Genomic DNA, 57,671 nt, shown 5'->3' with positions numbered 1-57,671 from the left:
ATTTCAATATAACAAGACCTCGCTGCAGCAGTTGGAAAAGCAACTGAAGATTCGAGTTCGTACACTTCCTATTATAAAGAATAAGGAAAGTGCGTTGCGACTCGAAGTGAAGCGTTGCAAGACTGAAGCTGTGGAACTGGAGGAGCGTCTTGAACGTCATATTCAGGCGTATGAAGCCATGTTCGCACTCTGGAATGAATTTGATGCTTCATTGATAAAAGTGAAGGATGTTCATTTGGGCGTTCGAAAGATTGCAGGTGTCAGGGTTCCGCTACTGGAAGAAGTGGATTTTGATATCCGCAATTACAGTATGTTCTCTTCTCCAAAATGGTATGCCGACGGACTTCATATATTGAAGACATTGGCACAAACTGCAATAGAGAGAGAATTTACACTCGCCAAATTGGGCTTGCTGGAACATGCGCGTAAAAAAACTACTCAGAAGGTAAACCTTTTTGAGAAGGTACAGATTCCTGGATATCAGGACGCATTGAGAAAAATTAAACGATTTATGGAGGATGAAGAGAACCTCTCGAAATCATCACAGAAAATCTTGAAATCTATCCAGGAAAAGAGAAAGGAGGCTGAACAATGATTGCTAAAATGAAAAAGCTGACTTTCCTTGTATATTATAAGGAATATGAAGAGTTCCTTGAAAAACTTCGTGACCTTGGTGTGGTACATATTTTTACTAAATCACAGGGAGCGGCAGAAAATCAGGAACTGCAAAATCGTATCCGCCTTGCAGGAAAATATGCTACTGCAATAAAGTTTCTTCAGGGGCTTGGAGTAGTGGCTGACAAGCATGATGGTGATGCAGTAAAAGGAGAACAGGCACTTGAATTATTGTCTGAGCTGCAAAATAATCAGCAACAGCTGACTCACAAAAAGCAGACATTGGAGAAAGAGATTTCTTCATTGGAGCCTTGGGGGGATTTTGAGGCGGAAAATATTGAGCGTCTTAGAAATGCCGGTTATGTGGTGAATTTCTATATTTGTTCGGAAAAGCAATTCAAGGATGAATGGATTGTGGCATATAATGCTACTGTAATTAATAAAATAGGCTCTAAGGTTTATTTTGTTACAATTACGTCAGAAAAGGAGGTTCCTGAACTGGAAGTGGAATATGCAAAACTGCCTGACAAATCTTTGAGTAAATTGAAATCTTCGGTGGACAGCCTCGTTGCTGAAATAGATAAGGTGGATGAAAGCATTAAGGAATTGGCTAAAACATCGATTACAGACCTTGAAGCTGCACAGAAGAAAATTTATTCAGAAATAGAGTTCTCGAAGGTGGTACTAACTGGTGATTCTATGGCAGACAATAAGTTGGTATTATTGGAAGGTTGGGTACCTGAGATTAAAAGTGATGAAGTGAAATCATTCATGGATAATCAGGGGGCATATTATGAAATTACTACTCCTACACCTGACGATAATGTACCGATAATGTTTAAGAATGATAAGTTCTCACGTCTGTTTGAGCCAATTATCAGACTTTACATGTTGCCTAAGTATAATGAACTTGACCTTACTCCGTTCTTTGCACCTTTCTTCATGCTGTTTTTCGGCTTGTGTCTTGGTGATACTGGATATGGTGCGTTTATGGTATTGGCAGTTACAATATACAGACTGATGGCAAAGAATATAAGTTCAGGCATGAAACCTATCCTCACACTGGTGCAGATTCTGGGTGCATCTACCATGATTTGTGGCTTGCTGACGGGTACATGTTTCGGATTTAATATTTACGACATTCAGGTGCCTTTCCTACAAAAGATGAAAGATACCATTGCATTGGATAATCAGCAGATGTTTAATTTGTCTCTTATCCTTGGTGGTGTTCAGATAATCTTTGGTATGATGCTTAAAGCCGTAAATCAAACAATACAGCTTGGATTTAAATATGCTGTTGGAACAATAGGATGGATCTTTGTAATTTTAAGTTCAGCAATAGCTTTTGCCGGTGTAATGGAAATGGGTGGAACCATACATATGATACTGGTTATTGCAGGTTTGCTGATGGCTTATCTTTATAACAGTCCTGGAAAGAATGTTTTCGTGAATATCGGTCTTGGACTTTGGGACAGCTATAATATGGCTACCGGATTATTGGGCGATATATTATCGTATGTTCGTCTGTTTGCACTGGGACTGTCTGGAGGTATATTGGCAAGTGTGTTCAACAGTCTTGCAGCAGGTATGAGTCCTGACAACGTAATAGCAGGTCCTATAGTTATGGTACTGATATTTGTGATAGGACATTCTATAAACATTTTCATGAATGTTCTTGGAGCTATGGTTCATCCTATGCGTTTGACATTCGTAGAGTTTTTCAAAAACTCAGGTTATGAAGGTGGAGGTAAGGAATACTCTCCATTTAAAAAATAAAAAGTATTTCGCGTATATAAATTGAAAAATAATAAATAACAAAACTTTTGAATTATGGAAATGAATTTTTTGATTGCCTATATTGGCATCGCTGTTATGGTTGGTTTGTCTGGTATCGGTAGTGCATACGGAGTAACAATTGCTGGTAATGCTTCTATCGGAGCACTTAAGAAAAATGATAGTGCTTTTGGTAACTTCCTTGTATTGACAGCTCTTCCAGGTACTCAGGGACTTTATGGTTTTGCCGGTTATTTTATGTTCCAGAATATTTTCGGTGTTCTTACTCCTGAAATAACAACACTTCAGGCTTGTGCTGTCCTTGGTTCAGGTATCGGTTTGGGATTGGTTGCCCTTTTCTCAGCTATCCGTCAGGGACAGGTTTGTGCTAATGGTATAGCTGCTATTGGTCAGGGACATAACGTATTTGGTAATACTTTGATTCTTGCCGTATTCCCAGAGTTGTATGCTATCGTAGCTCTTGCTGCTACATTCTTGATGGGTTCGGCTATCACTGCTTAATATTTTAATACTGATTTATACTTAAAGCTGTCTCAATCTTATTGGGGCAGCTTTTTCTATATTCTTGTGGATAAGAAGTTTTTTTATAACTTTGTCCCGAAATGTAAAAATATAGAATAATATGGGATACGGAAAATGGATAGGTGGTCTTATGGGTTTTGTTACTATGGGACCTTTGGGAGCTTTGGCTGGATTTGCCATAGGTTCATTATTTGACAACGCAAATGATAATACGATAGAGGGAACGGATGTTCAGAATGAATATGCCGGACAAAGAAATAGTTTCTTGTTCTCTATGCTTGTGATGGCATCGTATATAATACGTGCAGATGGCAGAATTATGCATAGCGAAATGGAATTTGTAAGGAAATTCCTGAGAAACAATTTTGGTGAGGTGGCTGTTTCTGAGGGCGAGCAGATACTGTTAAATCTGTTTGAACAAAGAAAACAGATGGACAAATCGAATCCAATGGCTTTTAAGAATACCATACACGAATGTGGAGCACAGATTGCTTCAAATATGTCGTATGAGGAACGTCTTCAGCTATTGCGCTTTCTTACACAGATAGCTCAAAGCGATGGTAATGTATGTGTGGAAGAGATTGAAGCATTGAAAGAAGTTGCTCTGGCTATGGGACTGTCATATCAGGAAGTGGAATCAATGCTTAATATGAGAGGTAAATCTCTGGATGAGGCATATAAGGTGCTTGAAGTTTCACCGAATGCATCGGATGAAGAAATTCGTTCGGCTTACAAGAAAATGGTCCTGAAGCACCATCCTGATAGGGTAGCTACATTGGGAGAGGATATAAGAAAGGCAGCCGAAGAAAAACTTCAGGATATTAATAACGCAAAAGAACGTATATACAAGGCTAGGGGCATGAGATAAAGAATGTCTATACTTTATTAAATGTCGATTTTGTATACTACAGATTGCAAAAACGGGATAATATGTAACAACAATAAAATAAACTTCTTCTAAGTACGGGAAATAAGTGTTTTTTTTACTAAAAAAGAACCATCCAATTGTTGTGTTTTAAAAGAAATCATTACTTTTGCATCGTAAAACTTGAGATTAATTATACAAAGCAAGTATATTATATATATCGAATAGTTTTCAAACTTTATTATAAAACCATTAAAAATTTAAACAAAATGATTAAAGTAGGTATTAACGGTTTCGGTCGTATCGGCCGTTTCGTATTCCGTGCAGCTCAGAAAAGAAACGATATCCAGATCGTAGGTATTAACGACTTGTGCCCAGTAGATTACTTGGCTTACATGTTGAAATATGACACAATGCACGGACAGTTCGACGGTACAATCGTTGCTGACGTTGAAAACAGCAAGTTGATTGTTAATGGTAAAGAAATCCGTGTAACAGCTTGCAAAGATCCAAAAGAATTGGCATGGAACGAAGTTGGTGCTGAATACGTAGTAGAATCTACAGGTTTGTTCTTGACTAAAGAAAAAGCTCAGGCTCACATCGAAGCTGGTGCTAAATATGTAGTTATGTCAGCTCCTTCTAAAGACGATACTCCAATGTTCGTTTGCGGTGTAAACGAAAAAACATATGTTAAAGGTACTCAGTTCGTTTCTAACGCTTCTTGTACTACTAACTGTTTGGCTCCTATCGCTAAGGTTTTGAACGACAAATGGGGAATCACTGACGGTTTGATGACTACAGTTCACTCTACAACTGCTACTCAGAAAACAGTTGACGGTCCTTCTATGAAAGACTGGAGAGGTGGTCGTGCTGCTTCTGGTAACATCATCCCTTCTTCAACTGGTGCTGCTAAGGCTGTAGGTAAAGTTATCCCTGAATTGAACGGTAAATTGACTGGTATGTCAATGCGTGTTCCTACTTTGGACGTATCTGTAGTTGACTTGACAGTTAACTTGGCTAAACCAGCTACTTACGCTGAAATCTGCGCTGCAATGAAGGAAGCTTCTGAAGGTGAATTGGCAGGTGTTCTTGGTTACACTGAAGATGCAGTTGTTTCTTCTGACTTCTTGGGTGACACTCGTACATCTATCTTCGATGCTAAAGCTGGTATCGCTTTGACTGATACTTTCGTTAAAGTTGTTTCTTGGTATGACAACGAAATCGGTTACTCTAACAAAGTATTGGATTTGATCGCTCACATGGCTTCTGTAAACTGCTAATAAGTAATACGAAACCAAATATAAAGAGCTGCCTTGATTTTCAAGGTGGCTCTTTTTTTGTTCTCTTTTTGTATCTTTAATGTAAAATAAGCTATCTTTGTAGATATAAATGAAAGGAAAACTAATTTTATAACTCTATGAAATATGATTTTATAACCATATTGGGACCTACGGCATCCGGTAAAACGCCTCTTGCAGCTTCTTTGGCTAAAGAAATAGGTGCAGAGATTATTAGTGGAGACAGTAGGCAGATATATCGTGGAATGGATATTGGTACAGGAAAGGATTTGAAAGATTATGTAGTAGACGGATATCAAGTACCGTATCATCTGATTGATATTGCAGATCCAGGTTATAAATATAATGTGTTTGAATTCCAAAGAGATTTTTTAAGTGCATTTCAGGATATAAAGTCCAGAGGACACGATGCTATATTGTGTGGCGGTACGGGTATGTATATTGAGTCTGTGTTGAAGGGGTATAAACTTATACCTGTGCCTGAAAATAAGGAATTAAGGGAAAAACTTGCTGATAAATCTTTGGATGAACTTATTGATATTCTGTCAAAATATAAGAAGCTACATAACTCTACAGACGTTGATACTGCAAAACGTGCTATAAGAGCTATAGAAATTGAAGAATATTATTTGAAAAATAATGTAGAGGCACGCAGTTTTCCTGCTTTTAATAGTTTAATAATTGGAGTTGACATTGACCGTGAATTAAGAAGAGAAAAAATATCCAACCGTTTGCGGCAAAGGCTTGACGAAGGGATGGTGGATGAGGTAAAAAAACTGTTGGACTCAGGAATTCCTGCAGAGGACCTTATCTATTACGGTTTGGAATATAAATATCTTACACTCTATGTCACGGGTGCAATGAAATATGAGTATATGTGTTCGCAGCTGGAAATAGCTATACATCAGTTTGCAAAACGTCAGATGACATGGTTCCGGGGTATGGAGAGAAGAGGATTCGTCATAAACTGGATTAATGCTGAATGGAGTATTAAGCAGAAAATTGATGCTATCCGACATCTGATGGATGCATAAAGTATAAGTGACAAGTCCCGAATTATTAGTATAATATAAAAAATAAATTTATGGCAGTAGAACCTAACAGATGGGGAGTAATCTATAATCCCAAAGCCGGAAGTAAAAAAGCACAGAAAAGGTGGGCTAAGATTCGTGAGTATATGGATAGTCAGAATGTTATGTATGATTATGTCCAGTCGGAAGGTTTTGGCTCTGTGGAACGTTTGGCTAAGACAATGGCCAATAATGGCTATAGGACTATTGTTGTAGTAGGAGGAGATGGAGCAATAAATGATGCAGTGAATGGCATTATGCAGGCTGATGTGGAGGATAAGCTTTCAATAGCTTTTGGGATTATCCCAAACGGCGTAGGAAATGATTTTGCAAAATATTGGGGGCTCGATTCTGATGATTATAAAGGAGCTGTAGATGTTCTGATAAACAAACGTTTGAGGAAAGTGGACGTCGGAACATTTGGATATTATAATGGGGATACTCATAACAGAAGGTATTTTCTGAATGCTGTATATATGGGCTTGGGTGCCAAAATTGTGATGATAACAAATGAAACGAAACGTTTTTGGGGAATTCCTTTGATATCATATTTATCTTCTTTGATTCTTGTTGCCTTTGAACGAAAGCTGCACAGAATGCACATAAAACTCAATAATGAGCATATCAGAGGTAGAATTATGGCCGTTTGTATAGGTAGTTGCAGAGGATACGGACTTACTCCAAGTGCAGTGCCATATAACGGATGGTTGGATGTTTCTGTTATATACAGGCCACAGCTGAGGGAACTTATTTCAGGGTTGTGGATGCTTCAGCAGGGGAGATTATTGAATCATAAGATAGTAAAACCATACAGAACAAAAGCTGTAAAGGTATTACGTGCTAGAAATGCCGAGATCAGTATTGACGGACGTATATGGACAGATAAGCATTATCCTTTTGAAGTTGCCATAATGCCTGAAGCGCTGACATTGATAATACCGCGATAAAAATCTTTCTGATTGAACATTTGATGATACACCGTTGTTGAATGATAATAATCAATTTATTTTTATGTTTAGAATTTTTTCATCCGGTTTCTGTTATTTGCCGGTTCTGATATTGTTGCTATCCAGTGGAATAAGTGTCAGTGTAAATGCTCAAGAACATTCTTTGGTGCCTGCTGATGAAAAAACTTTGCTTCAACGTGTTACTGACGGTAAACGTGATATAGACTGGGCCAATATGAATATACAGTTCTGTACAGCTGCAGATGCTGCATTTACTAATGGCGTTTTAGATAATATGGCATTCAAGGTACACCGTGTAAGGCTGGAGGTTCTTGGAGCATTCAGGGATAAGTTCTCGTATCATTTCAGGCAGTCGTTTAATAAATATACAAATCCTAATATTCCATTGGATAATTTGGCCGGGTCTGTTGAATTGGCTATGGTGGGGTGGCAATTTAATGACCGTTGGCATCTCACAGCAGGTAAACAGCCAGTACAGTTCAGTGGATATGAATGTTGGGTAAATGCTATAAAGGTAAGACATTATTCTGATTTCAATAATACTATACCCGCTTATCAGGTGGGAGTTAATATGGCTTATAATATTAATGATAATCAGATGTTAAACTTCCAGGTCACAAACAATAGGAATTCTACTATTGAAGACCAGTTTATGTATGAATTGCCAGATGGTATTGAGGATTCAAAAATACCTGTGCTTGGAACAGTGAATTGGGATGGATATTTTGTAGACCGGGCCATGCAGTTAAGATATTCATTGTCATACGGTCAGTTGGCAAAAGGTAAAAACATTTTCTATTTTACTTGTGGAAACGTATGGGACAAGAAACCTTTTCTGGGATATATAGATTTTATGTATTCGCGCGAAGGACTTGACTCAAAAGGATTGGTTACCTCTGTTTATGATACTGGCAATAATCGTGCGGTAACAGCTGAGAATGTAGAGTATTTCACTACAATAGCAAATTTAGATTATAGGGTATCTCCGCATCTTAATCTATATGTTAAGGGAGCTTATGAATTAGGTAATGTTTATAAGTCTTCTGAGGAGTTTCAGGCAGGAAACTATAGAAGAACGTGGAATGTTCAGCTTTGTGCCGAATATTATCCAATGTCGGACAGCGAACTTATAGTATATCTTCATTTGCTTCATAAAAACACACATCTTACAGAGAAAGCAAGGATGTATGGAGCCCAGAGCTATAATCAACAACGTGTTTCGCTGGGATTGGTCTATACTTTGCCTGTTTTCTGATTAAAAACTTAAGTCTCACTGTATAATTGACAAAAAAAATATATCTTTGCACATCTTTTACATGGAACGTTTATAAAAGTACAGAAATATGCTCACTATTAAACAAATTACAGAAGATACCGACAAGGTAATTCGTGGACTTGAGAAAAAGCATTTTACTAATGCAAAAGAGGCCATAGCAAAAGTGTTGGAATGCAATGACAGAAGACGTAATGCTCAGAATCAACTAGATAGAAATCTTGCTGAGGTGAATTCACTTTCCAAAAGTATCGGAATGTTGATGAAGGAAGGCAAGAAAGAAGAAGCAGAGGCTGCAAAAAATAAAGTGGCAGAATTCAAGGATGCAAGCAAAACACTGCAGGCTGAAATGGATAAGGCTTCTGAGGAAATGCAGGAAATATTGTATACTATTCCTAATGTACCATATGACGAGGTTCCTGAAGGTTCATGTGCCGAGGACAATGTTGTGGTAAAACAGGGAGGTATGGAAACAGAACTTCCTAAAAATGCATTGCCACATTGGGAACTAGCAAAGAAATATGATTTGATAGATTTTGATTTGGGAGTAAAAATAACTGGTGCAGGTTTCCCCGTATATAAGGGTAAAGGAGCAAGATTGCAGAGAGCCCTTATTAATTTTTTCCTTGATGAGGCCCGTGCTTCAGGATATGAGGAAATCATGCCACCTACAGTTGTAAATGCTGCTTCAGGTTATGGTACAGGTCAGTTACCAGACAAGGAAGGTCAGATGTATCACTGCAATCTTGACGATTTGTATCTGATACCTACTGCAGAAGTTCCTGTTACAAATATTTATAGAGATGTAATTCTTGATGAAAAACAGCTTCCAATAAAGAATTGTGCGTATACTCAATGTTTCCGTCGCGAAGCTGGTTCATATGGTAAAGATGTACGTGGTTTGAACCGTTTGCATGAATTCTCAAAGGTAGAGTTGGTAAGAATAGACAAACCTGAACATTCAAAACAGTCTCATCAGGAAATGTTGGATCATGTAGAAGGATTGTTGCAGAAGTTGGAACTTCCATATAGAATACTTCGCTTGTGCGGTGGCGATATGAGTTTTACTGCGGCTATCTGTTATGATTTCGAGGTTTATTCAGAGGCTCAGCAGAGATGGTTGGAAGTAAGTTCTGTTTCTAATTTTGATACATATCAGGCAAATCGTTTGAAGTGCCGATTTAGGAATGCAGACAAGAAGACTGAACTTTGTCATACATTAAACGGTTCTGCTTTAGCTTTACCTAGAATAGTTGCTGCTTTGTTGGAGAACAATCAAACTCCAGATGGCATAAGGATACCTAAAGCTTTGGTTCCTTATTGTGGTTTCGATATTATCGATTAATTATAAATTGTGAAAATCCTGAGTCTAGACTCAGGATTTTTTGTTTTGCTATCTGTATATACTGCCCTATAACATGTTTGTTACTGTATTTTCCATTAAAAAAGATATTTCATTGTGAAAAGAAATTATTTTTGAAAAAAAACGAGTTTTACGTTTTGATTTGATTTTTTAATTACTAATTTTGGGGTGAAATTTATAACATATTTATTGAACTATTTAATAACCTTAATATAACATCTATGAGTTATTTACGTTTTGATAAAACTCTTATGACGAATCTGGAGGAATCTTTACCGCGCGAGATTCTTCGTACAAATCGTTCAGGAGCTTACCATTGTTCTACAATTGTAGACTGTAATACTCGCAAGTATCATGGATTATTAGTAATACCAGTGCCAGGACTTGATGATGAAAATCATGTTCTATTATCGGCAATGGATGAAACTGTAATTCAACATGGAGCAGAATTCAATTTAGGCCTCCATAAATATCATGGTGATAATTTTAGTCCGCGCGGTCATAAGTATATACGTGAGTATGAGTGTGAGAAAGTACCTACAACTTGGTATAGGGTAGGTGGAGTTGTCTTAAAGAAAGAAAAAGTTTTTGTGCATCATGAAAATCGAATTCTTATCAGATATACATTGGTTGATGCACACTCTGAAACTACATTGAGATTACGTCCTTATTTAGCCTTCAGAAGTGTAAGGGAATACACACACGAGAATTCACAAGCCAGTAGAAAATACGATGTCATAGACAATGGAATAAAGACATGTATGTATCCTGGCTATCCTGAATTGTATATGCAGTTCAGTAAAGAAAATGAATTCCATTTCCTGCCAGACTGGTACAGAGGTATTGAGTATCCTAAGGAGCAGGAGCGTGGATATGATTTCAATGAAGATTTATACGTTCCCGGTTATTTTGAATTTAAAATAAATAAGGGTGAGAGTGTAACATTCTCAGGCGGTATATCTTCTGTGGATACTTCAGGACTGAATCAGCTGTTTGCTGATGAAGCAGAACAGAGAACACCTAGAAAAGATTTCAAGAACTGTCTTATAAATGCTGCGCATCAATTCTTGAATAAACAGAATGGTGAATCCTACATATTGGCTGGTTATCCTTGGTTTAAGTGTCGTGCCAGAGATATGTTTGTTTCATTGCCTGGTCTTACATTGTCTGTTGGAGAAGTCTCGAAATTTGAGATGATAATGGAAACTGCCATTAAGGCTATCTATGCATTCATTAATGGTGAGAAATCCACATTGAAGGTTTATGAGATATATCATCCGGATGTTCTCCTTTGGGCTGTATGGACTATTCAGCAATATGCGAAGATGGTTTCAAGGGATGCTGTCAAAGAAAAATATCTAGGATTGTTGAAAGATATAATGACATATATACTTGATGGCAGACATCCAAATCTTCAGGTAAATGACAATGGACTGGTCTATGCAAACGGTAGAGATAATGCCATAACATGGATGAATTCAACAGTCAACGGTCGTCCTGTAGTGGGAAGAACAGGATATATAGTAGAATTTAACTCACTTTGGTATAATGCATTGTGTTTCACAGCCGATATTATGGCCGAGGTAGGTGATAATGAATTCTCATACCGCTTGAAATCTTTATCCGAGAAAACAGGAAAATCATTTATAGATACTTTCCTGAACGAGTATGGCTATCTGCTGGATTTTGTGGATGGCGATATGATGGACTGGAGTGTTCGTCCTAATATGATTTTTGCCGCTGCATTCGATTATTCTCCACTTGATGCAAAACAGAAGAAGGGTGTGATTGATATCGTCACCAAGGAACTGCTTACTCCTAAGGGACTTCGTTCTTTGAGTCCTAAGAGTGGAGGTTACAATCCTAATTATGTAGGACCTCAGATGCAGAGAGACTATGCATACCATCAGGGTACAGCTTGGCCTTGGCTGGAAGGTTTCTATATGGAGGCTTATCTGAAAATTTATAAGAGAAGCGCTATCTCTTTCTTGTGGAGACAGTTTGTTAGTTATGAGGATGAAATGACGTGTCATTGTCTTGGAACACTTCCAGAATTGTTTGACGGCAATCCTCCGTTTAAGGGTAGAGGTGCTGTTTCCTTTGCTATGAATGTTGCGGAAATTCTTCGTGGCTTGTATTTGTTGGATAAATTTGAGAATCAATAAAGAAGGAGGAGTTTATGAAAGTTTTAATGTTTGGTTGGGAATTTCCTCCAAAAATATACGGTGGTCTTGCTGTAGCTTCCTATGGTATAACTAAGGGATTAAGTTTGCAAGGCGATGTTGAAACTGTATTCTGTATGCCTAAACCAACTGGCGACGAGGAAGGATTCCTGAAAATTGTTGGTATGAATCAGGTGCCTATTGTGTGGCGTGATGTGAATTACGATTATCTTAAGTCTCGTCTGCACGCAAAAATGACTCCTGAAGAATATTATGCTTATCGTGATAAGATATATGCAGATTTCTCATACATGAATGTCAATGACTTGGGATGTATGGAGTTTGCAGGAGGATATCCTGGAAATCTGCATGATGAAATTAATAATTTCTCTATTATTGCAGGTGTTGTAGCAAGACAGCAGGAGTTCGATATAATCCATGCTCATGACTGGCTGACTTATCCGGCAGGGGTACATGCAAAAATGGTTAGCGGAAAACCACTATGTATTCATGTGCATGCCACAGACTTCGACCGCTCTCGTGGAAAAGTTAACCCTACGGTTTATTCCATTGAGAAGAATGGTATGGATTATGCCGACTGTATCATGTGTGTGTCTGAGCTGACACGCCGTACTGTGATAAATGAATATCATCAGGACCCTAGAAAAGTATTTGCCGTACATAATGCTGTTTACCCATTGTCGCAGGAATATCAGGATATACCACGTCCGGATCATTCAAAAGAGAAAATTGTGACTTTCCTGGGACGTATCACAATGCAGAAGGGACCGGAATATTTTGTAGAAGCAGCAGCTATGGTATTGAAACGTACGCGTAACATCCGTTTCGTTATGGCAGGTTCCGGCGATATGTTGAATGCTATGATTAATCTGGTTGCGGAACGAGGCATAGCCGACCGTTTCCACTTCCCGGGATTTATGAAAGGTAAACAGGTTTACGAGGTTTATAAGAACAGTGATGTTTTTGTGATGCCTTCTGTTTCCGAACCTTTCGGTATAGCTCCATTGGAAGCTATGCAGTGCGGAACACCTTCTATTATTTCCAAGCAGTCAGGTTGTGGTGAAATTCTTAGTAAAGTTATTAAAACCGATTATTGGGACATTCATGCTATGGCAGATGCCATATATTCTATTTGTACCAATCAGTCACTGTTTGAGTATCTTCAGAAAGAAGGAAAAGCTGAAGTCGATGGAATTACTTGGGAAAAAGTAGGTCTAAAAGTACGTTCTTTGTACGAAGATGTTCTGAGAAATTATAATAAGTAAAATATTAGTCTTAAGTTGATATGAAAACAATCTGTTTATATTTTGAGATTCATCAAATAATACATTTGAAACGTTACCGTTTCTTTGAAATAGGCTCAGACCATTATTATTATGATGATTTTGCCAACGAGCAGGGTATTAACGAGATAGCAGAACGCTCTTATATTCCGGCTTTGAATACTCTTATCCAGATGGCAAAAGAGAATGAAGGAGCATTCAAGGTGGCTCTTTCTATTTCAGGTGTTGCACTTGAACAATTGGAAATATATGCACCGGCTGTTATAGAACTGTTGCACGAATTAAATAATACAGGATGCTGTGAGTTCTTGTGCGAACCTTATTCACATGGACTTTCTTCATTAGCTAACGAGGACTGCTTCAAAGAAGAAGTTGGCCGTATGCGCAAGAAAATAAAGGATTATTTTGGCCAGGAACCAAAAGTATTCCGTAACTCAAGTTTGATCTACAATAATGAAATTGGCGGTATGGTAGCCAATATGGGTTTCAAAGGAATGCTTATTGAAGGAGCAAAACATGTACTAGGATGGAAGAGTCCTCACTATCTGTATCATTGTGTAGAGAACCCTAATCTGAAACTTCTGATGAGAGACTTTAAGCTTTCTGACGATATCAGCTTACGTTTCTCAAATAGCGATTGGAGTGAATATCCTTTGTTTGCAGATAAATATATCGGTTGGATTGACTCTATGCCTGAAAGCGAGCAAGTGATTAATATATTTATGGAATTGTCTGCTCTTGGATATTTCCAGCCATTATCATCGAATATTCTTGACTTTATAAAGGCTCTTCCTGTTTGTGCCAAACAGAAAGGCATAACTTTCTCTACTCCTACAGAAATCGTGACTAAACTGAAATCTGTTGATGGAATGGATGTTCCTTATCCTATGTCTTGGGTAGACGAAGAAAGAGATATCAGCCCTTGGTTGGGAAATGTTATGCAGCGTGAGGCATTCAACAAGCTTTATAGTGTAGCAGAACGTGTTTATCTTTGTGATGACAAGAGAATTAAGCAAGACTGGGATTATCTTCAGGCAAGTAACAACTTCCGTTTTATGACAACTAAGGAAACAGGTGTTGCTTTCAACAGAGGTATATACGATTCTCCATTCGATGCATTTACAAACTACATGAATATTTTGGGAGACTTTATCAAACGTGTAAATTCACTTTATCCGGTTGATATGGAAAACGAAGAGTTAGGCTCTTTGCTTACTACCATCAAGAATCAGGGAGCAGAACTTGTACAGTTGAATGCAGAAGTTAGCAAGTTACAAAAGAAATTGGCTGATGCAGAGAAAAAATTAGCTAAAGAAGCAAAACCTGCACCAAAGAAAACAGCTTCCACAACAGCCAAGAAAACTACAAAGACAACCGCTACAAAGAAATCGTCTGAAAAGAGTGAAGATTAAAATACTTTGAACTCAACCAACCAGTAAGCCATATCATTACTTCATCTTGATATGGCTTATTTTTTTGCTTATTCTTATTTGCAAATCCAGGCTTAACATAATATAAAACAAAAAGAGCATACAGTATAGTCAGAATCCTTTACCGTATGCTCTTTGATTATTGGGGGCAACTAGCCGTTTATGGTCTAGTGTATATTACCTCGATATTAAGTTCTTCTCCATCCTCTCCTCCAAACAGTCTTGCTGCATTAACCTCCATATCGTGTGACAATCCAATAACATTACCTTCAGTGTCTGTTTCTGTTGTTACAGGGATAAGAACAACCTTATCTCTATCATCTGTGTCATTCTCTTTATTTCTTATTTCAGTGAAAATATGGCTTATAAGGCGGTTAAGCTTAGAGAATGTGTATGAGTTTGTGCTACTGTCGTATGTACCCAGAAAAGATGTCTTATTGTCGTATGTCTTGTTTTTTTCAAAAAAGTCATTCAACTCACCTTTTCTCATCATTAAAACATTCTGAGGTATTCCCATCTGGTATTCACTTTTGTTTTCATGCCCTGCATATCGATATTTTTTAATCGATAACGTAACAGAATTCAATGTGTCATTTTGGTGTGCATCAAAAATCTCGTCTATCGGCAATTCTATTTCAGTACATAATCCAGCCGGAGTTTTCAGATATGTGTGTTCTGTCTCTTCAACCAGGGTATTCAAACCTTGAGAGTTATAGTCTTTATTATTAAGGTTTGTCGACATCAATACCTCCTTGCTGGCAGCCAGTATCGTATTGCCATGCACAAGTGAGTCTATCTCTCCTGTTGTTTGTCTTTTGGTGTAATAGTCCATGTTCAGCCTTAGCCAAATGTCCTGAATATATACTATTGAACCATCTCCTTGTGTGGTATGGACATAGAAACCACTCAATACATTGTTAATAAATGAATATGCATCTTTGAAATACTCAGGATTGCTTCTGTATAAGTTCTCAATTTTTTGGCTAAACTCCTTTCCCAAGTTTATTTTTATGTTAGGATAATATCCGCTTGTATTCCTTAATGAATCGCTTACAGACTTATCTACTGCAGCATACGATTTTTGTGCTATACAGTCTGTATTTTCATTGTAATAATTTTCAGGAGTGAAATTTGTGTAGTACAACTCTGTATCCTCATCATTGATTACTTTGTCCAGTTCGTCCACCTGTACAGTAAGAGTAGCCAGTGAGTCGCCATAATATCCTGTATAGTATAGTTCAAGTGATGCGCCTGTTATTTCTTTCAGTTTTTCCGGAAGTTCAAATCCTTCAGGGCAGTTTATTTGAGTTATGAAGTTTGCCGAAAACTCTCCAAAGTCAGGATCGGTGTATTTTCCAAGATATGCTCTGTTTGTACGCGAATACACCTTGTCGAGTTTGAACGTTTTAGACGAAACCTTATAAGTTTTGGAGAATGCTTCGATTTTGTCCACGTTTGAAACGAAATCTCCAATACCGGATGTTGAATCGTCGCAACTATAGAGTGCTGCTGCAATAGTTATGGCAGCCAATAACTTGAATTTCATACTATAAAAATATATGGTTTATAAAAACAAATCAATGTAGTTCTGGCTATTCTACATTGATTTGTCGTGGTTTATTATTCGTTATCTTCCAAAACCTTGTCATATAGTGAATTGCATGCCTCGGCATAAGCTTCGAATCCTTGCTGGTTCTCTACCACAGGAATATTAAGGCTTCTTGCATAATCCAATAGTTCCTGGCTTACGTTTTCGCCATTCTGTATTACACCGTCGGAGTATGATATTGCAAGTTTGCACAGTTCATTGTATGTTATAGGTTTGTTTATCATTTTCAGGTCGTCTGATGTAATGTCCTTAAACTTCAACAGTTCGTTGAAATTTTCCACCAGATTTGATTTGAAGCCATCGTCGTATATAGAGAATACAACTTTCGAGTCGCGGAATGAAGGCTCGTCGCAATATGCCTTTTTGATATACAATGGCACTACTGCACTCATCCAACCATGACAGTGTATTACGTCAGGACACCAGCGTAATTTTTTCACCGTCTCCAGTACACCTCTTGCATAAAATATAGCTCTTTCTCCATTGTCCTCGTATTCATTTCCGTTTTCGTCAGTAGTCATTAGTCTGTGCTGGAAATAATCGTCGTTATCAATGAAATATATCTGTCGGCGTGCAGCTTGTACAGAAGCTACTTTGATGATAAGCGGATGGTCTGTATCATCAATTATCAAGTTCATTCCAGACAGGCGGATTACTTCGTGCAACTGATTTCTACGTTCGTTTATAATACCCCACTTAGGCATGAATGTTCGTATTTCACGACCTTTATCCTGGATTGCCTGTGGAAGGTTCTGTCCGATAAGCGAAAGTTCGCTTTCCGGCACGTAAGGAGTAATTTCTTGTGTAATGAATAAAACTTTCTTAGCGCTCATGTTATTATTTATATGCTCAAAATGTTCTGCAAAGGTACAAAAAAATGGGCAGATATGAAAATGCAGTTTCAAATAAATCCTTATAGTATGTTAATAGGTGTGGGTTTTACCATAAATAACCTGTTCTGTAAATCTTTTTTGGGCTTAATGCATCCCGAGAATACACTTTTTTAGGTTTATCTTTCATTATATGATAAATAATGGTTTACTTTGCACCGGATTTCGGGAACTATATAATAGCTCTGTATATAGACTTAATATAGAAGAATAGTATAAACTATAAAAAAGAAATGAAGTTAATTCAGACAATCAGTGAACTGCGCAATGAGTTGCAGGCAGTTCGTAAGCAAGGAAAGTCAATAGGGTTGGTACCTACTATGGGTGCTTTGCACGAAGGGCATGCCTCTTTGGTGAAGCGTGCTGTGAGCGAGAACGATGTTGTGGTGGTAAGCGATTTCGTCAATCCTACACAGTTTAATGACAAAAACGATTTGTTGAAATATCCGCGAACTCTGGAAGCCGACTGTGAATTGCTTGAAAAGCATGGTGCGGCATTTGTTTTTGCTCCTTCGGTAGAAGAAATTTATCCGGAACCTGATACGCGTCAGTTCAGTTATGCTCCGCTTGACACTGTTATGGAAGGTAAGTATCGTCCGGGACACTTCAATGGTGTGTGTCAGATAGTCAGCAAACTTTTTCTTATAGTAGAACCGGACAGAGCTTATTTCGGCGAGAAGGATTTCCAGCAGCTTGCCATTATACGCGAGATGGTGCGTAAATATCCTTTCAACCTTGAAATAGTGGGATGTCCTATCGTTCGTGAGGCCGACGGACTGGCTTTGAGCAGCAGAAATGCACGTCTGTCTGCCGAACAGAGAGCGCAGGCTCTTCAGATTTCGAAAACCCTTTTCGACAGTTTGGAGTTTGCAAAAAAACATACTCTGCAGGAGACAAAACTGTATGTGGAAAACAGAATAGCCGAGTCTGAAGGATTGCAGTTGGAGTATTTTGAAATAGTCGACGGAAACACTCTTCAGACAGTTTCAGAGTGGGAGGAAAGCAGTTATATTGTAGGATGTATTACTGTGTTCTGCGGCGAAGTCAGATTGATAGATAATATAAAATATAAAGAATAAACCCGTAAAATATATGATGATAGAAGTATTGAAGTCGAAGATACACCGTGTTACAGTTACCCAGTCTAATCTTAACTATGTGGGAAGCATTACCATTGACGAGGATTTGCTGGATGCAGCGAACATTATTCCTGGTGAGAAGGTACATATTGTGGACAACAATAACGGTGAAAGATTCGAGACTTATGTGATTAAGGGTGAACGTGGCTCCGGATGTATCTGCCTTAATGGAGCGGCAGCACGTAAGGTACAGGTAGGGGATATAGTGATTATAATCTCTTATGCTCTGATGGATTTTGAGGAAGCCAAGACTTTTAAGCCTTCGGTTATTTTCCCTGATTCATGTACCAACAAGTTGGTTTGATTTATACGGTATTGTCATTTATAAGAAAAACGCTTTGACGTTTCAACCGAAACGTCAAAGCGTTTTTCTTATAAATGACCTGTCGTTTTTTTGCATTAAATGGCTCTTTCCTTCAGTATGCCTGTTCTGTATGCAAAAAGCAATTTCTTGAGATCCTCAATCTGTATTTTCAGCTCTTCGCCTTTGTCTGTATCCTTCACCATTACACGTTTTGTGCTTAACTCCACAATCTGTGTTGTCGATTTGATGTCATTTCCCTCTTCTATGGCTCTTTGTGTAGAAGTGAACGGCTCGTGCTGTACAAGCTGGAATCCGCGTGAGTGATATACCAGGGTATATCCTGCTATTCCTGTTTCCGGCTGGTATGCTTTCGAGAAACCTCCGTCTATAACCATAAGTTTGCCGTTGGCCTTTATTGGTTTTTCTCCCTGTACGGCCTTTACCGGTACGTGTCCGTTTATTATATGACGGTGTTCGCCCGTAACATTGAATTCATCCAGAATCATGTCGCACACAGTCTCGTCGTCTCTTTTCGAATAGTAGAATCCCTTTATCTCCTTGTGTGTCGATTTGTCTGTAAGGAAATATCTTTCGAATGTTGCCATTTTGCTCTTGTCGAAGGCAGGAGAGTCTTTTCCGCACCATAAGTACCACACGTAGTCCAGAGCAAAATCCTTTTCTTCATTGTCGTTATCGGCAAAATAGGCTGTACGTATCAACTGTCCCACTTTGTTTAGCAGTTCCTTTCCTTTATATTTTCTCTCGCCTATACTTACCTCCTTTAGGCTTCCGTCCTCATTTAGCGGCATTGATGCATGAAATAGGAGATTGGAATTGCATACATTGTACATGCATCCGTATCTGAACAGGCATTTCATGTGTTTGCGCAGTTTCTCGCTTCGTGTAAAAGAATCGTACAGCTTATTCACTACATCCGCTTCCTCATCTGTCAGTCTGTACGGATCTTCAGGATTTACAGTAGGCATGATGCAGTCTCTCATTTCGTATTCCTTGTCTTCCAGTCTGAGGACTTTCTTGTCGAAGTCAATATGGTGAAGCAGAAGTCTGTCCTCCATCTTGAATTCCGGTCTTCTCTTTATTATTTCAGCTTCCAGCTTGAACTGTATGATGCTTATGGCCTTGTGCATCTGGGCTATCATACGTAATGTCTTGTCGCTGTACTGAACGTCATATTCCTTGGGATAGAACTGAGTGCACGGGTCGTCGGCATATGTTTCCATTGCAAATGTGGCAAGCGGCAACAGGTTTATACCGTATCCGTCTTCCAGTGCAGGCAGGTTTCCGTATCTCATGGCCAGTCGCAGAACGTTGGCTATACTGCATTTGTTTCCGGCAGCAGCTCCCATCCAGAGTATATCATGGTTTCCCCACTGAATGTCGAAATTGTGATAATTGCACAAAGTGTCCATTATGATGTGAGGGCCTGGTCCTCTGTCGAATATATCGCCAAGAATGTGGAGTGAGTCAATTGTCAGTCGCTGTATCAGGTTGCACAATGCTATAATAAAGTCATCGGCTCTGTCTGTGTCTATTATTGTGCTGATGATTACGTTTATGTATGCCTGTTTGTTCTGGGTAGTGCTGCTTTCGTGCAGAAGTTCCTGTATTATGTAAGAGAACTCTTCTGGCAATGCTTTTCTTACCTTCGAGCGGGTGTATTTGGATGACACATTCTGGCATACACTTACCAGTTGGTTCAGTGTAATCACGTACCAGTCGTTCATGTCATCTTCTGTTTCTTTTACGCGTATTAGCTTTTGTTCAGGATAGTATATAAGTGTACACAGTTCTTTCTTCTCGGCTTCCCTGAGCGTGTTGCCGAATATTTCGTTCACTTTTCTTTTTATTGCGCCCGATGCATTTCTGAGTACATGATTGAATGCTTCATATTCCCCATGAAGATCTGCCAGAAAATGCTCTGTCCCCTTAGGTAGGTTTAATATAGCTTCGAGGTTTATTATCTCGGTACTTGCTGTAGCTATAGTGGGGAAACTTTGCGACAGCAGTTCCAGATATCTTAAATCGTTTTTGATTTCCTCTATTTTTGCCTTGTTTGTTACTGTCATGGCTTTCAGATTTATATTATGATTGGTTTATTCTATAAAAAAAGCATAAGTATGATTTGTATCATTATCACTCTGGTAAACATTCCTAGAGGATATACAGTGGCATAACTTACAGCCGGATTGTCATTTGGAATAATGTCATTGGCATAGTTCAGTGCCATAGGATTGGCCATACTTCCGCAGAGCATTCCGCAAGTGCTTCCAAAGTCCAGATGGAACACACGGAGTGCCACTATTGCCATAATTATCACCGGTATGAATGTTATGGCAAATCCTATACCTATCCATAGCGCTCCTTCCGGACGCATAACGGTTTCGAAGAAATGTGCTCCGGCATCTAGTCCCAGACATGCCAGATACAATGACAGCCCGATACCTCTTAGCATAAGGTTTGCACTTCGTGTGGTATAAGTCACAAGGTGAAGGCGTGGACCGTAAGCACCAATCAGTATACCTATTATTATAGGTCCCCCGGCCAGTCCAAGTTTTACAGGCGAGCTTATTCCGGGGATGCTGATAGGTATCGCTCCGATAATAAGTCCTAACACTATACCTATAAATATAGATGCCATATTCGGGTCCTTCAGCGTTTTCACAGTATTGCCCAAAACTTTCTCTACATTCTGTATTGCGGCAGCTTCACCCACTACAGTCAGCCTGTCACCCAATTGAAGTACGAGTCCCGGTGTGGCAAGAAGTTGTACTCCGCTTCGTGTCACTCGGCTTATGTTTATACCATATGAATTTCTCAGTCTCAGGCTTCCGAGTTTCTTTCCGTTTATTTCAGGTCTTGATATAACTACATGTTTCGAAATAAGTTGGCTGTCTATAGCATTCCAGTCTATATCATCCTTGTTCCAGTCTCTGTTTTCCTGCTCTCCAAACAGGATTGTCAGGGTAGGGGCATCTTTTTCTGTAGTGATAACAAGAATTCTGTCATTCTCTTTCAGGATTTTTTCAGAAGTAGGTATACTCACGTTTCCGTCTCGCCAAAGCCTGGAGATAACGAATTTGGGATAACTGAGCTTGGCTATGTCCTGTATGCTTTTGTTGAATATAGCTGGGTTATGGACCTGGAAAGTGGCTATGTACGTATGGTTTGTGTCATCGTGCTCATGGCTTTCCATATCTTTTGGTTTTACTACCAGTTTCTTCAGGACAACTATGGCCAGTATTACGCCCACTACTCCCAGGGGATATGTAATGGCACAGCTCAAAGCAGCTCCGCTTGTAGGTTCTCCCAGCTGTTTCAGCGTCTGCTGTGCAGCTCCCAGTGCCGGAGTGTTGGTAGTAGCTCCGCATAATATACCTGCCATGTCCGACAGTGGTATTGATGCTGTTTTACTTATTATTACAGCCATAGCACTACCAATCAGGATTACTCCCAGTCCAAGCATATTCAATTTGTATCCACCTCTATGGAATGAACTGAAAAAGCCCGGACCTACCTGAAGCCCGAGAGAGTAAACGAATAATACAAGTCCGAAACTTTCTGCATAGATAAGCATCTGTGGGTCTATGGAGAACCCAAGATGACCTGCAAGAATTCCTATGAAAAAAACGAATGTCACTCCCAGTGAAACTCCAAACAGATGTAGTTTCCCGAATCCAAGTCCTATTGCTGTGATAAGTGACAGTATAATGACAGCCTGTAAGGCTGAATGCTCAAAAAATAAATTTGTAAACCATTCCATGCCGCAAATTTACATACTTTTTTTGATGAATGTTTATATTATGTTATTTTATTTTCGTGAAATCGGGGCTTTACGTATTCATCTGTTTTACCATCTGACAGTGTGTCTGGAAAAAACGAGCGGCTGTTTACCGAATATCATTCAAAATCGGTAAACAGCCACTGTATGGCTTTATAATGTCTTCCTGTTTTCTGTGTATGTCTTTATTTGAGAGACATAAGTCCCATTACATTTGTTACTTTTTTGGCAAGCTCTTCTGTTGGAACAGATTCTATAAGTTTCATCATTAAGTCTGTCACATCAGTGTTGCTGTTTATGCTGAGTGCATGATTCAAATCTTCTATTGCTTCTTCGTAGTTTTTTGTGTTAACATACATTTCGGCTCTAGTCTTATAGCTCTCTGCGTCGTTAGGATTGATTGCTATCGATTCTGTAATATCGTTGATGGCATTTTCCCATTTTCCTACGTTGCCCCAAAGTATGCTTCTGGTGTAATAAGCAAATGAACGATACTCGCTGTCATTTTCAGGTATCAGCTCTATGCTGGAATTGGCAGCATGCATGGCCAGTACCACATCGTTGCATGCATTGCAGATAAGTGCCATATAGCAGTGGGCATATCCGTTGTCAGGATTGTTCTCTATTTCTGCATTCAGATACTTATATGCATTTTCTATATCACCATTGTTTAATGCTGTAACTCCGTTGATGTAATTTTCGGATTCTGGACGATTAATGTTTTCTGCATATGATATTCCGCAAGTAAACATTATAATTAATAATGTAATAATAGTTTTTCCAGTGGTTTTCATGTTGCTCTCAAATTTTAAAGTTATGGCGCAAAACTATAAAGTTTTATTTAACCGACAAAGAAATGCCATGAAAAAATGTTGGAATAAATAAAAAAACATCTATCTTTGTCGCATCTGAATTAATCTAAAACTGAAAATTAATCATAAATTGCTATCTCGTGATAGCAAAATACATATAGAATGAAATATTTAAACTTGTTATAACCATGAATTCATTAAATCAAATCATTGAAAAATTTCCGGAAATTAAGGATGTAGAGTCTGTAAAGCCTTTAACTGCAGGACTTATCAATCAGACTTATCTTGTGACAACTCAGGAGGGAACTCCGAATTTTATTCTTCAGTGCATCAACCATAACATTTTCAAGAATGTCGATCTCTTGCAGAATAATATAGAGTGTGTGACAAATCATATCCGCAAGAAACTTGCAGATGCCGGCGAGAAGGACCTTGACAGAAAAGTCCTACGTTTTGCAGTGGCTGACAATGGTAAAACTTATTATTTTGACGGTGAGAGATACTGGCGTGCATGTGTGTTTGTAGAAGGTTCAGTCACACTTGATGCCGTTACTCCGGAGTCTTCATATCTGGTAGGTCTTAAGTTCGGCGAATTCGAGGCAATGCTTTCCGATCTGCCTTGTCATCTGGAAGAGACAATTCCTGACTTCCATAACATGGAGTTCAGAATGAAACAGTTGCGAGATGCGGTAGAGGCTGATGTGGCAGGACGTATGGATAAGGTACGCGAACTGGTGGCCGAGATTGAAAAGGATGCATACGAAATGTGTTGTGCAGAAAGATATTATCGCGAGGGAAAACTGCCTAAGCGTATATGTCACTGTGATACTAAAGTGAGCAATATGCTTTTCGACAAGGAAGGAAATGTGCTTTGTATAATCGACCTCGACACCGTGATGTCAAGCTTTGTATTCTCCGATTTCGGCGATTTTCTCCGTTCGGCAGCCAATACAGGTCAGGAAGATGATAAGAACCTTGACAATGTGAAATTTAATTTTGAGATTTTCAAGTCCTTTGCAAAAGGATATATCGAGTCTGCAAAATGCTTCCTCACTCCATTGGAAATAGAACTTCTTCCGTATGCGGTAACATTGTTCCCTTATATGCAGGCTGTGCGTTTCCTCACCGATTATATAAATGGGGATACTTATTATCAGATAAAGTATCCTGAACATAATTATGTGAGAACCCTTGCGCAGTACAAGCTTTACAAAGAAACAGTAGCTGCTATAGATGACATGAGGGAGTATATCAAAACACTGATATAATTGGTGTGATACGTTAGTGTAACACTATTCGGACTGAAAGTTTTTACTTTTTTATTTTTAATAATGATATAAGGACTTTATCCATAATTGGCATTCCTGAGTATTAGGTTTGTTCAGTGGATAAAGTCTTTTTATATATTTTTTTGTCGTAATACCCTGTGAGTGCTTCTGAATTGGATTTTTTTCACAAAAAAAATCTCGTTAGCGATAACGGGTATTGAAAAAATATTGTACATTTGCTGCATATTTGTAATGTGTAGTTTGCAAAATGAATAATAATATAAAACACCTTGGTATTGTGGAAAGCATAGACGGCTCTCTTGTGAGGGTAAAAATTCTTCAGAGTTCGGCTTGTTCGTCGTGCAGCGTGAAAGGTCACTGTAATATTTCGGAGACCAAGGAAAAAATAATCGATATACATGATAAAAAAAGTGCAGAATGTTGCTCCATAGGGCAGCAGGTTATGGTGTGCGGTACCACCTCGATGGGTATGAAAGCTGTTCTTCTGGCTTTTGTACTGCCTTTCGTGGTACTTCTTGCAGCCTTGTTCGTTTCTATGAGGGTTACAGATGGTGATGAGGCTACGTCGGCTTTAGTTTCGTTATGTACTCTTATACCTTATTATATACTGATATATCTGTTGAGAAATAAAATCAGTCGTACATTCTCGTTTACATTGGAAACAATAAATAATTAATAAACTAACTTTAATTTATGGATTTAATTTTAATTGCAGTAATTTCATTAGGAGCCATCGGCTTGGTCGCAGCAGTAATTCTGTATGCGGCATCTAAGAAATTCGCTGTGTACGAAGATCCGCGAATTGCTCAGGTAAGCGAAGTGCTTCCTCAGGCTAACTGCGGTGGATGTGGTTATCCGGGATGTTCGGGCTTTGCAGCAGCTTGCGTAAAAGCCGGTTCACTTGAAGGTAAACTATGTCCTGTAGGCGGACAGCCTACAATGGAAAAAGTAGCTGCCATTCTTGGTCTTGAAGCTGCAGCTTCAGAACCTAAGGTAGCAGTGGTGAGATGTAACGGTACATGTGCCAACCGTCCTAAACTTACTAAGTACGATGGTGTACGCTCATGTGTAGTGGCTAACTCTACTTATGGTGGTGAGTCAGGATGTACATTCGGATGTCTTGGCTGTGGCGACTGCGTGTCGGCTTGTACATTCGGTGCCATCAAGATGAATCCTGAAACAGAACTTCCTGAAGTGGACGAAAGCAAGTGTACTGCCTGCGGTGCCTGTGCCAAGGCTTGTCCTCGCTCAATCATCGAAATCCGTCCTAAAGGTAAGAACAACCGCCGTGTTTACGTTCAGTGCGTCAACAAGGATAAGGGTGCTGTTGCCCGTAAGGCTTGTACTGCTGCATGTATCGGTTGTGGTAAGTGTGTCAAGGTTTGTCCGTTCGAGGCTATCACTCTTGAAAACAATCTTGCTTACATCGACCCTGCAAAATGTAAATCATGCCGTAAGTGCGAAATGGAATGTCCACAGAATGCTATTATCGCTGTGAACTTCCCTCCAAGAAAGGCAAAACCTGCTGAAGAAACTGCTCCAAAGGCTGAAACTGCTACTCCTAAAGCAGAGACAGTAGCTCCAAAGGTTGAAAAACCTGCAACTGAACAGCCAAAAGCAGAAACTCCTGCACAGGAAGCTCCAAAGGCAGAAGCATAATTAATCCGATTAGTAACAATAATAAAACGATATAAACGTGAAAACATTTAGAATAGGTGGAGTCCATCCGGCAGAAAACAAGTTGTCGGCAGGCAAGGCTATTGAAACGCTTGCCCTCCCCAAACAGGCTGTTTTCCCTTTGTCTCAGCATATAGGTGCACCGGCTACAGCCATCGTTAAGAAAGGTGACGTAGTGAAGGTTGGTACTAAGATTGCCGAAGCAGGCGGTTTCGTGTCGGCTGCTATATATTCTTCAGTATCAGGTAAGGTGAACAAGGTGGACAGCGTTATCGATGCCAGCGGTTACCGTAAACCGGCTATCTTCATCGACGTGGAAGGTGACGAATGGGAAGAATCAATCGACCGCAGTACAGAACTGGTTAAGGAATGCAACCTCACTCCGGAAGAAATAGTAGCTAAAATCAAGAATGCAGGTGTAGTAGGTATGGGTGGTGCTTGTTTCCCTACTCATGTGAAACTTACTCCTCCTCCGGGATGCAAGGCTGAATGTGTTATCATCAACGCTGTAGAGTGTGAGCCTTATCTTACTGCCGACCACCGTCTGATGCTTGAAAAAGCTGACGAAATCCTGGTAGGTGTGCAGATTCTTATGAAAGCCGTAAAAGTTGACAAGGCTTACATCGGTATAGAAAACAACAAGCCTGATGCCATCAAGCTGATGACAGAAAAGGCTGCTCAGTATAAAGGTATAGAGATAGTACCTCTGAAAGTGAAATACCCTCAGGGAGGTGAAAAACAGCTTATCGACGCTGTTATCGGCCGTCAGGTTCCTGCTCCTCCTGCAATTCCTATCAATGTGGGTGCCGTAGTTCAGAACGTTGGTACTGCATACGCTGTTTATGAGGCTGTACAGAAGAACAAACCACTGTTCGAACGCGTGGTTACAGTGACAGGTAAATCACTGAAAAATCCTTCAAACTTCCTTACTCGTATGGGTACACCGATGAGTCAGCTTATTGAGGCTGCCGGAGGTATGCCTGAAGATACAGGAAAGGTTATAGGTGGTGGTCCTATGATGGGTAAGGCACTTGCCAACACTGAAGTTCCTATCTGCAAGGGTAGTTCAGGCGTTCTTCTGATGAACGACAAGGACGCTTCGCGTGCAGAGGCTATGCCATGTATACGCTGTGCAAAATGTGTGAGCGCATGTCCTATGGGACTTGAGCCGTTCCTTCTTGCAACAGCATCAGCTCATGGCGACTGGGAACGCGTAGAGAAAGAAATGATTATGTCATGTATAGAGTGTGGTTCATGTCAGTTCACATGTCCTTCACGCCGTCCTATGCTCGACTATATCCGTTTAGGTAAAGGCAAAGTAGGTGCGATTATCCGTGCACGCAATGCTAAAAAATAATCAATCGAAATTTATCGAATAACTATGGCTAATAAATTAATAGTATCTTTATCACCCCATGTACACAGCGGCGACAGCGTACAGAAAAACATGTACGGTGTAATCATAGCCTTGATACCTGCTTTGCTCGTGTCATTCTATATGTTCGGTCTTGGGGCTGTAATCGTAACGCTCACATCTGTTGCAGCGTGTCTGTTCTTCGAATGGGCCATCACTAAGTTCATTCTGAAACGCGAACGTACAACCATACTCGACGGCTCGGCAGCACTTACAGGTTTGTTGCTTGCCTTCAACCTTCCGTCAAACCTTCCTTTGTGGATCATCATCATCGGTGCACTTGTAGCAATCGGTATCGGTAAGATGACATTTGGCGGATTGGGATGCAATCCTTTCAACCCTGCATTGGTTGGACGTATCTTCCTGCTTATCTCTTTCCCAGTACAGATGACTTCATGGCCTGTAGCCGGTCAGCTTACAGCTTATACAGATGCTGAAACAGCTGCAACACCGCTTGCCCTGATGAAAATGGCTGTCAAGGGTGATGCTACTGCTCTCGAGCAGCTCCCTTCTACTATGGACCTGTTCCTCGGTAATAATCCTGGATGTATCGGTGAAATCAGTGCATTGGCTTTGTTGCTCGGTCTGGTATATATGTTGTGGAAGAAAATCATCACATGGCATATCCCTGTGTCAATCATCGCTACAGTATTCGTATTCGCTACATTGCTGAATCTGGTTGACCCTGCCAAATATGCCGACGGATTGACTCATCTGTTCACCGGTGGTCTTATGCTGGGTGCCATCTTCATGGCTACAGATTATGTTACATCGCCTATGAACCACAAAGGCATGATTATCTACGGTATTGCCATAGGTTTCCTTACAGTGCTTATCCGTACTTTCGGTGCCTATCCGGAAGGTATGTCGTTCGCCATCTTTATCATGAACGCATTCACTCCGCTAATCAATACATATTGCAAACCTAAAAGATTTGGGGAGGTAGTAAAGAAATGAAAAAGCTAGAATCATCATTGAAGAATATGGCTCTCGCACTGACAGGTTTCTCTGTAGTGGCAGGAGCAATATTGGGCTGGGTGAACGAAGTGACCGCCGAACCTATAGCGCAGGCCAATGCAAAGACACTGAGCGACGCTATAGCAGTGGTAGTTCCAGGTTTCGACAATAACCCGGCGGAAGCTCCTGAGACAATCGATGTTGACGGTGTTTCTTACAAGATATACAAGGCTACAAAAGGTGGCGAGTTTATCGGTGCTGCAGTAGAATCTTCATCTATGGGATTCGGTGGTGAACTGAAAGTCCTTGTCGGATTCGATGTTGAAGGCAACATCATCGACTATTCTTTGTTGAGCCACGCAGAAACTCCGGGATTGGGTTCCAAGGCTGCCGACTGGTTCAAGAAAGGTGCCAAAGGTGATATCACAGGCAAGAATCCTGGTGAAGCTCCTCTGGTAGTTTCAAAGGACGGTGGTCAGATAGATGCCATCACAGCTTCTACTATCACTACACGAGCATTCCTTGCTGCAGTGAACAGTGCATACGGAGCATATAAGAACCAGCATGTTGAAGGTACCAGCGGTGCTACTCAGCAGGCTTCTGATAATAATAAATAAAAATAGGAGAGGAGTAAGATTATGAATAATTTTAAAGTATTGATGAACGGAATCGTTAAGGAAAATCCTACTTTCGTTCTCCTTTTGGGTATGTGTCCTACTTTGGGTACAACATCTTCTGCCATCAACGGTATGGGTATGGGACTTGCTACAATGTTCGTGCTTATCTGTTCAAACATTGTAATCTCTTCTATCAAGAAACTTGTGCCTGACATGGTTCGTATTCCTATCTTCATCGTAGTCATCGCTTCGTTCGTGACAGTATTGCAGATGGTAATGCAGGCATACGTTCCTGCCCTCTACGCTACTTTGGGTCTGTTCATTCCGCTTATCGTGGTGAACTGTATCCTTCTTGGTCGTGCTGAGGCTTTTGCTGCCAAGAACAATCCTATAGCTTCACTGTTCGACGGACTTGGTATGGGACTTGGTTTCACTATCGCACTGACATTGCTCGGTGGTGTACGCGAATTCCTCGGAACAGGCAAGATATTCAATATCGCAATCATGCCGGAACAGTATGGTATGCTGATATTCGTTCTTGCACCTGGTGCCTTCATTGTATTGGGCTATCTGATTGCTATTGTAAACCGCTTGAAGAAAGCATAACCCTTAAAAGACTTTTAATATGGAATATATATTGATATTTATTACAGCTATATTCGTGAACAACATCGTGTTGTCACAGTTCCTTGGTATCTGCCCGTTCCTGGGAGTATCAAAGAAAGTTGAAACAGCTATGGGTATGGGTGCGGCAGTAGCATTCGTGTTGGTTCTTGCAACTATCGTTACTTACGTCATCCAGAAGTTTGTCCTCGATGCTTTCGGACTGGGATATCTTCAGACCATTGCTTTCATCCTTGTCATTGCAGCATTGGTGCAGATGGTTGAGATTATCCTCAAGAAGGTTTCTCCATCGCTCTATCAGGCACTTGGAGTGTTCCTTCCACTTATCACAACCAACTGCTGTATCCTTGGTGTTACAATCCTCGTTATCCAGAACGACTTCGATTTGCTGACAGGTGTCGTATATGCATTTGCTACAGCACTTGGTTTCGCACTTGCACTTATCGTATTTGCAGGAATTCGCGAACAGCTCAGTATGGTGAATATCCCTAAAGGAATGCAGGGAATGTCAATCGCCTTAGTTACAGCAGGTTTGCTTGCTATGGCATTCATGGGATTTTCAGGTGTTGACAAAGGTCTTGCAGCATTGTTTGGAATATAATTTATTATTGAAGTTATATAATTTATAGAAGTTAAGCTAAGTCTCTAACTTCTTTAACTTCAGCATAAAATAAATACAGGAAATCCGGTATCGTTATGATGCCGGATTTTTTTGTATAATTTCCATTAAATTGGTTGAATTTTGAATTTTATTTATTATATTTGCTCGAAATAATTCTAAAACTTTATTATACAGAAAATATAAAAACCTTTAATTATGAAAAAAAGAATTCTGGTTGCCGGTGGTACAGGCTACATCGGTTCTCACACAGTCGTAGAATTACAGAATAACGGTTATGAAGTAATCATCGTAGACAATCTTTCAAATTCAAGAGCCGACGTAGTTGATAGCATCGAACAGATAACAGGTATTCGTCCAGCATTCGAAAAGGTAGACTGCCTCGATTACGAAGGAATGGATGCTGTTTTCACAAAATATCCAGGTATCGAAGGTATTATCCATTTTGCAGCAAGCAAGGCTGTAGGCGAATCAGTAGAAAAACCTTTGCTATACTATCGTAATAATATTGTATCATTAATCAATATTCTTGAACTTATGCCAAAACATGGTGTAAAAGGAATTATATTCTCATCATCATGTACTGTATATGGTCAGCCAGATGTATTGCCAGTAACAGAATCTGCCCCTATTAAGAAAGCGGAATCTCCATACGGTAATACAAAACAGATTAACGAGGAAATAATTGACGATACTATAGCTTCAGGTTCTCCAATCAAGGCTATCAAACTTCGTTATTTCAATCCTATAGGTGCACATCCAACAGCCCTTATCGGAGAATTGCCAAATGGAGTTCCACAGAACCTCATCCCTTATCTTACTCAGACTGCAATGGGAATACGCGAGAAACTAAGTGTATTTGGCGATGACTATGATACTCCTGACGGTTCATGTATTCGCGACTACATATATGTTGTTGATTTGGCTAAGGCTCACGTAATAGCAATGAACCGTATTCTTGATGGCAAGCAGAAACAGGCTTCAGAAGTATTCAACGTAGGTACAGGACGCGGCTTGTCAGTTCTTGAACTTATCAATGCATTCGAATCATCTACAGGAGTAAAACTTAACTATCAGATTGCTCCTCGCCGTGCTGGAGATATAGTTAAGGTATGGGCCGATCCGTCATACGCTAATAATGAGCTTGGATGGAAAGCTGAAACTTCTATCGAAGACACACTGCGTTCTGCATGGAAATGGCAGGTACATTTGCGCGAAAAAGGAATTATGTAAAATTCAGATACATGCATATATATAATATAGGTACAAAATAAATTAAAACTATCTAGTTTGCATGGCTGTATGTGAATATGGATATGCAAAAGTCTGTGGAAACAGATTAATAATAGTAGTTTTGTCGTGTTTTATTTTGTGTTTGTGTTGTGGCTGTTCTTCGACGTGAGTCGAGGGGCAGCTTTTTTTTTAATTATATTTATGTTTAACTACTTTGAATTGAATTTATTGAAATTGACTCAATATCTTCCTTAGTGATTTTGGAAATATTTTTCTTTGGCTTCCTGGTACAATGTTTTTTAACACCTTTAATTTTGGAAAGCCATGTATACTCGCTAAATTTGAGCAACTTAAACTTTTTTCTATGGATATATTTTTGATAATTGTTTCGTCAATATTAATGTTGATAGGACTGTTGGGATGTATTCTTCCGGCACTTCCCGGACCACCGGTTTCTTATATCGGCTTTCTTTTGCTTCATTTCACCGATAAGGTGCAGTTCACTACTACACAGATTCTGGTATTGCTCCTTTTAGTAATTATAGCCCAGGTGTTGGACTATTTTATTCCAATATTGGGCAGTAAATATTCGGGAGGTACGAAATGGGGTAGTTGGGGAGCTTTCATAGGTTCTGTTGTCGGATTGTTTTTTCTCCCTTGGGGATTAATATTAGGTCCGTTTTTAGGTGCAATTGCAGGCGAACTTTTTGGTGATGCAGATGTAAAATCCGCTTTTCGCTCCGGTGTAGGTGCTCTTGTGGGATTTCTTTTGGGTACTGTACTTAAGGTTGCACTGTGTATGTATTTCATAGTTCTTATGATACGTGCCTTAATCTGATTTATGTGCTTTTCGTTGTCGCACACGGCGTTTTTTAGCCTAAGAAATGATATAAATCAAGAAAAGCGGTATTTTCGTTAAAAATATATTCTTCAACATTGTTTTTATCAATTTTACCCTTACCTTTGCATCGTGGTTGTGAAACCAGTAAGACTTATAAAAGAAAAATAGACACAAAAATATTAAGGTATTAGACTTAAGGTAATTTATTAAGGTATTAGGTTAAGGTTATTAGTTTAAAGGTAAAAGAGATTTTCAAGGATTAGTTTTTTAGGATTAAGGTTAAGAGAGAGATTAACAGTTTTCAGGATTTAGGAATTAGTTTTTAATAGGTTTTAGGAAATGAACCAGGTAAAAAGACTAGAAGAAGGATAACACAAAGACTAGAAAAACAAAAGATGAAAAGAACCCTTAATTGGGGGTTCTTTAGATGGCCGGCGGCATTCATGGATAACTGGATGACGCCTTTTTTATGTCCGTATGTTTCCGTTTTTAAAATAAATCGCTATATTTTATATAATATAGGATGCGGTTCGGCATAGCCAAATCTGAAAAAAACATGTTTTTTCGTTTGTCTATGTTCTCACCTTTCACTATATTTGGGAAAAGCGTTCAAACTTAAAATCAAATTCTTATGGAAGCAGGCTTATTTTGGATTGTACCGGCAGCCTCGGTTTTGGCATTGGTACTCGCATGGTATTTCTACCGTCAGATGATGAAGGAAAGTGAGGGAACACCCCAAATGCAGAAGATAGCATTGCATGTGCGTCAGGGAGCAATGTCGTATCTTAAGCAGCAGTACAAGGTCGTTACCATTGTTTTCATCGCTCTGGTAATTTTATTTTCCATTATGGCATACGGATTCAATCTTCAGAATCATTGGGTTCCTGTAGCATTTCTTACAGGAGGCTTCTTCTCCGGACTGTCAGGATATCTTGGAATGAAAACTGCCACATATGCTTCTGCACGTACTGCCAATGCAGCGCGTACATCTCTTAACAGGGGGCTGAGAGTAGCCTTTCGTAGCGGTGCAGTCATGGGGCTGGTTGTAGTTGGTTTAGGTCTATTCGACATTTCTTTTTGGTATCTTCTTCTCGACAGGGTAATTGACGCTGATTCTGCCAATCCTACGGCGAAACTTTGTATGATAACTACCACTATGCTTACGTTCGGTATGGGAGCTTCCACCCAAGCTCTGTTTGCCAGAGTAGGAGGAGGTATATACACAAAAGCTGCCGATGTTGGTGCCGACCTTGTAGGTAAAGTGGAAGTAGGTATTCCTGAAGACGATCCGCGTAATCCTGCCACTATAGCTGATAATGTGGGCGACAATGTAGGCGACGTAGCCGGTATGGGTGCCGACCTTTACGAATCATATTGTGGCTCAATCCTTGCCACGGCGGCCCTAGGTGCAGCAGCTTTTATCGGTACTGGTGACACCGAAATGCAGTTCAAGGCTGTTATCGCCCCTATGCTCATTGCAGCAGTTGGCATCATATTGTCCATAATAGGAATTTTTGCAGTCCGTACACGCGAGGATGCCGGCATGAAGGATTTACTGAAGTCCCTTTCTGTGGGCACAAATCTCAGTTCTATTCTCATAGTAATTGCCACATTCTTTATCCTCTGGCTTCTTGACATGAAGAATTGGGTAAACATCTCATTTGCCGTTGTAGTAGGTCTGATAGTAGGTATAATCATCGGACGTTCCACAGAGTATTACACATCTCAATCATATAAACCTACACAGAAACTCTCGGAAAGCGGAAAGACAGGTCCTGCCACAGTCATTATCTCCGGTATAGGTCTTGGTATGGTATCTACCACTATCCCTGTAATAGCCGTTGTAGCCGGCATTATCTTGTCATATTGGCTTGCATCAGGTTTCGACCTCTCCAATATAGGTATGGGATTGTATGGTATAGGTATTGCTGCCGTTGGAATGCTCTCAACTCTTGGAATAACCCTCGCAACTGATGCTTACGGTCCTATAGCCGACAATGCAGGAGGAAATGCCGAAATGAGCGGTCTCGGAGCAGAAGTCCGCAAGCGTACCGATGCTCTTGATTCCCTGGGTAATACCACAGCCGCCACAGGAAAAGGCTTTGCCATTGGTTCTGCAGCGCTTACCGGTCTGGCCCTCCTTGCATCCTATATAGAGGAAATCCGAATCGGTCTTGAAAGAATAGGCAATACAGTGCTTGAACTTCCAAACGGTATCAGTGTAGCCATACACGAAGCTACTTTCACCGATTTCATGATATACTACGATGTTACCCTCATGAATCCTAAAGTCCTTTCCGGTATGTTCATAGGCAGTATGATGGCATTCCTCTTCTGCGGACTTACTATGAATGCCGTAGGCCGTGCCTCAGCCCATATGGTGGAAGAAGTACGCCGCCAGTTCCGAGAGATAAAAGGTATACTCGAAGGAAAAGCAGAGCCGGATTATGCCCGTTGTGTGCAGATATCAACCAAGGGAGCACAGCGCGAGATGGTATTCCCTTCAGTATTGGCAATAGTAGCACCTGTAGTAACCGGCCTCTTGTTCGGAGTTTCAGGAGTGATAGGTCTTCTCATCGGAGGATTATCATCAGGATTTGTGCTTGCTGTCTTCATGGCCAATGCCGGCGGAGCATGGGACAATGCGAAGAAATACGTAGAAGAAGGTAATTTCGGAGGAAAAGGCGGTGAAGTTCACCGTGCCACAGTAGTGGGCGATACAGTGGGCGACCCTTTCAAAGATACATCCGGACCTAGTCTGAACATCCTGATAAAGCTTATGAGTATGGTAGCCATAGTAATGGCAGGACTTACGGTGGCATGGAGTTTGTTATAGAATAGTCAACGTATATATTAAATTTATAAACTATGATTTCAGAAAAACTACAGAACGCAATCAATGCGCAGATTACTGCCGAAATGTGGTCGGCTAATCTTTATCTTTCAATGTCTTTCTACCTCCAGAAAGAAGGTTACGACGGATTTGCTACATGGATGAAAAAACAGTCACAGGAAGAACTGGACCATGCATATAATTTGGCTGACTACCTGATGAAACGTGGTGGCGAGGCTAAAGTAGACAAAATAGATGTTGTTCCTCAGGGATGGGGAAGTCCGCTTGAAGTATTCGAACACGTTTACAAACACGAATGCCATGTGTCACAGCTCATTGATGAACTTGTAAACATTGCTTCCGAGGTAAAAGACAAAGCTTCACAGGATTTCTTGTGGGGATATGTTCGCGAGCAGGTAGAAGAAGAAGCTACAGCTCAGGGCATCGTTGACAAATTGAGACGTTGTGGCGACCATTCAGGTATCCTTTATATGGATGATAAATTGGGACAGCGCAAGTAATTCTTTTTACGATGCAATAATTTTAGTGCTGCAATTTTGTCAGTGTGACAAAGTTGCAGCACTTTTTTTATGGCTAAAATATTTTATATTTGCTAATTTCATCTTTAAAACATAATTTTGAGATAAATTAATTGCGATTATAGAATAACAGCTTTATGCAGAATAAATCAGATCTTAACTTCATAGCAATAGACTTTGAAACGGCTACTTCCAAACGTGCTTCGATATGCGAAGTAGGTATCTGTGTGGTACGAAACGGAGAAATTGCAGAGACACGTTCATGGCTTGTACGCCCTGAAGACAACTATTACCAGTATTGGAATATAAAAGTTCATGGTATCCGTCCCCAGGACACAGAGAATGCTCCTGATTTCCGTCAGGTATGGGAAGAAATAGAATGTACTTACCTTGATGAGTTTGATACCTTTGTAGCACATAACGTACCTTTCGACAAAAGCTGTTTGCAGCATTCAGCAGCGCTTTACCGTATCCATCTTCCAGAACTGAAATGGATATGTTCTTTGCAGATAGCACGAAGAATCTATTCCTTTGGATGCAATTCACTGGATTATCTTTGTGAACAGCTTGGTATTAAGCAAGGTACACATCACCGTGCGGGCGATGATGCCGAGATGTGTGCCAGATTGTTTCTAAAGGAGCTTGAAGAAACCTATTAAATATGCTTGAAAAATAATTCTCCCCCACAAATATTCCCTCTATTAAGATATTGTTATTACCTTTGCCTCCCGTAATTAAAAACGATATAATTTAATACGATAAAAACTAAAATTATGGAATTGATTGAAAACCTGTTTATGGGTTATCCCAATTTATGGGGAGGGGGAGTAGCACACTCTGTGCTTATTCTGTCACTGGTTATAACTCTAGGTATTGCACTAGGTAAGGTAAAGGTGGCAGGTGTGTCATTAGGTATCACATGGATACTGTTTGTCGGGATTATCTTCGGGCATTTCAATATGAATCTCAACGAGCATCTGCTTCATTTTCTCAAGGAGTTCGGATTGATATTGTTTGTCTATTCCATTGGTTTGCAGGTAGGTCCCGGTTTCTTTTCTGCGTTCAAGAAAGGAGGTCTCACTCTCAATACAGTGGCTATGACCGTTGTCTTTTCGGGTGTGATTCTTGCAATAGTCCTTCATTTTGTTTCAGGAGTGCCCATCACCACTATGGTAGGTATACTTTCCGGAGCCGTTACCAATACACCCGGACTTGGTGCTGCACAGCAGGCCAACAGCGACCTTAACGGTGTCGATGCTCCAGAGATAGCCCTTGGTTATGCCGTAGCCTATCCTCTTGGTGTGATAGGTTGTATCCTCTCTCTCTGGGGATTGAAATATATCCTTCGCGTAAAGGTTGATGCCGAAGAGGCAGATGCCAAACGTGGTTCCGGACACCTTCAGGAACTTACAGTCCGTCCTGTCACCATCGAGATACACAACGAGTCTGTATTGGGAAAGAAACTTCGCGACATTCATCCGCTGGTGAAGAGATATTTCGTTGTTTCGCACATCCATCATGCCGACACAGGAATAGTTGAAATGGCCGATGCCGATACAGTATTAAATCTGAACGACAGGATTCTGCTTACCTCGGCTCCGGTGGATATAGATGCCATAACAGCATTTCTAGGTTTTCAGGTTGAAATGAATTGGGAGAAGGAAGACACTAATCTGGTGACAAGAAGTGTAGTCATAACCCGTTCAGAGGTAAACGGCAAGATGCTTTCACAGCTTAAGATAAGAAACAGTTTCGGTGCCAACGTCATCAGAGTGAACCGTTCTGGTGTCGACCTCGTGGCATCTCCTGGTCTCCAGCTTCAGATAGGCGACCGCGTGATGATAGTGGGCGACGAACTGGCAGTGGGACAGACAGAGAAAGTCCTTGGTAACTCACTGAAGCAGCTTAACCATCCTAATCTTATTCCTATATTCCTCGGCATTGCCTTGGGATGTATTCTCGGTAGCATTCCTTTCGTATTTCCTGGCATACCTCAACCCGTTAAGCTCGGTCTTGCAGGAGGTCCGCTCATCGTCTCTATCCTGATAAGCCGTTTCGGTCCGCAATACAAACTCATCACCTACACCACCATGAGTGCCAATCTGATGGTGCGCGAAATAGGTCTTTCACTCTTCCTTGCCTGTGTAGGACTTGGTGCCGGTGCCGGATTTGTCGATACTATAGTTCATCACGGAGGATATGTATGGATAGGATACGGAGTCGTTATCACTGTTGTTCCTTTGATTATAGCCGGAATAGTGGGACGTTATGCCTTCAAGCTCAATTATTTTACGCTTATAGGAGTCCTTTCCGGAGCTACAACCAATCCGCCTGCGCTTGCATATTCCAATGACCAGACATCATGTGATGCGCCTGCAGTAGGTTATGCTACGGTATATCCTCTTACGATGTTCCTTCGCGTACTCACTGCGCAATTGCTGATTTTATCGTTGGCATAAATGTATATTTGTTTCCAAAATGCAGGAAAATGTGTATCTTTGCATCGTTTTTTTGAAAAATGATAAATAAATATACATAAAATGACACAACAGATTAAGAAAAAGTTAAACGATTCGTGGGGTATGCGTTGGGGCGCCCTGGCTATTGTAGCCTTCACAATGATGGCTGCATATTATGTAAACGATGTGGTGGCGCCACTCAAGAGTATGCTTGAAGCGTCACCGGCTGAAAAAGGTCTGGGATGGACCAGTAGTGATTTTGGAATCTACACCGGAGCCTACAGTTTCCTTAATGTATTCTGCCTGATGCTGATATGGGGAGGACTGATCCTCGACCGTTTCGGCATACGTTTCACAGGAAAGTTGGCCACTATACTTATGGTGGTAGGTACATGGCTTGAATACTACGCCATGACCGGCATGGTGGGAACAGCCGATACCATTCTCGGTTATAAGGCCGATGTATTCGTAGCTTCAGCCGGATATTCTGTATTCGGAGTAGGAGCCGAGGTAGCAGGTATCACCGTCACAAAGATGATTGCAAAATGGTTCCGTGGCAAGGAAATGGCAACAGCTATGGGAGTACAGGTTGCCCTGGCGCGTGTAGGTTCGCAGGCTGCATATGCCGTAGCAATTCCTGTGGCACGCTCGTTCGAACTTACCACACCGGTCCTTATCGGTCTTGTATGCCTTGTTGGCGGTATGATAGCATTCTTCTCTTTCTCGGTGCTTGACAAGAAACTCGACACACAGATGGAAGAAATCAAGGACGAATCATCCGACGACGAAAAATTCTCGTTCAAGGACGTTGCTACAATCCTTTCTAATCCGGGTTTTTGGCTCATTGCCATTCTTTGCGTATTGTTCTACTCTTGCGTATTCCCATTCCAGAAATTCGCTTCGGAGCTGATGATTACAAAATACCAAATCGATGAGAACGTAGCCGGATTCTTTGCCGGTCTTCCTGCCCTCGGAGCACTGATACTTACACCGGTATTCGGAGGAATGGTCGACAAGCGTGGAAAGGCTGCATCTATCATGATGTTCGGTGCTGCAATGCTTATATTCGTACACTTCATCTACGCATTGCCATTCGTTACAGGTTCATACATAGCCATCATCCTTATGATGATTCTCGGTATAGCATTCTCGCTCGTACCATCTGCCATGTGGCCTTCAGTGGCAAAGATATTCCCTGCCCACCAGCTTGGAACAGCATATGCACTTATATTCTTCATCCAGAACATCGGTCTTTGGGGTATACCTACACTCATCGGTTTCGTGCTCGACAATTACTGTGTCACAGGTAAGACAGAATCGGGAACAAATATCTATGATTACACCATCCCGATGACAATATTCACAGGTCTGGCCGTACTTTCATTGCTCGTAGCCTTTGCCCTTAAGGTAGCCGACAAGAAGTTCGGATATAAACTCGAAGAATCAAATATCAAGTAAATTCCGGAACCTCATACACAAGTTCCTGTAAAAATAAAATCCTGCTTCCTTTGCTCTTCTTTCCCGAAGAATACGGAAGCAGGATTTTTCTTTCCGGAACCTCACGGTCTACCCGGCATTTCATTTAATTTTAATTTTTAATATTAGTCTATTTGTGTTTTGTTTCCCGATTGCAAAGATATGCAGTTTATATGTCATTACAATGAAAAACAGATGTACAACGTAAAAGTGTAATGTTTTGATATTCAATAGATTGATAATTTTTTGTGATGTACATAACAGAAAATATAATACCTTTTCTGCCGGTTTCATCACGCCCTGAAACCGATAGGGCGTGGTGAAGACAGTCTGGCAGTCTTCAGGTCAAGGAAGTTTCGTTCCGCTTCCATAATGTCCGCTTCCTGTATGTCGCACAGAAGGTTTATGTCAATGTTTCTGCCCGCAGTAGACGACATCACCCTCCGTGCCATACTTTTTATGATACCCTGGTTTATCAGGTTGTGCACCCATCGCCCGTTCCCGAAATACTCGTCGCGATGTGCGGCAGCCTTTTCTATTACAGCCGCCAGGCGTTTGTGTGCATCTTCAGTCAGCCTGTAGTTGCCGGCCTTCAGCGAGCGGCAAGCCATCTCCATCAATTCCTCTGCCGAATAGTCGTCGAAACGGAACGTCAGCGGGAAACGGTCCTTCAGTCCCGGATTCGTTTTCATCATATCCATCATCTTGTCCTCATATCCCGCCAGAATTACAATCATATCCGGTTGAGGCTCTGCCAGTACAGTGAGCAGGGCATTCAGAATTTCCTTTCCGAAATCCTTGGTATCACTTTCATGCGAAATAAGAGTGTAAGCCTCGTCAATGAACAGTACCCCGCCACGCGCCTCTTCTATAGCTTCCAGAGTTTTCTTCTCTGTCATTCCTATATATTCGCCCACCAGTTTCGAGCGGTTAGTTTCCACTGTATGCCCCTTACTCAGCAGCCCCATGTTGTGATACATTTCCCCCACAAGTTTTGCCACTGTAGTCTTTCCCGTACCCGGATTACCCAGAAACAGCATGTGGTTTCTCTGTTCGCTGTCCGTCTGCAGACACATCTCAGCCCTTTTCATGTTGAACATAGCCATCATCCTTGCCTCGCGCATATCATCCTTCACCCTTTGCAGGCCCACCATAGCTTCCAGTTCCCTTTCAGCTTTTCCGTGTGTCGCAACAGTTTCGTGCTCGTCCTGGTTGTTGCCGTATTTATCGTCCACCAGTCCCTCAAGCAGTTTCATGAACTCCTCATTCTCTTCGTCATACTCATATTTCGTACCCACAGACCTGTCTGTCGACAATCTGAAAGTAGTTTCTTCTGTGAACAGTCCGTTCATCAGCACACATTTCTCCATCATCATGGCAATGTCCTTATCCTTTCCGTGCAGGATGAAAGTCGTGTTTCTGAAAGCATCGTAGCGTATCATGCTGGCCATCAGGTTTACCATATTGATGGTGTGCGCACTATATTTCAGTTCCGGCACTTCCACTATCACAGCCTTTGCCCTTGCCACATTCTCCTCCATGTTTTTCCATCCGTACGCACCCGTGGTAATTTCTCCTAGCGACAGACTGTATTTCATTGTCACATCGTCACCGGTTACGAAACCACCCAGTATCATCGAAGCCAGAGCCTTGGCTCCACAAGTCTCGCCTTCGCCGGTCACCAGCAGATGTGGCACCTTCACCGTTTTCCTGAGTTTCATATCGCTGCTGAATGCATACAGTCTGTCAATCAGCAGGCGTACCAAAGGCTCCTTGAAACGTCCGCAGTGCAGCTTGTTCCACCATCCCGTCATGGCTAGTTCACCGGCAAAGAACATCTCTTCGTGATATTCTTCAATCGCTTTCATCGTTTTCCGTGTCACGCTGTCCGATGACGATGGCAGATTAACTTCGCAGAACCACTTTGGACTTCCGTTCAGATAAATATAGGCACGATACGTACCGGCATCCCACAAATCGTCGTTTGCCAGGACGAACGAAGCCTTCTTCAGTATCCTTTCCGGATTGTGGGCAATACATCCGGCCCCCATAAACCTGTAAGAAGAAGAGTAGATACGAACCGACATTTCTTTCACGTCCATCAGCCCCTCGGAAGCGGAAATCTCCACATCCAGATGGCAGTCGGCATATTCAGGAGCAAAATTATTTGAGATAGAATCGAAATTGCGTTTTACGCGTAATAATACATTTTTCATAAACAATGTGATTTTTGAGTTAGTTACTAGTTGGTTAGTTGACGAGTTGACAAGGTAAGAGTGTGAAGCCTTGTCAACTTAAAAAAAGAACCCTCTCTTCCCCGTCGAAGATCAGGGTATGAACCCGTAAGTCAAAGAGCACAGCAATCCCCGCCGCATCATTTTTTTGCAGCCACAGTAGCGGATTTTTAGTTTAATGAATGATTTTGTTTTTTTAATCCATAAACCTGCTGTTTTGCATCTTCGACATTGTTTTATTGTTTATGAAATGAATAGATCTGGCGGTATGTTTTTTAGCCAATACCGCATGATGCAGGCAAAGATATATCTTGTTGTAATATTTTCCAAATAAAAATGCAGAAAATTTGCATCAGAAAAACGCGGGCAAGTTTGACCTGAAACGCGGGCAAGTTTCAGGTCAAACTTGCCCGCGTTTTATTTCGGAATTTTCGGGGATGAAAATTGAGGTTTTCATGAGCATGAAAACCTCAATTTGGGGACACTGGGGACACTTTCTCTATATGTACCTTTTTTCTTCGTGTTTGCTTTTTAAAATCGCTGTAATTCTTTGATAATAAACGGTTTATAAAATGGCCTCTAAAAGCGTGTTTTCCTACATTTGGGTACAAACTTATTTTTCTACCTCTTTATTAAATCTGAATATCCGGAGGTCTCAGCTATCTTTGTCTTTTGTCACCACAAATGGACTTCTATCTCCTCGGGATGATGCTGGTAGATGTAGTCAGAAAATTGGGGACATTGTCCCTCAATTACTTCTCTCTCTCCTTTTTTTGTTTTTTCTTAACTCTTTGATTATCAATGTTCCCCCTTAGCTTTTACGGTGAGAAAAAGGTACATATAAGAGAGTTGTCCCCAATGTCCCTAATTCATTTGTTTTTTTACTCTTTCACAATATTCGCAGTGCATCCCATAGCGAATCCATACAATTCCAAGCAAAAGCAGAGAGAAAAAGATATTCAACAGAAAAAAGATAAATTAGTCTGATTGTAGAACAACAATTCAACTTCTGACACTCACTGTTAATCCTTTTCTTGATTTAAATACCTTGTTTATAGGCTAGTGAGCACGGACACGGATTCTGAGAAATAATATTTCCCATTTATGCTGATAATTAAACAATAACATTTAATTTTGTGGAAACCAAATCAATAAAGTGGCTTAAATAAAATAACCAGTAATATAATTTTTGATTATGATAGACAGATACCAGTCAATAGGTTTATTTATAGACGGCGGATATTATGCCAAGATAAACGAAGCACTTGAGGAAAGTATGTCAATGAACATTAATGTCTCCAGCCTTATGACCTTCATAAAAGGAGAAATAGCGAAGATAGGCCGTTGCAGTGCTTTGGAATGTCATATCACTGAGAGTCATTATTTCCGTGGTCGCTACAGGGTGAATGATGCCAACAGCAAACACCTCCTTTACAGTGAGAGAAAATTTGAAGATTCCCTTATCGAAAACGATGTGGTATTCCACTATAAGCATCTCAGGGAAGTCCAGAGAGGCAGTAACATCACTGTAATAGAGAAAGGGGTAGATGTATGGTTTGCCCTTGAAGCATACGAGCTTGCCACAATAAGAAAGTTCGATTTCGTGGTTCTGATTACCGGCGATGCCGACCATGAAATGCTTGTAAAGAAACTAAAGACTCTGAAGATACACACCGTACTCCTCACATGGGATGTGTCGGATGATGACAGTACCTCTACCGCAAGACTGCTGAAAGATGAAGCGTGCACCCATATAGAAATAGACAAATTGATTTCAGGAGATAAGGAACTGCTGAAAACGTTATGTCGGACTGTATAGTCATGATACCTAATCTTATGATTATAAAAAGTGTTCAAGTAAGCACGTAGGTATAGATACGTGGGTAAATGAATAATAATTGAACCAGCACAGGCTTATGGATAAAGAGAAAATAAAAGAAATAATTGGCAGTAATTTGCCATCAAATATAGATTTCAATTTTTTCGATGATATACTTCAAGTTGTTTTGAAATCTGAATCTGTGTCCGGTAATATGCAGGAAGATTCATCAGCATTCGAGGGATGGATACTATGCATAAAGTCAGTGTTGGAGAATAATGATTATTCAGTAAAAAAAGTAATTATAAAATTCCAGGATGGCTTCCATATTGGTAGCTCCCCAAAAGAGAAACAATTTTGCTATCGTCTGAATAAGTGTTATCAGAATTATGCCTGGGAAATACCGGATGATGCAGCTATAGAGGCAAATGTTTCTTCGCTGGAAGGAGCAGTGTTGACATGTCCGAAGAATGAGGCGGTAGGCATAGAAGGTGCGCAGAATACAGAAGCCAGACTTGAACGTATATATATTGAGCTTCAAAAGAAAAAAGGAAAGACTATAAATCAGCAATTGCCCATCGGACTTTTTAAGGGCAAAGTAGCCGAAGTAAACAGACTGACTCTTACGTCATTCCTCGATATGTGGGAAATAGAAAACGATACCATGAAAATCTATGAACTGAAGGCTAAAGGAAACACTAAAGTTGGTATAATATCCGAGCTTCTGTATTATACCAATATGATGTCGGATATACTGAACGGTAATTTCCACTTTGAATCGAAAACCAAAGATTATAGAGGTGTGAGATGTTTGAAGGAAAGCATTGGAAAGATTCATCATCTACAGGGAGTATTCCTCACTGATAGCCTCCATCCGTTGATATCAGAAAATAAGGAAAAACTGGCGGAAGCTATGGCATTTGTTTCCGGAACAGTAAACGTATCATTCACATTTGAGAAAAACACGGATGATATTTCGGATTATAATGATTATCGGGAAAAACAGCGTAAACACCATGAAATTCTTCTAAATGATTCGCATAATAATGTATTTCCCGATGACGTTACCGGTGGAGGATGGTATAAAGGACGTAGCCGTTCATTTTGTATAGCCGGAGGGAAAGAAGATTATAACCTGTATCAAGGCATCCGAAACGAAGTAAAAGAATATTTCAAGATAGAGCATATTGCATTTTGGGGTGATCAGGATGGTGTTCCTAATCATGTCCTTTCGTCGCAGGTGGCATGTCTTAATCATCTGTTTGCGATAAGAGAAGATAAGTTAATGACCCTTGAAATTGCCAAATCAATAACCGGTAGAAAAGACATAGTAGAAATGCTTCGTCTGGGATGCGATACAAATCCGCAATATATATCTTTCGAAGTGGTTTCCTCAACAGATCATTTGAGTGAAAAATGTTCCAGCAGAGGCAAGTATTGTACCTCTATAGATGCCGCTATGCTTGCGTTATTAGAGGATGGTAAGAAACTTCTGATAATGATAGAATGGAAGTATACAGAGTCGTATAGTAGGGACGATAAATCTGTAGAATCGGACCCTGGTAGGCCAATGCAACCTGAGGCAAGGGGAATAACAAGATTAAAACGCTATAGCAATCTTATTACTACATCCCGATTTTTGAAATCATGTATAGACTGTTGTAAAGAAAATGAATTGGGGTTAGACGATAGTATCATTCCGTATAGAAATTCTATTTATTTTCAGGAGCCATACTATCAGTTAATGCGCCAGACTTTGTGGGCAGAGCAAATAATCGACAATAAATCATCAGAAAAGATAAAAGCTGATAAATTTGTTCACATTCATGTAGTACCATCTCAAAATAAAGAGCTGCTTGATAACGGTTTCAGTGGGGAAAAAGATGATGACATGGAAAAATCCTGGAAAGGCCAATTGCTGGATAAAACGGTATATCGTTTGGTTAATCCTGAATTGATAGTTGAAACTATTGCTAAGGATGATAAATATGAGGATTTGGTGAGGTATTTGAGGGAAAGGTATTAGTTAGATTAATATAGTAAGAGGATCTTTTGTAAAATCCTTTTTATAGGCATATTTATTGATATTGTTAATAAAGTTGCCGGCCGTTAAAGAATGATTTATTCAATTCTTCCTAATAATTATTATTATCAGAAGTTGTATTCTAACGATAATTATATAAATTTGCTTTGTATTTAAAATATTTTATCCAAGGATAATAATTGAAAAAAAGTAATCCTTGTATAATAACAGAATACTGGAAAACTGTGTGTAGCAATACTGTTTTATTTAAATTTAAAGAGTAGCTATAAACCATAATCGCATATTGCCATGAATGTAAATAAAAAAGAACTTAAGGAACAAGAAATACGCACTATGTACATCACTCCTGCTCTTCAAAAGAAAGGGTGGATGGTAAGTGTAAATATGCGTGAAGAATACTATTTTACTGATGGACGTGTGCTTGTTGTAGGTAATCAGCATTCTGTGGCAGAAGGGAAAAAGGCTGATTATCTATTATATCACAAAGGAAAACCTATAGCAGTTATTGAGGCTAAAGATAACAAACATGCTGTAGGAGGAGGTATACAACAAGCTATGGATTATGCTATGATTTTAGACTTGAAGTTTGCATATTCCTGTAATGGCGATGCTTTCTTGGAACATGACTTTATAACAGGTAAAGAAACCGCAATAAAATTAGAGGATTTCCCGACAGAGGATGAGCTTTATAGTCGTTACCTTGCATATAAAAACTATACTCCTGATGAACTAAGTATCATTGAAACTCCTTTTTATTATGATGCCCATAGCCATGAACCAAGGTATTATCAGCGTATAGCTGTTGACCGTACGGTAGAAGCAATAGCAAAAGGACAACAACGAGTGTTAGTTGTAATGGCTACAGGCACAGGTAAAACTTTTACTGCATTTCAGATTATTCATCGACTTCATAAAAGCGGAGCAAAGAAGAAAATTCTTTATCTTGCTGACCGTAATATTCTAATTGATCAAACAATGGCTCAGGATTTTAAGCCATTCAAAAAGTTTATGACTAAAATAACGTCGGTTGGCGATGGGGAAGAAAAGATTGATTCTTCGTATGAGGTGTATATGGCATTATATCATCAACTGGTAGGGAAAGAAGGTAAACCTGATCCGTTTCTGGAAGTTCAACCCAACTTCTTTGATTTGATTATAGTTGACGAATGTCATAGGGGAAGCGCAAAGGATGACTCGGCATGGCGTAAAGTTCTGGAATATTTTAAAACAGCTACACAAATCGGTATGACTGCTACTCCTAAAGCAGATGAAGGTGCGAATAATCTTGATTATTTCGGAGAACCAGTGTACACATACTCTCTTCTTCAGGGTATTAATGATGGCTTTTTGGCTCCATATAGAGTGACTGCAGATTTCATTAATGTTGACTTGCAAGGATGGACTCCTGAAGAAGGTGAAATAGATTTATTAGGTAAGGAAATAGAGCAAAAGTTATATCAAAGGCAAAATATAGGTCGTGATCTTGCCATTAAGCTAAGGCGTAAGGTGGTAGCAAACAGAATTACCCAGATGTTGCATGATATTGGTCGTATGACAAAAACGATTGTATTTTGCCCTGATATAGAGGAGGCTGCAGAGATGCGTACTTTACTTATCAATATGAATAGTGATTTGTGTAAAAAATCACCTTATTATGTAACTCGTATTGTAGGTGAAGATAAAGAGGGTAAGAAGCAGTTGGATAACTTTATCAGTGTTGATGAACCTTATCCTGTCATTGTAACTACATCTGAACTTCTTTCAACAGGTGTGGACTGTAAAACTTGTGGCCTAATAGTTATAGATAAAGAAATCGGTTCTATGACTGAGTTTAAGCAAATCATAGGACGTGGAACTCGACTTAGAAAGGATAAAGGAAAATGGCATCTGGAGATTCTTGATTTCCGTAATGCAACTGCAAAATTTAAAGATCCGGCGTTTGACGGCGATCCTGAACCTCCTAAAGGAGGTGGAAAAAAGCCTAAACCATATCCACACGTTGATCCGGTGCCAACTCCAGTTTCTGCCTCCAGCGAAAAATACCTCATCAATGGTAAAGATATTCGTATTGCCCATGAGATAGTATCGGTTTTGGGTGAAGATGGAAAGACTATGAGAACAGAAAGTGTTCAATCGTTTGCAAGAAAACAATTATTACGTCATTACCAGACATTGGATGATTTTATACAGACTTGGACTGAGGCAGAACGTAAACAAGCTATTATGGATGAGTTAAAAGAATATGCCATTCTGATAGACGCAGTACGCGAAGCAAATCCTGCATTAAAGGATGCGGATATATTCGATGTAATTTGTCATGTTGCATTTGATCAACCTCCATTGACAAGAAAAGAGAGGGCCAACAATGTAAAGAAACGTAACTACTTCGGAAAGTATGAAGGTAAGGCTCGTGAAGTATTGGAGGCTCTTCTTGAAAAATATGCGGAGAATGGTATCCTCGATTTCGAAAAGGCAAACATATTGGAAATACCACCATTCAACAGTATTGGCAAACCAACAAAGATTGTAAAATTATTTGGCGGTAAACTCGCATTTGAGCAAGCTGTAAAAGAACTTGAATATCAAATATATAAATCAGCATAAAAATGGCAGTAAATAATATAATTAAGCGAATCCAGAATATAATGCGCCAAGATGCAGGTATTAATGGTGACGCACAAAGAATAGAACAAATGACTTGGATGTTTTTCTTGAAAGTTTATGACACTCAAGAAGAAACATGGGAATATAAAGATGCTAATTATAAGTCTATCATTCCAGAATATTTACGTTGGCGAAACTGGGCTATTGATGAGAAAGACGGTGAAGCATTGACTGGAGATGCTCTTCTTTCATTTGTCAATGAAAAGTTGTTTCCGGCATTGAAGAATCTTCCTGTTGATGCTAATACTCCGCGAGCAAAAAGTATTGTTCAGGAAACATTCGCAGACTTGAACCAGTATATGAAGAATGGAACACTTTTGCGTCAGGTCATTAATATAGTAAATGAAATTGAATTTGATGATGCAGAAGACCGTCACACATTTGGAGATATTTATGAGGGTATATTAAAAGACCTACAATCTGCCGGAAACGCAGGTGAGTTCTATACTCCCCGTGCATTGACAGATTTTATTGTAATGATGCTTGATCCTAAATTGGGTGAAACTTTTGGAGATTTTACCAGTGGAACAGGTGGATTCCTTACTTCTGCCTTAAATTATATGGCAAAGAGTGTACGTTCTGCTGAAGATGGCGAAAAGTTACAAAATGCCGTTGTTGGTCAGGAATGGAAACCGTTACCTTATCTGTTGAGTATAACCAATTTATTACTTCATGATATTGAAGCTCCTAACATAACAAACTGTGACTCACTTGGAACTAATGTCGCAGACTTCAAAGAATCAGATAAAGTAGATGTTATTGGTATGAATCCACCGTATGGAGGCAGTACGGAAGATAGTGTAAAGAGCAATTTTCCATTACGTTACCGTTCAAGTGAAACGGCTGATTTATTTATTGCGCTAATCATGTACCGTCTTAAGGCTGGTGGTCGGTGTGGTGTGATTATTCCTGACGGCTTTTTGTTTGGTACTGACGGAGCAAAACTTGCACTTAAAGAGAATCTTTTGCGTAATTTTAATTTGCATACGATTATTCGTTTACCAGGGTCTATATTCTCTCCTTACACATCAATTGCTACCAACATTCTTTTCTTTAACAATGAAGAAGCAGAGGGTAGTGCAGAAGGTTTTAAAACTAAAGAAACTTGGTTCTATCGTCTTGATATGCCTGAAGGGTACAAACACTTTTCTAAAACCAAACCTATGAAAGTGGAGCATACTCTACCTATTCAGGAATGGTGGAATGACAGAAAAGAAATTGTCGGTGATGAAGTTGGAGAAAAAAGTCGTGTATTTACCGCTCAACAGTTGCTTGACTTGGATTGCAATTTTGACCAATGTAAGTTTCCAAAAGAAGAAGAGGAAATTTTGCCTCCGGCAGAACTTCTCAAACAGTATTTTGAGAAACGTGCCGCACTTGAGCATGAAATAGACAAAACGCTTTCTGAGATTCAAAAGATTCTCGGCATAGACATAAAATCGTGTAACTGACTATTGTAAAGTGATATGAAAGATTTGACCATCTCAAACATAGAAAGGCAAAATGTACTTAACAACCGTTTTGCTATCAGTAAAGTACAGGAGCATCTTGACATTGAAGGAATGCTCTTTGAGGGAGAATATCGTTTTACAAAAAAAATGGTTGCCGACTTTTATGAAGTTGATACATCTACGATAGATCGTTATCTGCAATCAAATTCTGACGAGCTGAAACATAATGGATATATTTTATGTAAGGGTAAACAGCTGAAAGAGTTTAAGTTAGAATTTGCTCACCTTATTAATGAGGCGAGCAAAACAACCCAACTTGGATTGTTTAACTTCCGCTCTTTCTTGAATATAGGTATGCTGCTTACAGAGAGCGAGAAAGCTAAAAAGGTCCGTAGTATTATCTTGGATCTTGTGATTACCACTATCAACGAAAAGACTGGTGGAGGAACAAAATATATAAATCGCAGGGATGTAAATTATCTTCCTGCTGCAATCACAGAAGAAAACTATCGTAAAAATCTTACCTCTGCCATTAATAAATATGTGGATGGGCATCCGACATATAAATATTCTCAGATTACGGATTTCATCTACAAAGCTGTTTTTAAAGAGAATGCCAAAGAATACAGAGAAATTTTGAAACTTGACTCTAAGGATAATGTTCGACATACGCTTTATTCAGAGGTTCTGTTGGTCATCTCTTCTTTTGAAAACGGGGTGGGTGCAGCTATCTGTGAACGATTTAAAGAAAACGCTTGCAGGTTGCTTACCATTGACGAAGTGGAGCGTATTGTAAACGAACTTGCTGAACATCCAATGCAGAAGCCTTATCTGAATGATGCGAGAACCAAAATGGCTTCAAGGGATTTCAGCTTCAGGGATGCGTATCATGGTAATATAGCAGATTACCTGCAATCTGTTACCCCTGAAGAGTTTGAACGATTCATTGGTGACCAGTCTATTGATTTTGACCGTATCTTAGCGGATAACAAAGATGTGCTTAAACGTTTAAAGCAGTCAGAAGATGAGTGAGGAAATTGTTTACATAGATTACGATGAAGCTTTAAACATCTATGGCAAAATGATTGATGCCAGTGATGGAGGCTTTGAAGGAGTGCGTGATGAAGGTGGTATTCGTGCGACATTGGATTTTGTGCAAAATGATTTATACTATCCAACCTTTGCCGACAAACTGACCTATCTAATGTATAGATTCTGTTCCGGGCACTTCTTTAATGATGGAAATAAGCGTATTGCACTGACTTTGGGTGCGTACTTCTTACACAAAAATAATTACTATTGGCACGCATGTATCTGTATGCGCACATTGGAAGCTGTCATTTACCATGTGGCAGCATCGAATATAGACCAAGACTTGTTGCTGCGCATCGTCAATAGCTTTATGACAAGTAAAGATTATGACGAAAAACTGAAAATAGACATTGCAAATGCAATGAGCAAAGGAGAATTAGGAATACAAGGAGAAGATTACGAATAATGAACGGAAAACAATTAAAAAACAGCATACTTCAATGGGCGATACAAGGAAAACTTGTACCGCAAGACCCTAATGACGAGCCGGCCTCTGTGCTCCTTGAACGTATTAGAGAGGAGAAAGCAAGGTTAGTTAAGGAAAAGAAAATAAAAAAAGACAAAAATGAATCAATTATCTACCGTGGTGAGGATAATTCCTATTATGAGAAGTTTCTTGGTACGGGAGAGGTTAAATGTATTGATGAGGAGATTCCGTTTGAGATTCCAGCAAGTTGGAAGTGGGAACGAGTTGGCAATATTTTTTTCGTTACAAAGTTGGCTGGATTTGAATACACTAAGTTTTTTACCAAAGAAGCACTATCAGCATCTAATCCAGTTCCAATAGTACGTGCTCAAAATGTTCGTATGGGATTTTTTGAGGAAAACAAGAATGAAGCTATTTCTGAAATGTTGTCAAGTCAGTTAGAAAGAAGTTCTTTGAACAAAAAATGTTTGTTAATGACATTTATTGGTGCAGGCATAGGTGACACTTGCATTTTTCCTGCCGAAAGAAAAAACCACTTAGCTCCTAATGTCGCAAAAATAGAACCATTTGATGATAGCATTTCTTTAGATTATGCCGTTTTTGCATTAATGAGTCCTTGCGGACAAAAAGGAGTAAATGCAATCAAGAAATCCACAGCTCAGCCGAGTCTGTCGATGGAGACTATTAGGAAATTGTTGATACCCATTCCATCTTTAAGGGAACAGATATGTATTTCGTTAAAGTTGTCCGAGGCCTTACCATTAGTAGAAAGGTATTCCAAAGTACAAGAAGAACAAAATCAATTAAATACAGAAATCCAATACTTATTAAAAAAATCCATACTGCAGGAGGCTATTCAAGGCAAGTTAGTTCCACAAATAGCAGAGGAAAGAACAGCAAAAGAATTACTTGAACAGATACAACTGGAGAAATTGAAACTTTTTAAAGAAGGTAAATTGAAGAAGTCTGCTTTGACAGATTCCGTTATCTACAAAGGTGACGATAACAAGTATTATGAGAGATTAAATGGACAAATCGTTGAAATTGAGCTTCCTTTTGAATATCCCAACAGCTGGGCTATATTACGTTTGAAAGATATATGCCAACTGATAGACGGTGAAAAGAGAAACGGAAAGGGCATTTGCTTGGATGCAAAGTTCCTACGTGGAAAATCATCTGCAACCATTATAGAAAAAGGCAGATTTGTCTATGCTGGAGATAATATTATTCTTGTTGATGGTGAAAATTCAGGTGAAGTATTCACTGTGCCACAAAATGGATATATGGGGAGTACGTTCAAGCATTTATGGCTCTCTTCTGCTATTTGGAAACCATATATCTTGACTTTCATCTTATTCTATAAAGAGGAGTTGAGAAATTCAAAAAGAGGTGCAGCAATTCCACACCTCAATAAAGATTTATTCTACAATCTGCCAATAGGCATTCCTCCTATAGAAGAACAGAAACGTATAGCTAAACGTATAGAACAATTATTTCAGTTGCTCAAATAGTTTCTCTATTTGTGCAACAATGCGTTGCTGTTCTTTAACTGGAGGTAGGGGTATCAATATCTCTTTTACTTTTGCTATACTTACACCACCTATAATACCTGTTTTATTTTGATTAAACAGTTCAAAGAACGAAGGTGACAGTAAATAATAGTACATGAATTTGCCTATTGCTACAAACGGAGAGAAACAACATAATTTATTCCCAAAACATACATCTTGGTTCAGCACTGCAATTTTTCTTCCAGCACTTCCACCTTCAATACACATCAATATTGAATTGTTGGGAGCAATTCTAAAATCTTGTTCATACTGTTTGGGAATAGCAACACCATTATCGTACACAACATTGTTGTTAAAATCAACATCTTTAGTTCCAATATAATAACGTCCTACAACATCTGTAAATTTTAATCTCTTTTCATTTTCACTAATACTGTTACCTGTATAAATGTTTGCAATATAAGAAAGTCTTGTCCACATCCAAGATTGGGGAATTTCGAAAGGTATTTCCTCATCAATACAATAACTCATTTTCCCTATCTGCTCATAATACTTGTTATCGTCACCTTTGAAGATAACGGAATCTGTTAAAACAGACTTTTTGAGTTTGCCTTCTCTAACAAGTTTCTGTTTTTCCTGCCGTATCTGTTCAAGTAACTCTTGAGCTGTACCTTCTTTTGTAATCTGTGGTACAAACTTACCTTGAATAGCCTCTTGGAGAATTGATTTTTTTAATAAATCATTAATACCTATATTTAAATTCTGTAACTCGTTTGAAAAAACTCCATACTTTTCAATCCAAGGTAATACCATTGAAATTTTATCAATTATATTATGTTGTTCTTTAATAGGAGGCAATGCTATTAGATATCGTCTAAAATCGGAGAGATTGACATGTGGCACTGTCGTTCCTGAAGATTTGTCTACAAGATTTTGCTGAGAAGATGGAGCAAGTATATAATATGCCAAATAGTCGGAAAGAATATATTGGGTAAAGGGTCTAATTAACACTGTTCTTTGGCCCAGGCACACTTTTTCCCCTTCTTGTATAACTGCAATATTTCCAGCAGGAGCTTCACGAGCAAATATTAAATCGTTCGTTTGTGGAACAGCACGAACGTTTCGCTGATTATAAACTGTTTCTGATACTCTGTGTACACAATTTAAGGACAAACGTCCAAAGCCGATATTAGGTGTTCTTACCAAAGGATAACCTTTACCTTCATCTTTCGCAGTCGAATGGGGACAATCTTCAATAAGATAAGTTATATAAGTCAATCTTACCCACTCCCAAGTAACAGGTATTTCAAACGGAATCTCCTCATCAATACACTTCACTTCTCCTGTAGCGATAAACTTCTCATAATAGGAATTCAATGAATTATATTATATATGGAACAATGTCGTTCCCAATAAAAAATAATTATATGACAGAAGAAACATTTGAAATGCTACTCGTACAGGCAAATATGGCGAGAAATACGGTTGCAGCATATATGTATGCCGTTAGAGAGTATTACAAGAGGCACAAAGAATTAAACAAACGAAACCTTTTGGTTTATAAGACTTATTTGATAGATACCTATAAACCAAAAACTGTGAATCTTAGGATTCAAGCTATTAACAAATATCTTGAATATATGGGCAAGCAAAAACTTCGTCTTAAATCTGTTAAGGTGCAACAGCGTTCTTATCTGGAAAATGTAATTACTAATGCAGATTATCAGTTCTTAAAGAAGAAACTGAAAATGGAAGATAATCTAACATGGTATTTTGTCGTTCGTTTTTTGGCTGCTACCGGTGCAAGAGTGAGTGAACTCATTCAATTGAAAGTAGAACATATTTATTTGGGGTATTATGATATTTATACTAAAGGTGGTAAGATTAGGAGGATATATATTCCTAAATTACTTAAACAAGAAGCTATAGTTTGGCTGGAAGGACAAAAAAGAAGTTCTGGTTATATTTTTTTGAATAGATTTGGCGAAAGAATAACTACCCGTGGTATATCTCAGCAGCTTAAGAATTATGCCAATAAATATGGTATGAATGAAAAAGTTGTTTATCCTCATTCTTTCAGACATCGATTTGCCAAAAACTTTTTGGAGAAGTTTAATGATATATCTTTACTTGCCGACCTGATGGGGCATGAGAGTATTGAGACAACTCGTATTTACTTGAGGAGAAGTAGCAGTGAACAACAGGCTATAATTGATAAGGTTATTACTTGGTAAGGTATTGATAGCAGATTAGACCTGAAATGATTATAGGTCTGGTCTGCTATTGATTTAATAACATACTGATTATAGCTTAAAATAATAACATTTTTTTATAAGTTTGCAATTGTAATATTATTAATCACAAATCATGTACATCAAAGAATACAACATACTATCCACCAACCGAATAGGAAGAATATTCGATAATACAGTAGCCACATATAAATATTTTTGGTTCCTGTCAATTATGCAGATTCATGCGAAGACAGGAAACTTAAATATAAACGTATGGGATATTGTTACGCGAATGGTGGCCAATGCCTGGTATCCTATACACTATTTTAAACTATCGTTCGGAAAAACAGATTCTTTATATGGGATTGTAAATCAGCTACATAAGGAAATAAATATTCCTATTGATTCAGGAGTAGATGCAGTAATAGAAGGTATAAAATCATATAATGAGAGTCCTTTAGTAAAAAAAATGTTACGTACATTAACTTTGAATGTTCCATACAGGTTTTTACGTCCGTGGGTTGATACATCAGATGACAGAGAAATGGTGAGGCGTTCGCAGATGTTTGAGAATGATTGTCTGTATTCTATTCATAAGGACGGGAAAGAATTCTATATCAATCTTAATCCTAAGTGGGATGATTTTCTGCATAGACATTACAAAGTGTTGATGGATTTTGCCTACTGGAATCTTACTTTATTTCTTCAGGCAAGAAATCCGAATGTTCCTGCTATACCTAATAAGTTGATTAGACCAGAGGTTAGAAATAGTCTGGCTGCACAACATCATTATTGGAATGATATAATAAGGCTTTCGGGGTCTGTGAGTTGTATTTATACAGGGCGGAAGTTGTATATAAATGAATATGAACTTGATCATTTTATACCGTGGAGCTTTGTTTCGCATGATTTGCTTTGGAATCTGATTCCTGCTGATGGGAGTATTAATTCATCGAAAAGCAATCGGTTGCCTGATTTGAATATATATCTTCCTAAATTGGCTTCAATGCAATTACACGGGCTTAAAACTTTTATAAAATCAGATAAGAAATCGAAAATACTTGAAGATTTTATTTCGCTGGGTTATACTGCAAATGAATTGGCAAATATGAGTGACATGGAATTTCTTAATGTCTTTGAGCGTACTTTTACTCCTATGAATCAGATAGCTCTAAATATGGGATTTGAAACTTGGAAATACTGATATTATGGAAAAAATAAATCATCCTTACTTGACGGCAATTAAACGTACAAATTTATCTGTGCCGACACGTTTCCTTAAAGATAATAATCTGCTAAAAGGCAAAATACTAGATTTTGGCTGTGGATATGGCTTTGATACCGACGAATTACACAGGCAAGGTTATGATATAACAGGTTATGACTATTATTATAGACCGGATTTTCCGGAAGGAAAATTTGATACTATAATCTGCAATTATGTACTTAATGTTCTGGAGCCGTATGCACAGGCTGAAGTGATGATGAATGTAACGAATCTGCTTAAATCAGATGGTACTGCTTACTTTGCTGTAAGAAGGGATTTAAAGGAAGAGGGTTTCAGACTGCATGCTATTCACAGGCAATATACATATCAGTGTAATGTGAAACTTCCGTTTAAAAGTCTGGAGTGTAATTCCAGCTATGAGTTGTATCAGTATAATCATTTTAATAAGCTACCCAGAATGGAGAATAATGGGTGTCCGTTCTGTCGTTTGGCAAGGCGTGTCGAGGTTATTTGTGAAACGGCTACGTGTGTAGCTTTTTATGATGGTTATCCCGTATCTCCAGGTCATGCGTTGATTATTCCAAAGAGACATGTGGCTTCATATTTCGATCTGACAAATCATGAGAGGGAAGCAATGAATGTTATGCTTCAGTTTGTAAAACAGAAAATAGACGAAAGGTTCCATCCCGATGGATATAATATTGGTATTAATGTGAATGAAGCTGCCGGTCAGTCCGTATTCCATGTGCATATGCACCTTATCCCAAGATATAAGGGTGACGTTCCTAATCCAAAGGGTGGGGTGAGGGGTGTTATCCCTTGCAGGCAGAGCTATAATGCTTCTCCATTAAAAAATGAAGCTTCAGCTATATTAAAATCTGAAAAGACGAAAGCCTATACTGTGGAGCAGAAAAGAACCGAACATGGAAATGCCTATGTCCTATGGGATGATGAAACGGACAGATTGCTTTGCCGCATGTATGATGAAGGTAAAAGCATCAGTATGCTGTCGGATATATTTGAACGTACACAGGGAGCAATAAGGAGCCGCTTGAAGAAATTGGGAAAAATACAATGATTTTCCATCTGTTTTTTACCTTTGTAAGGTTAGTATAGTTTGAAATAATTATATAAATTTGTATTTGTAATATTCATTATAGCGAATATTAATG

47 protein-coding genes (1 of these 47 running past the window's edge) are annotated in these 57,671 nt (G+C 39.5%); 39 read left to right on the top strand and 8 right to left on the bottom strand.

The window, feature by feature from the left end; genetic code table 11:
- The 12 genes from I6E11_RS05850 to I6E11_RS05795 all read left to right on the top strand — a co-directional run.
- Positions 1-595: the 3' portion of a V-type ATP synthase subunit D gene (locus tag I6E11_RS05850; RefSeq protein WP_235336966.1), read on the top strand. It extends 11 nt beyond the left edge of the window; only the last 595 of its 606 coding nucleotides appear in the window; its start codon lies off the left edge, out of view; its stop codon occupies positions 593-595.
- Positions 592-2,391, top strand: coding sequence for a V-type ATP synthase subunit I (locus I6E11_RS05845; protein WP_235336965.1), 1,800 nt, complete (start codon positions 592-594; stop codon positions 2,389-2,391). The genes I6E11_RS05850 and I6E11_RS05845 overlap by 4 nt, the downstream gene beginning before the upstream one ends.
- 54 nt (positions 2,392-2,445) lie before the next feature.
- Positions 2,446-2,910 (top strand): ATP synthase subunit C-like protein, encoded by a 465-nt coding sequence (locus tag I6E11_RS05840; RefSeq protein WP_154044766.1) that lies wholly within the window; start codon positions 2,446-2,448, stop codon positions 2,908-2,910.
- A 121-nt stretch (positions 2,911-3,031) separates the two neighbouring features.
- Positions 3,032-3,799, top strand: coding sequence for a TerB family tellurite resistance protein (locus I6E11_RS05835; protein ID WP_235336964.1), 768 nt, complete (start codon positions 3,032-3,034; stop codon positions 3,797-3,799).
- 266 nt (positions 3,800-4,065) lie between these two features.
- Positions 4,066-5,076, top strand: coding sequence for a type I glyceraldehyde-3-phosphate dehydrogenase (gene gap, locus I6E11_RS05830; protein ID WP_235336963.1), 1,011 nt, complete (start codon positions 4,066-4,068; stop codon positions 5,074-5,076).
- 137 nt (positions 5,077-5,213) lie between these two features.
- Positions 5,214-6,128 (top strand): tRNA (adenosine(37)-N6)-dimethylallyltransferase MiaA, encoded by a 915-nt coding sequence (miaA, locus tag I6E11_RS05825; RefSeq protein ID WP_235336961.1) that lies wholly within the window; start codon positions 5,214-5,216, stop codon positions 6,126-6,128.
- 50 nt (positions 6,129-6,178) lie between these two features.
- Entirely contained in the window at positions 6,179-7,111 is a 933-nt protein-coding gene (locus I6E11_RS05820) for a diacylglycerol/lipid kinase family protein (protein ID WP_235336959.1), read from the top strand.
- Positions 7,112-7,175: 64 nt separating this feature from the next.
- On the top strand, positions 7,176-8,387 hold the full coding sequence (locus tag I6E11_RS05815; protein WP_235336956.1) for an OprO/OprP family phosphate-selective porin: 1,212 nt from the start codon (positions 7,176-7,178) through the stop codon (positions 8,385-8,387).
- A gap of 88 nt (positions 8,388-8,475) precedes the next feature.
- Positions 8,476-9,750 carry a serine--tRNA ligase gene (serS, locus tag I6E11_RS05810; RefSeq protein WP_235336955.1) on the top strand — a complete coding sequence of 425 codons (1,275 nt, stop codon included), beginning with the start codon at positions 8,476-8,478 and terminating at the stop codon, positions 9,748-9,750.
- 239 nt (positions 9,751-9,989) lie between these two features.
- On the top strand, positions 9,990-11,933 hold the full coding sequence (locus tag I6E11_RS05805; RefSeq protein WP_235336954.1) for a glycogen debranching enzyme N-terminal domain-containing protein: 1,944 nt from the start codon (positions 9,990-9,992) through the stop codon (positions 11,931-11,933).
- 14 nt (positions 11,934-11,947) lie between these two features.
- The gene (locus I6E11_RS05800; protein WP_235336953.1) at positions 11,948-13,216 is read left to right on the top strand and encodes a glycosyltransferase family 4 protein; all 1,269 of its coding nucleotides are present in this window, start codon (positions 11,948-11,950) and stop codon (positions 13,214-13,216) included.
- 20 nt (positions 13,217-13,236) lie between these two features.
- A complete protein-coding gene (locus I6E11_RS05795; protein WP_235336952.1) occupies positions 13,237-14,646 on the top strand; it encodes a glycoside hydrolase family 57 protein in 1,410 nt (469 codons plus the stop codon).
- Between the two features lie 178 nt (positions 14,647-14,824).
- On the opposite strand, the gene I6E11_RS05790 is transcribed toward I6E11_RS05795, so the two are convergent.
- The gene (locus I6E11_RS05790; protein ID WP_235336951.1) at positions 14,825-16,210 is read right to left on the bottom strand and encodes a DUF4270 domain-containing protein; all 1,386 of its coding nucleotides are present in this window, start codon (positions 16,208-16,210) and stop codon (positions 14,825-14,827) included.
- Between the two features lie 74 nt (positions 16,211-16,284).
- Positions 16,285-17,106, bottom strand: a complete 822-nt coding sequence (locus I6E11_RS05785; RefSeq protein ID WP_235336950.1) for a glycogen/starch synthase — start codon at positions 17,104-17,106, stop codon at positions 16,285-16,287.
- Positions 17,107-17,396: 290 nt separating this feature from the next.
- Here I6E11_RS05785 and panC point away from each other — a divergent pair, with 290 nt between their 5' ends.
- Both panC and panD read left to right on the top strand, forming a co-directional pair.
- The gene (gene panC / locus I6E11_RS05780; protein WP_235336949.1) at positions 17,397-18,242 is read left to right on the top strand and encodes a pantoate--beta-alanine ligase; all 846 of its coding nucleotides are present in this window, start codon (positions 17,397-17,399) and stop codon (positions 18,240-18,242) included.
- Positions 18,243-18,255: 13 nt separating this feature from the next.
- Positions 18,256-18,606, top strand: a complete 351-nt coding sequence (panD, locus tag I6E11_RS05775) for an aspartate 1-decarboxylase (RefSeq protein ID WP_235336947.1) — start codon at positions 18,256-18,258, stop codon at positions 18,604-18,606.
- A gap of 95 nt (positions 18,607-18,701) precedes the next feature.
- Here the strand turns inward: panD and I6E11_RS05770 are convergent, their stop codons facing one another.
- From I6E11_RS05770 to I6E11_RS05760, 3 genes are all read right to left on the bottom strand, one after another.
- Positions 18,702-20,693, bottom strand: a complete 1,992-nt coding sequence (locus tag I6E11_RS05770; protein WP_235336946.1) for a fructose-1,6-bisphosphatase — start codon at positions 20,691-20,693, stop codon at positions 18,702-18,704.
- A gap of 32 nt (positions 20,694-20,725) precedes the next feature.
- Positions 20,726-22,387, bottom strand: a complete 1,662-nt coding sequence (locus tag I6E11_RS05765; protein WP_235336944.1) for a putative transporter — start codon at positions 22,385-22,387, stop codon at positions 20,726-20,728.
- Positions 22,388-22,590: 203 nt separating this feature from the next.
- Complete coding sequence (locus I6E11_RS05760) at positions 22,591-23,199, bottom strand: tetratricopeptide repeat protein (RefSeq protein WP_235336943.1); 609 nt, start codon at positions 23,197-23,199, stop codon at positions 22,591-22,593.
- A gap of 206 nt (positions 23,200-23,405) precedes the next feature.
- On the opposite strand from I6E11_RS05760, the gene I6E11_RS05755 reads away from it, so the two are divergent.
- The 15 genes from I6E11_RS05755 (at position 23,406) to I6E11_RS05685 (ending at position 39,777) form a co-directional block, all read left to right on the top strand.
- Positions 23,406-24,485 (top strand): phosphotransferase enzyme family protein, encoded by a 1,080-nt coding sequence (locus I6E11_RS05755; protein WP_235336942.1) that lies wholly within the window; start codon positions 23,406-23,408, stop codon positions 24,483-24,485.
- 268 nt (positions 24,486-24,753) lie between these two features.
- Positions 24,754-25,182, top strand: a complete 429-nt coding sequence (locus I6E11_RS05750; protein ID WP_235336941.1) for a SoxR reducing system RseC family protein — start codon at positions 24,754-24,756, stop codon at positions 25,180-25,182.
- Positions 25,183-25,199: 17 nt separating this feature from the next.
- Complete coding sequence (locus tag I6E11_RS05745) at positions 25,200-26,165, top strand: Fe-S cluster domain-containing protein (protein ID WP_235336940.1); 966 nt, start codon at positions 25,200-25,202, stop codon at positions 26,163-26,165.
- Positions 26,166-26,202: 37 nt separating this feature from the next.
- On the top strand, positions 26,203-27,540 hold the full coding sequence (gene rsxC / locus I6E11_RS05740; RefSeq protein ID WP_235336939.1) for an electron transport complex subunit RsxC: 1,338 nt from the start codon (positions 26,203-26,205) through the stop codon (positions 27,538-27,540).
- Between the two features lie 24 nt (positions 27,541-27,564).
- Positions 27,565-28,554, top strand: a complete 990-nt coding sequence (locus tag I6E11_RS05735; protein ID WP_235336938.1) for an RnfABCDGE type electron transport complex subunit D — start codon at positions 27,565-27,567, stop codon at positions 28,552-28,554.
- On the top strand, positions 28,551-29,171 hold the full coding sequence (locus I6E11_RS05730; protein ID WP_235336937.1) for an RnfABCDGE type electron transport complex subunit G: 621 nt from the start codon (positions 28,551-28,553) through the stop codon (positions 29,169-29,171). Before I6E11_RS05735 ends, I6E11_RS05730 begins: the two co-directional genes overlap by 4 nt.
- 21 nt (positions 29,172-29,192) lie before the next feature.
- The gene (gene rsxE / locus I6E11_RS05725) at positions 29,193-29,777 is read left to right on the top strand and encodes an electron transport complex subunit RsxE (protein WP_235336936.1); all 585 of its coding nucleotides are present in this window, start codon (positions 29,193-29,195) and stop codon (positions 29,775-29,777) included.
- 19 nt (positions 29,778-29,796) lie between these two features.
- Entirely contained in the window at positions 29,797-30,396 is a 600-nt protein-coding gene (gene rsxA, locus I6E11_RS05720; RefSeq protein WP_235336935.1) for an electron transport complex subunit RsxA, read from the top strand.
- 216 nt (positions 30,397-30,612) lie between these two features.
- Positions 30,613-31,647, top strand: coding sequence for a UDP-glucose 4-epimerase GalE (gene galE / locus I6E11_RS05715; protein ID WP_235336934.1), 1,035 nt, complete (start codon positions 30,613-30,615; stop codon positions 31,645-31,647).
- A 364-nt stretch (positions 31,648-32,011) separates the two neighbouring features.
- Positions 32,012-32,485: a DUF456 domain-containing protein gene (locus tag I6E11_RS05710; protein ID WP_235336933.1), complete on the top strand. Its 474-nt coding sequence runs from the start codon at positions 32,012-32,014 to the stop codon at positions 32,483-32,485.
- A gap of 634 nt (positions 32,486-33,119) precedes the next feature.
- Positions 33,120-35,324 carry a sodium-translocating pyrophosphatase gene (locus I6E11_RS05705; RefSeq protein ID WP_235336932.1) on the top strand — a complete coding sequence of 735 codons (2,205 nt, stop codon included), beginning with the start codon at positions 33,120-33,122 and terminating at the stop codon, positions 35,322-35,324.
- Positions 35,325-35,356: 32 nt separating this feature from the next.
- Entirely contained in the window at positions 35,357-35,842 is a 486-nt protein-coding gene (locus I6E11_RS05700; protein ID WP_235336930.1) for a ferritin, read from the top strand.
- Between the two features lie 155 nt (positions 35,843-35,997).
- Positions 35,998-36,519, top strand: a complete 522-nt coding sequence (locus I6E11_RS05695; protein WP_235336928.1) for a 3'-5' exonuclease — start codon at positions 35,998-36,000, stop codon at positions 36,517-36,519.
- 114 nt (positions 36,520-36,633) lie between these two features.
- Entirely contained in the window at positions 36,634-38,319 is a 1,686-nt protein-coding gene (locus I6E11_RS05690) for a putative transporter (RefSeq protein WP_235336926.1), read from the top strand.
- An 81-nt stretch (positions 38,320-38,400) separates the two neighbouring features.
- Positions 38,401-39,777, top strand: a complete 1,377-nt coding sequence (locus I6E11_RS05685) for an MFS transporter (RefSeq protein ID WP_235336923.1) — start codon at positions 38,401-38,403, stop codon at positions 39,775-39,777.
- On the opposite strand, the gene I6E11_RS15040 is transcribed toward I6E11_RS05685, so the two are convergent.
- Positions 39,770-39,901, bottom strand: coding sequence for a hypothetical protein (locus I6E11_RS15040; RefSeq protein WP_262911676.1), 132 nt, complete (start codon positions 39,899-39,901; stop codon positions 39,770-39,772). The two genes, I6E11_RS05685 and I6E11_RS15040, sit on opposite strands and share 8 nt — an antisense overlap.
- Before the next feature lie 187 nt (positions 39,902-40,088).
- Entirely contained in the window at positions 40,089-42,011 is a 1,923-nt protein-coding gene (locus I6E11_RS05680) for an AAA family ATPase (protein WP_235336922.1), read from the bottom strand.
- 1,213 nt (positions 42,012-43,224) lie between these two features.
- Here I6E11_RS05680 and I6E11_RS05675 point away from each other — a divergent pair.
- The 7 genes from I6E11_RS05675 (at position 43,225) to I6E11_RS05645 (ending at position 53,037) form a co-directional block, all read left to right on the top strand.
- Entirely contained in the window at positions 43,225-43,848 is a 624-nt protein-coding gene (locus tag I6E11_RS05675) for an NYN domain-containing protein (RefSeq protein WP_235336921.1), read from the top strand.
- 97 nt (positions 43,849-43,945) lie between these two features.
- A complete protein-coding gene (locus I6E11_RS05670) occupies positions 43,946-45,874 on the top strand; it encodes a PGN_0703 family putative restriction endonuclease (protein WP_235336919.1) in 1,929 nt (642 codons plus the stop codon).
- Between the two features lie 306 nt (positions 45,875-46,180).
- Positions 46,181-48,496, top strand: a complete 2,316-nt coding sequence (gene hsdR, locus I6E11_RS05665) for an EcoAI/FtnUII family type I restriction enzme subunit R (RefSeq protein WP_235336917.1) — start codon at positions 46,181-46,183, stop codon at positions 48,494-48,496.
- A 2-nt stretch (positions 48,497-48,498) separates the two neighbouring features.
- Positions 48,499-50,007: a class I SAM-dependent DNA methyltransferase gene (locus I6E11_RS05660; protein WP_235336916.1), complete on the top strand. Its 1,509-nt coding sequence runs from the start codon at positions 48,499-48,501 to the stop codon at positions 50,005-50,007.
- Positions 50,008-50,022: 15 nt separating this feature from the next.
- A complete protein-coding gene (locus I6E11_RS05655) occupies positions 50,023-51,039 on the top strand; it encodes a DNA-binding protein (protein ID WP_235336914.1) in 1,017 nt (338 codons plus the stop codon).
- The gene (locus I6E11_RS05650; RefSeq protein ID WP_235336913.1) at positions 51,032-51,505 is read left to right on the top strand and encodes a Fic family protein; all 474 of its coding nucleotides are present in this window, start codon (positions 51,032-51,034) and stop codon (positions 51,503-51,505) included. Before I6E11_RS05655 ends, I6E11_RS05650 begins: the two co-directional genes overlap by 8 nt.
- A complete protein-coding gene (locus I6E11_RS05645; RefSeq protein WP_235336912.1) occupies positions 51,505-53,037 on the top strand; it encodes a restriction endonuclease subunit S in 1,533 nt (510 codons plus the stop codon). The genes I6E11_RS05650 and I6E11_RS05645 overlap by 1 nt, the downstream gene beginning before the upstream one ends.
- Here I6E11_RS05645 and I6E11_RS05640 read toward each other — a convergent pair.
- Positions 53,017-54,414, bottom strand: a complete 1,398-nt coding sequence (locus I6E11_RS05640; protein WP_235336911.1) for a restriction endonuclease subunit S — start codon at positions 54,412-54,414, stop codon at positions 53,017-53,019. The genes I6E11_RS05645 and I6E11_RS05640 overlap by 21 nt on opposite strands.
- Before the next feature lie 50 nt (positions 54,415-54,464).
- Between I6E11_RS05640 and I6E11_RS05635 the strand changes: the two genes are divergently transcribed.
- From I6E11_RS05635 to I6E11_RS05625, 3 genes are all read left to right on the top strand, one after another.
- Positions 54,465-55,271, top strand: a complete 807-nt coding sequence (locus I6E11_RS05635) for a tyrosine-type recombinase/integrase (RefSeq protein WP_235336910.1) — start codon at positions 54,465-54,467, stop codon at positions 55,269-55,271.
- A gap of 133 nt (positions 55,272-55,404) precedes the next feature.
- On the top strand, positions 55,405-56,475 hold the full coding sequence (locus tag I6E11_RS05630; RefSeq protein WP_235336909.1) for an HNH endonuclease domain-containing protein: 1,071 nt from the start codon (positions 55,405-55,407) through the stop codon (positions 56,473-56,475).
- A gap of 4 nt (positions 56,476-56,479) precedes the next feature.
- Positions 56,480-57,577, top strand: coding sequence for an HIT family protein (locus tag I6E11_RS05625; protein ID WP_235336908.1), 1,098 nt, complete (start codon positions 56,480-56,482; stop codon positions 57,575-57,577).
- The last annotated feature ends 94 nt before the right edge of the window (positions 57,578-57,671 follow it).

Origin of the sequence: Bacteroides caecigallinarum, from assembly GCF_021531075.1 — a bacterium.
Lineage (GTDB): Bacteria > Bacteroidota > Bacteroidia > Bacteroidales > Bacteroidaceae > Phocaeicola > Phocaeicola caecigallinarum_B.
This window is presented reverse-complemented; position numbering and strand designations above follow the sequence as displayed.

Coding starts and splice junctions, on each gene's coding strand:
- I6E11_RS05790 (WP_235336951.1), bottom strand. CDS start 16,210: ATGAAATTCAAGTTATTGGCTGCCATAACTATTGCAGCAGCACTCTAT.
- I6E11_RS05645 (WP_235336912.1), top strand. CDS start 51,505: ATGAACGGAAAACAATTAAAAAACAGCATACTTCAATGGGCGATACAA.
- rsxE (WP_235336936.1), top strand. CDS start 29,193: ATGAATAATTTTAAAGTATTGATGAACGGAATCGTTAAGGAAAATCCT.
- panD (WP_235336947.1), top strand. CDS start 18,256: ATGATGATAGAAGTATTGAAGTCGAAGATACACCGTGTTACAGTTACC.
- serS (WP_235336955.1), top strand. CDS start 8,476: ATGCTCACTATTAAACAAATTACAGAAGATACCGACAAGGTAATTCGT.
- I6E11_RS05670 (WP_235336919.1), top strand. CDS start 43,946: ATGGATAAAGAGAAAATAAAAGAAATAATTGGCAGTAATTTGCCATCA.
- galE (WP_235336934.1), top strand. CDS start 30,613: ATGAAAAAAAGAATTCTGGTTGCCGGTGGTACAGGCTACATCGGTTCT.
- miaA (WP_235336961.1), top strand. CDS start 5,214: ATGAAATATGATTTTATAACCATATTGGGACCTACGGCATCCGGTAAA.
- I6E11_RS05730 (WP_235336937.1), top strand. CDS start 28,551: ATGAAAAAGCTAGAATCATCATTGAAGAATATGGCTCTCGCACTGACA.
- I6E11_RS05655 (WP_235336914.1), top strand. CDS start 50,023: ATGAAAGATTTGACCATCTCAAACATAGAAAGGCAAAATGTACTTAAC.
- rsxA (WP_235336935.1), top strand. CDS start 29,797: ATGGAATATATATTGATATTTATTACAGCTATATTCGTGAACAACATC.
- I6E11_RS05675 (WP_235336921.1), top strand. CDS start 43,225: ATGATAGACAGATACCAGTCAATAGGTTTATTTATAGACGGCGGATAT.
- I6E11_RS05750 (WP_235336941.1), top strand. CDS start 24,754: ATGAATAATAATATAAAACACCTTGGTATTGTGGAAAGCATAGACGGC.
- I6E11_RS05785 (WP_235336950.1), bottom strand. CDS start 17,106: ATGAGCGCTAAGAAAGTTTTATTCATTACACAAGAAATTACTCCTTAC.
- I6E11_RS15040 (WP_262911676.1), bottom strand. CDS start 39,901: ATGAAATGCCGGGTAGACCGTGAGGTTCCGGAAAGAAAAATCCTGCTT.
- I6E11_RS05845 (WP_235336965.1), top strand. CDS start 592: ATGATTGCTAAAATGAAAAAGCTGACTTTCCTTGTATATTATAAGGAA.
- I6E11_RS05745 (WP_235336940.1), top strand. CDS start 25,200: ATGGATTTAATTTTAATTGCAGTAATTTCATTAGGAGCCATCGGCTTG.
- I6E11_RS05625 (WP_235336908.1), top strand. CDS start 56,480: ATGGAAAAAATAAATCATCCTTACTTGACGGCAATTAAACGTACAAAT.
- I6E11_RS05710 (WP_235336933.1), top strand. CDS start 32,012: ATGGATATATTTTTGATAATTGTTTCGTCAATATTAATGTTGATAGGA.
- I6E11_RS05795 (WP_235336952.1), top strand. CDS start 13,237: ATGAAAACAATCTGTTTATATTTTGAGATTCATCAAATAATACATTTG.
- I6E11_RS05680 (WP_235336922.1), bottom strand. CDS start 42,011: ATGAAAAATGTATTATTACGCGTAAAACGCAATTTCGATTCTATCTCA.
- I6E11_RS05735 (WP_235336938.1), top strand. CDS start 27,565: ATGGCTAATAAATTAATAGTATCTTTATCACCCCATGTACACAGCGGC.
- I6E11_RS05700 (WP_235336930.1), top strand. CDS start 35,357: ATGATTTCAGAAAAACTACAGAACGCAATCAATGCGCAGATTACTGCC.
- I6E11_RS05685 (WP_235336923.1), top strand. CDS start 38,401: ATGACACAACAGATTAAGAAAAAGTTAAACGATTCGTGGGGTATGCGT.
- I6E11_RS05660 (WP_235336916.1), top strand. CDS start 48,499: ATGGCAGTAAATAATATAATTAAGCGAATCCAGAATATAATGCGCCAA.
- I6E11_RS05630 (WP_235336909.1), top strand. CDS start 55,405: ATGTACATCAAAGAATACAACATACTATCCACCAACCGAATAGGAAGA.
- I6E11_RS05770 (WP_235336946.1), bottom strand. CDS start 20,693: ATGACAGTAACAAACAAGGCAAAAATAGAGGAAATCAAAAACGATTTA.
- hsdR (WP_235336917.1), top strand. CDS start 46,181: ATGAATGTAAATAAAAAAGAACTTAAGGAACAAGAAATACGCACTATG.
- I6E11_RS05690 (WP_235336926.1), top strand. CDS start 36,634: ATGGAATTGATTGAAAACCTGTTTATGGGTTATCCCAATTTATGGGGA.
- I6E11_RS05695 (WP_235336928.1), top strand. CDS start 35,998: ATGCAGAATAAATCAGATCTTAACTTCATAGCAATAGACTTTGAAACG.
- gap (WP_235336963.1), top strand. CDS start 4,066: ATGATTAAAGTAGGTATTAACGGTTTCGGTCGTATCGGCCGTTTCGTA.
- I6E11_RS05805 (WP_235336954.1), top strand. CDS start 9,990: ATGAGTTATTTACGTTTTGATAAAACTCTTATGACGAATCTGGAGGAA.
- I6E11_RS05835 (WP_235336964.1), top strand. CDS start 3,032: ATGGGATACGGAAAATGGATAGGTGGTCTTATGGGTTTTGTTACTATG.
- I6E11_RS05635 (WP_235336910.1), top strand. CDS start 54,465: ATGACAGAAGAAACATTTGAAATGCTACTCGTACAGGCAAATATGGCG.
- I6E11_RS05705 (WP_235336932.1), top strand. CDS start 33,120: ATGGAAGCAGGCTTATTTTGGATTGTACCGGCAGCCTCGGTTTTGGCA.
- I6E11_RS05765 (WP_235336944.1), bottom strand. CDS start 22,387: ATGGAATGGTTTACAAATTTATTTTTTGAGCATTCAGCCTTACAGGCT.
- I6E11_RS05840 (WP_154044766.1), top strand. CDS start 2,446: ATGGAAATGAATTTTTTGATTGCCTATATTGGCATCGCTGTTATGGTT.
- I6E11_RS05650 (WP_235336913.1), top strand. CDS start 51,032: ATGAGTGAGGAAATTGTTTACATAGATTACGATGAAGCTTTAAACATC.
- I6E11_RS05760 (WP_235336943.1), bottom strand. CDS start 23,199: ATGAAAACCACTGGAAAAACTATTATTACATTATTAATTATAATGTTT.
- I6E11_RS05800 (WP_235336953.1), top strand. CDS start 11,948: ATGAAAGTTTTAATGTTTGGTTGGGAATTTCCTCCAAAAATATACGGT.
- panC (WP_235336949.1), top strand. CDS start 17,397: ATGAAGTTAATTCAGACAATCAGTGAACTGCGCAATGAGTTGCAGGCA.
- I6E11_RS05820 (WP_235336959.1), top strand. CDS start 6,179: ATGGCAGTAGAACCTAACAGATGGGGAGTAATCTATAATCCCAAAGCC.
- I6E11_RS05815 (WP_235336956.1), top strand. CDS start 7,176: ATGTTTAGAATTTTTTCATCCGGTTTCTGTTATTTGCCGGTTCTGATA.
- I6E11_RS05755 (WP_235336942.1), top strand. CDS start 23,406: ATGAATTCATTAAATCAAATCATTGAAAAATTTCCGGAAATTAAGGAT.